Origin of the sequence: Weissella kandleri (assembly GCF_045504165.1) — a bacterium.
GTDB lineage: Bacteria > Bacillota > Bacilli > Lactobacillales > Lactobacillaceae > Weissella > Weissella kandleri_A.
In genome coordinates this window covers 1-51669 of record NZ_JBJJNY010000009.1, presented here as the reverse complement: position 1 = coordinate 51669, position 51669 = coordinate 1, and the positions used below count along the sequence as shown (strand labels likewise).

The window sequence follows — 51669 nt, the reverse complement described above, 5'->3', positions numbered from 1 at the left end:
ACTCTTTGAATCCGATATTGACTTACTATCTGAATCGGAAGTACTTGTACTCTTTGAATCTGATGTTGATTTACTGTCTGAATCAGAAGTACTTATACTGTTTGAATCAGATGTTGACTTACTATCTGAATTTGATGTACTTGTACTCTTAGATTCCGACATAGACTTACTTTCTGAATCGGAGGTACTTGTACTCTCTGAAATTGCTGGGTCATCAATAGTTAAATGAGCCTCTACATCGTGATCATATAGCTTACTATCAGTATATTTCAAAATAACAGTGTAGGTTCCGGCACTATCATAGTCTACATTACTATCATCAAGTTTAACCTTTGAAATATCCCCTTTCTTTCCATCAGGCTCCAGAAGCTCCTTAACATAGTCACTAGCTTTAGGTTTATTTGTATCCCCAACACTATACGTTAAATCATTAGTAGTAAACAAAAATTCACTTTTTAGATAAATATATTCAACTATTGGTGCTGAACCAATATCATCAGAAGAATGATAAGTAGATCGATCATTTAATGCGTAAGTAATATCACTCCAATTTGTTAAATCTACACCCAGCGCACCCAAAAGAAGCCCCATAGATAATCTACTACCATTTAACGTTAAATACGACGCATCAATATCTGGATAAAGTCCATCTATTTCAGGAGGCTTAATAAACTGCCAAGTTTCAGCCCCATCATGAATTTGAAAAGTAACTTTTGGCGCAACTTCATTGCCCGCTTCATCTTTAAATGTTTCGACTGCTGTATAAGGATAAGCAAATGTATTCTTTCCATTAGTAGTTTTACTATCTTCAATCGCAACTTGAGATGTCTCAGAAGATGAAGAATCTTCATTATCAGGTTTATCTGTCTTATGATTGACCAAAGATATAATACTACTATTCTGATTTGCTAGAGTTTTAGTGCTGCCATCAATTTCCCTAGAATGTCGACTATTAACTTGATCATCACTACCATTAATTTCATCAGCTAATACTACCCCAGATGGTAATCCTAACCCCAAAAGTGATGTTATAAAGACCTTTTTTGTCAAACCCTGATTTGTTATTCCGTCTATAGTTGATATCTTCGTAAATTGATTTTGTCCATTAACTAAAAATTTACCACTTTTAAAAAGACGATATTTGATAAATTTTTTTATCATTTTCTCCATACCACTTATTCCTCGCTCAATAATTCAAAATTAATATCATGCAAATTCAAATCCGAATTTTTTAAGAGTTCGTAATCTTTTTTATTTACACGGATTGTATTAATTGAAATATTTGAATTATTAATTACCAATTCTAAGTTTCCAAAAATATCTCCAGCACTATTTAATACACCATCGTACAGCGATAAAACTGTATTCTCAGTAGAGAAGTCAATTTCCCTGCCTAATTGTGAAATGTTGAATATAGCATTCGGGTGCTCTTTTAAAATTGCTTTTACATACTCATTACTATTTGGATATTTTTGGGAATTCGAATACACCAAATTCATTGCACCTTCAAAATGGAAATTTTGTGTGATCATTTGCTCATTGTTATCATAAAAATTTGCTTGAATTAACTCCCCTACATCATAGTACTCTCTAGAGAATAACGAACCATCTCGCCTGTATATATCAACATAATCAATTTTAGATTCCCTTGTTAGCCACTGAACCGACTTAACTATTCTATGTGAATCATTAAACCATTTCATCCGAGCAATTTGATGTCCCTGTTGCATAACTGCGATTTCCCAATTTTTTTTAATCGTGAATGTTGCATTATTAGGTACCCTTAAATCGCTCCACCAAATCCCCATTTCTTCATTAATTGGTTTCAGGTATTTTTGTGTATAAATATCAAATACTTTTAACTTACCCAAATCGTAGCCAAAAGTTGCCAAAATCCTTTCTGCATCTTCATGTGGTGTCGCTAACCATAATTCATCACTGACGCCTCGTTTAACATCTAGAATTTGTTTTTTGACACCTCCAAAATTTATAAAATCTAGTGAATTAATTACTTCAATTTTCTTCATTCTCCCATACCAACAGTCCTTTCCACTTTTGAGCAATTTTATTAGATGCATATATCTCTCCAATATGATGTGCACCCTCAGCTAACAGATCGTGATTCTCAATCACCTTTTTTATACCATTGGATAAGTTAATTATATTTTGCTCTCGTTTTGAATTTTCCACCTCAAAGGGAACCAAAATCCCATTAAAATTGTCTCTGATCAATTCTTGCGCACCATATAAATTATCATAACTAACTATTGGTATGGAATCTGAAATCGCCTCAATAAATGTCAACCCGAACCCTTCAGAATAGGAAGCACCAATAAATGCATCATAACCTTTAATATCATCTACTACATTTTGACTCAACCCTTTTAATTGAACATTTGATTCTAATTGCAAATCATCAATTAGTTGCTGCAATTTTTCTTTCTCGCCTCCAGCACCGAAAATATCAAGCTGGACTTCAATATCATTCTCATTTAATTTCTTAATCGCTTCAATAATTTGATCAATATGTTTTTCTTCATGTAATCTTGAAACTGTCACTAATTGTACCTTTTTAAGATTGATTCTCTTAACAGGTAGTAACCGATCGACCCCGCCAACTGGTATTGAAACAATCTTATTTTTTGCATCAACTCCAATTTGTGATAAATTTTTAATAACTGCATCTCGCTGTAATTTAGTTGCTACAATTACATGGTCAATTTCATCAAGATGACCAAACATGTATTCATAGTGATTATTCCAAAGCATATGCTTACCTTGCTGTTCAACTAGATGGGCAGCATGGACTATATTAATTATTTTAAAATTATTACGCTTCTGCTTTAAATTTGTTAAAACTTCTTCATTTTCAATTCCGCGATCTAAAATATATATATTTTCTGAAAATTCTTGATTTAACAATTCAAAGAAAACTTCTAATAATTTATGAAAATTTTCATAATAGTAATCCCGACCCATAAAATTAAAAAGACGGATGTCCACCATATTATTGTCTTCATCAACTAACCATGACATCTCACGTTGCTCATTTTTTAAAATAACACGACTATCCCCAACAATATAAATATCATCCTTTTTTGAAAATTTCTTATTTCTAAGTGCTGTTATCTTAAAATCACTACTTGTTTGTCTATTGATAATGCGTTGCGTATTACTTAAATCCCATAATATTTCAGTTGTGGTTTCTTGAGGCACATGAGTTATCCCCTTACGTAGGTAGCTCATAGGATCAGAGCTCATAAAAAAGTCAAAAATATTAATAACTTCATCTTCGGCTAAACCCCATTCCTTCATGTGTATATGTAGCTCTGGCAATAAACTAGTAAATATCAATTTAAATGGCAGTTTTATTTCCCTAAATATTTTTGCTCGATAAAATTGAGCATGCTCTACTCCGCTATTTCCATGACCCATTGCTTTATTTACAAAAAAATTCATGATAAACCCTCTTGGAAAGTATTCTCTTTATGTATCAAATTATACATTCTCACTGGGTAACATTTGTTCCATATTTTTCCATATTTCTTACAAAAATAGTTTTTTTGTGCTCTTATATTAATATTTATATATACCAATTAGTATATATAGATAGCTTTTGCTTATTTTAGTAGCAAATTATATATATACCAAAAGTAAGTAAAAATTTCAGATAAAACATTTATATTGTAAAGTAAATGAATCGTCTTTAAAATTTAAATATTTTCTAGAATAATAACGTTTACATTTAATGCTGTTTCGTTATACTTACGTTATACGGAGGGTAAATCTATGTTAAAAAAGATTTTAATATTAATTTTAGAAATATTGTTTATATATTGTGTTAGTAGTCTTATCTTTAACAATTGGTCACTCACTGAGTTTCTTCTTATAAGTATTTTTTGTATCTCATTTGATATTATTGATACATATTTAGGAAACCGTCATCGTAAAAGATCTTCACTACAACAAAAATAACTTATCAATGTTTATTTTGATCAACGAATCGCTATTATAAGTTATAGAATTAAAAAGGCCTAACATCACTTAAAGTGAACCCCCTAAGTTGGATAATAATGTTCAACTTAGGGGGTATTTTTTATGACAGGGCGTTAGTCAATGCTAATATCCTTATATTTCAATCTATTCAAGTTACTTTAAATACTAAAGTACTCTTATAAGTACCCAATAAAAAAGTCCCAGTTTAGATAAACACAATAAAAAACCACCAACTAGAAATCTAGTCAGTAAGCTTTTAATTTATATGCTCCTATACTGATAAATGGCACAAGAAAAGAGAAACGTCTTGCGCGATAATTTAATCAGAATAGAAGAAAAAAGCCTCTGTACTGTCGTCAGTACGGTCTACCGCAAGCTATATTTCTTTCTCTATTAAGCGCAATCAAGATAGGTGCTAATGTAGTGTTCACTTTTCATCTACTTCCATTAACAGTTTCACCGCTTCCTTTTTATGCTCCCACAGTGCTATGAGCAAGGTTATTCAAATTTCGTCCACTATCCCCACTTGTGGCATTTTTCGGAGTGCGCTTTAACTCAAATTCGCCGTAACGTGGCAGATTAACGGGCAGTTATCACTAATCATCTACCGGGTAGGACAGCTTCTTAAACGTTGTTTCCCTCTCTTTTCAAACGAATAAAATAATGTTATAATAATCTACATGTTTTATTAATTATCGAAAAATTGCATAATTAATAAACGCTTAGATTAATATTTTTTAAACGTAAAGTTGAGAAATATTCAATTTTTTTGGTTAAGACTTACGGGGTGTAAAGAGAGGCTCGCCAAAGTATCTCTCTTTACTAAACTAAAGTCTTTTTATTTTTCTCTGATGTTTTCATCATACTTTCTCATTTGAAAAACATCTTCTAAACTAACACCTAAAACTTTAACTAATTTTTCGACATTTCTTGGACTTGGAGATTTTTTGTTTTGTTCATATTCAAACAATGAAGTTTCAGAAATTCCAGATTTTACAGCTGCTGCACTAAAGCTCAACTGTTTGCTATTCCGCCAATTTTTAATCGCAATAGAAAGTGATTTTTTCCATTATTTTTACCCCCTTTCACTTAAAGTTGTTTGCAAAAGCGAACGATTTATTCAAAAAAATAGCGCTGTAACAAAGAGCATTTACCTCTCTTACAACACTTTATATGTTAACAGGTTTATAATAATTTACCGCTAAACTTATCGCATATGCAAAATATTACAGATTAGGAGTATCTCATGAACACTTTCCAAATAATTATTGATGTTTTCTTACATCTAGACAAACATCTCGCCTATTGGGTGAATATTTTGGGCCCTTGGTCGTACGCTTTACTATTTGCTGTCATCTTTATTGAAACCGGTGCCGTCATCTTACCTTTCCTACCTGGTGATTCATTATTGTTTGCCGCTGGAGCCATTTCAGCCATCCCCGGTAGTGACTTAAATCACTACGCTTTAATTCTGCTTTTTTGGTTAGCTGCCATCTTAGGTGATTCTTGTAATTTCTTCTTAGGACGAACTGTGGGTCTAAAATTAGTGCAGCATCCATTTTTAGGTCGTTTCATTAAGGCAAGTAATTTAGAGGAAGCCAACGACTTTTTTATTAAGCATGGACCTCTTGCGATTATTTTCTCTCGCTTTTTACCTATCATTCGTACTTTAACGCCCTTTGTCGCCTCCGTTTCCGGCTTTAGTTACAAACGTTTCGTGATTTTAGACATCATCGCGGCAACCCTGTGGACCTTTATTGCTGTAGAAGCAGGTTACTATTTCGGAAGTATTCCCTTTATTCGTGACCATTTCTCCTTAGTAATTATTGGTATTCTAGTTGTTACTGCTTTACCAGCCATCATTGCCGGATTACGATCACAGATGACCCGTCAAAAAGAAAAAAAGATGCAAAAATAAATCATAATAAAAGGGTATCGCTTCAATACGATACCCTTTTTTATTATTCATTAATTACTGCTTCCCCATCAATGGATTCATGCACTTCAACTTCTTCTTCAAATAATTCCGATGTGGTTCGCCACCATTGATAAAAGTTAATAACAATCACCTTCAGGGCTGCGTACCCTGGGATACCAAGCAATACACCCCAAAAGCCAAACATCGCTCCTGATGAAAGCAAAATTACCACGACTGTCACAGGATGGATTTTCAATGAATCCCCTAATAATTTAGGAGAGACAACTTTACCTTCTAGAATTTGTTCAACGGAAAAGACAATTAAAACCTTCAATAGCAGCATCGGCGAAACAAATACCGCTACAATCAGAGCTGGAATCATGGCCAAAAATGACCCCAAAAATGGAATTAAGTTTAGAAATCCCGCTAAAATAGCCAGTAACCAACCATAAGGTAATCCAACTGCCACAAAACCAATCGCAAACATAATCATAACCACCCCCGCAACTGATAACTGCCCGCGAATGTAGTTGGCCATTTGCGCATTAATTGCCGATTCAGTCTTTAAAAATGGTTGTCGCATTTTGTTTGGTAAAAATTTAGCCATATAGGGGGCGACACGATCACCATCTTTTAACAGGTAAAATAAAATCAATGGGAAGGTGATAACCGTGACCATCACCTTTGTCATTGAGCTAAAGAAACCGGAAAGATTTTGCGTGCCACCATGTAGAAATGATGACATAAATTTTTGTATAGCATCGTTATTGAGTTGCAGCCATTGGTTCACACTACTAAACTCATCTCTGGAAAAAGTTTGATTCATCCATTCAGTTAAACTTTTCCAGTAACTGGGCCAATGTTGTATCAAACTAATACTTTGATCACGTAACCAAGGGATAACCGAGACGATGCCAATAAAAATCAATGCGGCTAAAACAATAAATTGACCGACAATCACAGTCGTCCGTGTAATTTTAAAACGTCGCGTTAAATAATTAACCATTGGATTCATCAGATAATAAAAAATAAAAGCAACAATAATCGGAGTACCTACCGTCTGCAATAGAACCCGAACTGGATAAAAGATAAAATTAACTTTATTTAACATAAAGATAATTATTAAAATTAATAGCGTTATTACCAATGCCATCACACTTTTATTATTCAAAAAACGCTGCAAATTTGAAGCATTTGTTTGTTCCGAATGATTCATATATTATTCAACCTCTGCTTTTATTTATTTGATAAATTCAACGCGAACACCTTCTGGAATCAGGAAATCTTGTTGGACTAATTTTAACATACCTGTCTCAGGATTGCGCACATAAACGCTCACATTATCAGTGTTTTGGTTCGCCACGACCAAATATGTCTCATTTTGATTCAAAGCCATATCCCGTGGAAAGTCACCTTCCGTAGAAATCAATTGAATCAGCTTAACGCCATCATCTTGCACCGCAAAAACAGCTACCGTGTTATTGCCTCGATTAGAAGCATAAACAAACCTCCCATCTTGAGTGACTCGTAAAGCCGCCGCTCCGTTATGCTCGGTCCAATCAGCCGGAATGGTTGAAACGATTTGCCGTAATCGCATTTGACCATCCATATAGTCTAAGACCGCTAATTGTGAAGAAAGCTCACCTAGCACATAAGCCGTTTTCCCATCTGGGCTAAATCGAATATGCCGTGGCCCGAATCCAGCCTCAAACTTAAAGGTTGTTGGATGCGTTAGTTTACCATTGGCTTGCACATCAAAAAAGAATATTTCATCGGTTCCTAAATCAACCACAGCTAATTTTTGATCGGGAGTTAAATTAGTAAAATGAACGTGTGAACTTTCTTGCTCAGGTCGTGGACCTGAGCCATGATTAGTAAATGTATCCGCTAAAGTCAATTGACCATCCGCAGCAATTTGGTACACTTCGGCCGTTCCTTTATGATAATTTCCAACATATAGGAATTGACGCTTAGCATCATAACCTAAATAAGCAGGGGATGCTCCGGTACTCAAAACCTCTTGCTTAATCTCACCCGTCTTACGGTTAACAACGGCCACCCCGCCTTGATCTACTTGCTTATCTACCACATACAAAATTTGATTTGGCCCTTGCGTTGTATAAGTTGGTCCCCCAATCTGTGTAACAACTTTAGCATCTTCCAGCTGACCGTTTTCCCCATTTAACGTGGCTTGATACACTCCCTTTGAGCTGCGTTTAGTATAAGTTCCAAAAACAATTTCTTCATTTTGCATAATTTAATCCTCCCTAATTCTGAACAATTAAAGTATACCATGAGAACGGTTTCATTTATTGCCAATTCTACTTTTTAAATTTTAATAGAACCTAACCCGCGTACACACTCAATCTTAATCAGGTTATTTTCAAAAATGCTACACTAAAAGTAATATTTGATCAATTTATCACTTAAAAAAATCTATAAAAACAATTCGGTTGATTTTTATCATAAAAAAACTCGAAAAGACAACCATCGCCCTTTTCGAGTTTAAAAGACAAAGCTTACAAGAGCCGTTGCCGTTCTTCTTCAGTTAGATTCGTAACAAATTCAATATGTTGTTGAATATTGTGAAAGTGCATTGGCGCATCTCCACCATATTCACCATCTAAGTTCACCATGACCTGATCTTCAGTCTTTAATGGTTCAATCGTAACATCCTTAGACTTTAAATACAGCAAATTTGGATTATCAATATGTTGACCACCCTTTAAGACTTCCGTCATCAAAGTCATGATTTCAGGAATTTTCGTCGTTTTCACCACGAGAACGGTGAAAATACCATCATCCAATTTAGCATCTGGCACAATTGTTTCAAAACCACCGACTGAATTCGTTAAGGCTAAGAAAAACATTGAGGCAGCGCCTTCATAAATACCATGATCATGGGTAATCCGTAAATGCATAGGCTTCATGCGTGGAATTAGCTCGGCCCCCTTCACAACATATGCCAAATAACCATACATCGATTTCAACTTAGAAGGTACTTTATACGTTAATTCAGACAATGAACCACCGGCAGCAATATTAATAAAGTAATTGGCGCCCGCTTGGCCAACGTCTAGAAAGGCTGACTGACCATTTAAAATGACTTTCGCTGCTTCTAATGGCTCATTACGTGGAATGTGCAAAGCACGCGCAAAATCATTCGTAGTCCCACACGGAATAATGGCCAACTTAGGTCGTTTTTCCAATGGCGTAATTCCACTAACCACTTCATTAATAGTTCCGTCTCCACCAGCGGCAATTAACAATTCAAACCCATCTTCTGCCGCCCGGCGTGCTTCATTTTGTGCTGATAATGGCTCAGGAGTCGTTGCAAAAGCCGATGTTTCATAACCAGCTTGCTCATACACGGCTAAAATATCGACTAAATCACGTCGAACGGCTTCCCGACCAGATGTCGGATTATAAATTATGCGTGCCCGTTTCAAAGCCATTACCTCCGTGCTTCAAGTGCTTGATGTAGCAAATCATTCACCACATTCGGATTAGCATTTCCCTTAGTTGCTTTCATAATTGGGCCGATCAAAGCCTTGGTAGCACGTTCTTTTCCACCTAAGAAATCTTGAACTGACTGTTCATTGTTATCCAAGACTTCTTCAATCATTGGCAACAAAATCGCTGGATCAGACAATTGCTTCAAATTATGATCTTCAACATACTGAACTGGCTCTTGTCCGTCAGTAATCGCTTTAAAGACCTGCTTAGCCATCTTAGTAGAAATTACATCTTCATCAATGAGCTTGATCATATCTGCTAAATGCTCAGGGGTCAGCTTGGTATCTTCTAAATCTTGATGATTAGCGTTCAAAAAGGCATTCACATCCCCCATCAAGTAATTAGCCGTACGCTTGGCACTGGCACCTTGTTCCACGGTTGCATCAAAGAAATTAGCCATTGCTAACGTTTGCGTCAAAACCTCTGCATCATAGACATCTAGGCCTAATTCCTCGACATACCGTTGTCGACGGGTTTTTGCATCCTCAGGCAACTTTTGAGCGACCGTGTCAATCCAAGGTTGATCAATATGAATTGGTGCTAAATCAGGTTCAGGGAAATAACGATAATCATCGGCTGCTTCCTTCACCCGCATCAAGATGGTTTCACCAGTGGCTTCATCATAGCGTCGCGTTTGTTGCTTTAAAGTTTCACCCGCTAGATACGCTTTAGCTTGCCGTTGTTCTTCAAACAACAAACCTTTCCGCACATAGTTAAATGAATTCAAATTCTTCAACTCAACTTTTGTCCCGTATTGCTTAGAACCAATTGGTCGGATAGAAATATTAGCATCAACTCGCATGGAACCTTCCTCCATCTTCACATCAGAAATTCCAGTAAACTGGATGGTTTCTTTTAATGCTTCCAAATAAGCATATGCTTCATCCGGTGAAGTTAAATCAGGCTCTCCAACAATTTCAATCAAGGGCGTTCCTTGCCGATTTAAATCGACATATGAATAACCGTTAGTTCCGTGCGTATTTTTTCCAGCGTCTTCTTCGACGTGCATCTCGGTAATTCCGACCCGCTTCTTTTGACCATCAACCTCAATTTCAAGCCAACCATGTTTAGCAATTGGCTCAAATTGTTGTGTGATTTGGTATGCTTTTGGATTATCGGGATAGAAATAATTTTTCCGATCCCAATGCAAATCAGGGGTAATATCAGCATGCAAAGCTAAAGCCGCCATCATACCAGCTTCAATTGCACCACGATTAGCTTGTGGCAATACTCCCGGATAACCCCAATCAATTACATTAGTATTTTGGTTGGGGGCTGCCCCATACTCAACCGGCGAAGGCGACATTGCCTTTGAATTAGTTTTTAATTCAATGTGGACTTCAAGCCCGATGGTTGTTTCAAAATTAGAAATCGCCATTATTTGACACCTCCTGGGATTTTTTCAAAAAGTCGTGTTGCTTGCTCAAAGGCATCAGCGACCCGGTACAAAGTTGCTTCTTCAAAGCGATTACCAATAAGTTGCATCCCCACTGGTAATCCATCCACAAAACCAGCATTAATTGACAAGCCTGGTAAACCAGCTAAATTAACTGGAATCGTCAAAACGTCATTCATATATGCAACTTGCGGATCATCTTGATTTTCACCAAAATTATAAGCCACATTGGGCGTAGTAGGTGCCACAATCAAATCATATTGTGCAAACACCCGTTGGAATTCTTCATTAATCAACGTCCGTACTTGGGCAGCCTTTTTAAAGTAAGCATCATATGAACCGGCCGATAGTGAATAAGTTCCCAACATAATCCGCCGTTTTACTTCATCCCCGAAACCTTGCGTCCGAGTCTGTACATATAATTCTTCAAGGCTTTGTACATTATTAGCCCGAAAACCATACCGAATTCCATCAAAACGTTGTAAGTTGGATGACGCTTCGGATGATCCCAAGATGTAATAAGCCGCCACACCGTATTTCGTATGTGGCAATGAAACCTCCTCGACTTGTGCTCCGAGTGCCTCTAATTGCTTAATGCCTTCACGCACCGTATCCGCAACTCGTTCATCAACGCCAGCACCAAAATACTCGGTTGGAACGGCAATCTTCAAGCCCTTAATATCCCCAGTTAAACTAGCCGTAAAATCAGGGACTGCGAGCTTAGCTGACGTTTGATCGCGCTCATCATGTCCAGCAATTGCGTTTAAGACCAAAGCGTTATCCTTAACAGTCCGCGTCAAAGGTCCAATTTGATCAAGCGATGAGGCAAAAGCAATCAAGCCCCACCGTGAAACCCGACCATACGTTGGCTTCAAGCCGACAATTCCATTAAAAGCGGCTGGTTGACGAATTGATCCACCAGTATCAGAACCCAAAGCAAAAGGAACTTCCCCCGCAGCCACAGCTGCGGCCGAACCACCCGATGATCCACCCGGAATCTTAGTGTGATCCCAAGCGTTTTTAGTCGTCTTGTAATATGATGTTTCCGTAGTTGAACCCATTGCAAATTCATCAAGGTTTAATTTACCGACATTAACCGCTCCGGCAGTTTGTAACTTTTCAACTACCGCTGCATCATAAATGGGTTTGAAATCCTCTAGAATATGCGAAGCTGCTGTGGTTTCCAAGCCTTTAGTCATAAGGTTGTCTTTAGCTCCGTATGGAATCCCAGCCAACTTATGATCTCCAGCTACTCCCTTAGCATCGACTTGCTCGGCCTGGGCTAAAGCCTGATCCTTAGCAATCGTGATAAAAGCTTCTAGCTCCGGATCCATCACTGCGATATTATCTAATGTTGCTTGGGTCAATTCAGTTGCGGAAATTTCTCCGTTCACTAATTGCTCATGGAGCTCACTTAAATTCGTCTTTAAAAAATTCATTAGTTCTCTTCCTCCGCATTCAAAATCGCTGGTACCTTAATGAGGTTTTCTTGCGTTTCAGGAGCGTTTGCCAACAAGTCCGCGGTTTCATTTGCTGGAACCGCTACATCATCACGCAGCACCGTCGTCAAATCCGTTACGGTATATGTAGGTTTAACATTAGTTGTGTCCACTTCAGCCAATGTATCAACTAAGCCAAAAATCTTATCCAATTGGTGGGTAAAAGCCTCCTTATCAGCCTCAGTTAACGCTAATTTGGCTAAACCTGCAACGTGTTCAACTTCTTCGGGCGTAATCTTATCTGTTGCCATTTTAAATCCTTCCTTGTTCTCAGTTTTATATGCTTATTTTAGCATTATCAAGCCGTTATCGTCACTATTTCTCACCATTCTTATGGTTTTTGCTGAAATTCAGCAGATTCCAGAACTAGCTTCGTGGTTGAAAACGAAGTCCTTTTGGATAAAAGTTCTTCATTTGACCATTCACTAACTTACCATAACCCATCCCATTACCATTCATGACTAATAAATACCAACCATTTGGTAACTCTTCGGAAATAGCGAAAACATCCCCATGAACGTAAGCACGCCATTCTTCCAAATTTAAGCTGTAAACCTGCTTTTGTTGCGCAGGATTAATCGCCAAAGCTAAAGCAAAACTTGGTTCAAAGCGTTTCTTTTTAAACGTTCCTAAATGTAATCCGGCCCGTAAGACTTTCAAGTGACCCAAATCCGGGGTTCCAGCAGGCAAGGCATATAATTGATCTCCAAATGCTACTAAAACAGCGGGCTGATAATCTTGTAATTGAGCTTGTTGGAACATTTGCCAAAGCGCTTTGTGTTCAGCCGTCAAATTGGTACGTGCCAACTTAGGTGCTTTAGAGTTCTTTGCTTCCGCTGCGGATAGTCGACGGTGCAAACGAGCTACGAAATGACCTTCCCCTACTAAATGATGAGGAAATAAACGGGCCGTTCCCGCCAAGGCTGGATTACCATCGGCCCACGCCGGTTGACCGGCATCGACTCCCATTGGCCGCTGAATAGGCACAATTTCGAAATCAGCGTATTCATGCAACAACCAAGCAATCACTTGTTCATCTTCTTCAGGCGCAAAAGTACATGTCGAGTAAATTAATTCACCCCCGGGCTTTAACATCTTAACCGCTTCGGTCAAAATCTCTCGCTGCAAGCGTGCACATTCTGCTGGATAATCAGGATGCCAATATTGCATCGCGTCCGGATCTTTACGAAACATTCCTTCACCTGAACAAGGCGCATCCAAAACAATACGATCAAAATATTCTGGAAATTGAGGACTCAATTCTTCTGGGGCATGATTGGTGACCAGAGTATTAGTTAATCCAAACCGCTCCACATTCTCACTCAAAATTTGCGCCCGCTTATAGAAAATTTCATTACTAATTAGCAACCCGGCTTGATTCATAAACGAAGCAAGATGGGTCGTTTTACCACCTGGCGCAGCGGCCAAGTCTAACACTTTTTCACCCGGACGGGGATGGGCAACCTCACCTACCAATTGGGCACTGGGTTCTTGTGAATAGATTAGGCCTGAGGTATGGTCCACAGAATGACCATTAACCTCACCAAAATATCCCCATGCACCCCACGGTACCCGTCCTTGGGGTGCTGTATCAAATAACTGTGTTTGCGCCTTTAAGGGGTTGACGCGAAAGCCTTTTTGTCCGGGCTGCTCTAATGCGTGTAAGAAAGCGGGCGCTTCATCGCCCAATAATATTTGGTACTTTTCTGCAAAACCTGCCGGCCATTTCGTCATTTTTTATCCCCCCGAATCTCCAATTTTAAAACTTTTTGCAAATAACGGGCTAACCCATCTTCTTCATTGGTATAATCTGTCATTTCATTTGCCACCGTTTTTAAAGCCAGATTCCCATTGACCATTAAAACTCCATGCTTAGCATATGCTAACATTTCTAAATCATTCATTTCATCACCAAATGCATACACATCATCGGGTTCAATCGCAAAAGACCGTTGCAAAACTCGCAATCCGGTATCTTTAGCGACCCCAGCCGGCGCAACTTCGATGACCGGATCATCAGCTCCCCATGTTTTCACCGTGACCTGATCTTTCCCATAACGCGCCTTCAACCATTTTTGGGTTTGCGGAATGGAATTTTGCGTGACATGTAACAAAATAGCATTTACATCTCCCCGTACATTTTGAGGGGTCAAAGCAGCTCTTTGCCCTTGATCTTGAGGGAAAAATGTTAAATTAGTTGGCACTTGCTCACGCCCGGGAAAGCGTTGACCAAAAGCTTGCTGCGCTTGTTCAGCGACAATCGTATTCACGGATAAATTTGGTGCCTGTTCTACTAAATCAAAGACAATATCACGCTTGACTTGATATGAGTACGCATCCGCCCAGCGCTGGCGTGGATTATAACCCAAACCACCATTAAAATTGATCATCGGCGTTTTTAAACCAATTTGATCATAAATATCCTGCGCTAAACGAGGCGGACGACCAGTAATAATTGCCACAATATGTCCGGCCGCTTGGGCCGCTTGCAGAGTCTTTTTTGTGACCGGACTCACCTGCCCCGCCTCATTTAACGTTGTATGGTCTAAATCAATCCCAATTAACTTACGGCCCATTTCGCATACCTCCTAGAAATTCATTTCTTCATTATAGCAAGTTTTAGTGAATTTATATATTTAAACTAACTTACTATTGATTCATCATGAAAATAACCTAGAGAGTTTTTAACCTCCCTAGGCTATTTTTGGTTTAATAAGTGGCTGATAGCAGTTCTACACCAACCTACTTTAAAATTTGTTCGATTTTAGCTAATTCCTCATCTGATAAGGTCATATTATCAGTTACCTTAACGTTATCCAAGAGGTGTTTTAAGCTTGAAGCCCCAATCACGATTGAAGCTACTCGTGGATCTTTCAATAACCACGCCATCGCTAATTGCGCTAATGTTTGACCACGATCAGCTGCAATTGCATTCAAAGCGTTCAATTTCGCTACGGTAGCATTTGGATTTTGAGCCAAGGCGGCATTAGTCCGATGCAATGGGAAATCAGCTGGGAAGCCATTCAAGTACCGATCAGTTAACAATCCTTCAGCCAATGGTCCGTATGCGACAACTCCTGCATGGTTGTCATTTAACAAATCTAACATCCCATCAGTTTCAGCCTCTTCACGATGTAACATATTGTAAGAAACTTGGTTAACTACAAAGGGGGTACGCAAGTCTTTAAAGATTTCAATAATGGCTGCCGTTTGTTCAGCGGTGTAATTTGATACTCCAACATACAAAGCTTTTCCTTGACGCACCAAATCATCCAAAGCTACAGCCGTCTCTTCCAAGTTAGTATTTGGATCAAAACGATGAGCATAGAAAATATCAACATAATCTAAGTGCATCCGCTTTAATGACAAATCTAAGGCGGCATGTAAAGTCTTACGTCCTGAGAATTCACCCAAAGGCCCAGGCCACATATGATAACCCGCCTTAGTCGTAATAACTAATTCGTCACGGTAAGGCTTTAGATCAGATTGATATACAGCCCCAAAGGTTTCTTCCGCGCTTCCATTTGAAGGACCGTAGTTAGAAGCATTATCAAATGAATAAATTCCATTATCAAACGCCTTCAACATTACTTCACGAGAATTAGCTAAAGGCTTTTCATCACCTAAATTACGCCATAGCCCAAAAGAAAGGGCGGGTAAAATTAAGCCTGAATCAGAAACACGCCGCACAGGCATTTTTTCATAACGATTTTCATTAGCTGCATAAACCATTTTATTTCTCCTTAAATTTTAATATCAGGGTTATGGCGTGAACGCAACAAACCAGATAATTCACGGTCTTCATGGACCCGCTCAATTGCCGCCGCAATCAAAGGCGCCACCGTCACAACTTCTAACTTATTAAAGCGCTTCTCTGCTGGAATATCAACAGAATCCGTCACAATCACCCGTTCTACTTCCGGACAATCCGCCAAACGTTCAGTGGCCCCGTCTGAAAAGACACCATGCGTTGCCGCTACATAAACTTCCGTAGCTCCTGCATAACGCAAAGCTTGAGCTGAACGTGTCATTCGCTTTCCCGTATCAATGATATCATCAACCACCAAAACGCGTTTACCGGCGACTTCACCCACAATTCCATTGGGGCTCTTAATATTTTCTTCCACTGCACGATCATTAATCACACCCCAATTTGTCCCTAAAATTGAAGCAAATTGACGTGCACGGCCTGCACCATTATGATCAGGTGCAAAGACAACCAAATCTTCTAAATCAAATTTGCGTTCAAAAAAATACTCGGTGAGCAGCGGAGCAGCTAATAACTGATCAACTGGAATATCAAAGAAACCTTGAACTTGATCAGCGTGCAAATCAACCGCTAACACCCGGGCCACTCCATTCATTTCAATTAAAGAAGATACCATTTTTGCAGTAATTGGTTCGCGCGACTTGGTCTTGCGATCTTGGCGGACGTAACCGAAATATGGTAGGACTAAATTAATCTGATGTGCCGAAGCCCGGCGTAGCGCATCAACGACAATCATAATCTCCATAAAGCTATCATTTACTTCGCCTGCAATAGGGGCAATGACATAGACATCTGCGCCCCGCACGCTATCCATAATTCGTTCATAAATTTCACCATCTGCAAATTGGTTGATTGTCATAGGCATTAAGGGTTCACCTACTTCATCTGCAATTTTTTGGGCCAGTTGATGATTGGTACTTAACCCGATTAATTTTAATTCATGTTCCACGCTACCATCCTCCATCTCTGTTTAATATTTTACCAAAAAATGCGCTTTTTTGCATGCTATATCCTGGTTTTAGTCGCGTCCAACCAGTTTCAAATTTAACGCGAGACTGTTTAACGCGAGACTGCACCTTGTTTATTTTAAAAAAATATTCTACAATGAGAGGGAACATATTAAACAAGCTGGGGCGCTCTTAATTGGGCTGAGAAGGACCCATCGAACCTGATACGGTTAGCACCGACGAAGGGAGCTTGTGGTCCTTAACCATGAGAACATTGGAGAGCCACGCCTAAGTCCTGCTTACGCTGGCTTTTTTATTTGTTTAAAACATCATTTTTAAGGAGCTTCATCATGTCAAACACAAACAAAACCACCGGCTGGCAAGTTCGGGATGTCATTTATTTAGCTATTATTGCCATCTTCTTTGGGGTTATCTACCAACTCTGGAGTCTCCCTTATACGCTCATCGCTGCGACTCCCTTAAAACCTTTTGCCAATGATTTAACCATCGGCGTCTGGGTCATGGCCGGACCATTAGCAAGCTTAATTATTAAAAAGCCCGGAGCGGGACTTTTAGGTGAAGTTATCGCTGCGACCGTAGAAATGTTCTTATTCTCACAATGGGGTGTTTTGAATTTGATTTCCGGTTTCATTCAAGGTGCTCCCGCCGAATTAGGTTTTACCGTCACCGGCTATCACACTTGGAGCAAGCGTAATCTTTTCCTCAGTACCATTTTCATGACCATTATTACCTTCATTTGGGATCTTTTCCAAAATGGTTATCTGGCCTATCAATTATCTCTTCTCATCAGCCTTTTCATTATTCGCTTCCTTTCGATTGGCTTCTTTGCCGGTGTTTTAGTTTATCTAATTGCTAAGATGCTGCACCAAGCTGGTTTACGGTGATCCAAAATGACCAATTTAACCATTAACAATTTAAGTTATACGCATCCAGATGAAACGACCCCCCTCTTAGATAAAATCAATTATCAATTTCAGCCCGGGACGCTAACTTTAATCCAGGGCGCTAATGGGGCCGGTAAGTCGACGCTTTTACGAATATTGGCCGGTCTGTTGATGCCGTCAAGCGGCGATATTACTATCGATGGTCACCCTTTAGAACAATTTACCAATGCTCAGCGGGCTACTAAAATTGGCTTACTTTTTCAAGATGCCACCCAACAATTTACCATGGCCACGGCTTTAGAAGAATTGACCTTTACTTTGCAAAATTTGGAGGTACCTTGGGCAACAATTCCAACGCGTATTAGGGCGGCTTTTCCCGAACCTTTGGATTCTTGGTCGCAAAAAAAAATCAACCAACTATCAGGTGGTCAGCAGCAACAGCTAGCACTAGCCATCAGCTTGGCCACAGATGCGGATATTTTATTATTAGATGAACCTTTTGCTAATATCGACCTAGCGCAACGCCAAGCCTTATTAGCTCAACTCACGCGTCTCAAGCAACAAGAACATAAAACCTTAATTCTCATTGAGCATGACACCAGTGATCTCGCTGATTATGTTGATACAACTTTACAACTCACCGAAACAGGAAATTTAATCCCGGCTCCTGCGACCTTAACAAAGCAACCGACTTTAACTTTTCCACCTCGTTACCAAAAAGCAGCTGGTCCCTTGCGTTGGGACAACTTAACGGTGGAACCTTATGAACAAACGTTAATTAAGGACAGCACTTTTCAAATTCCTAAAGGAACCATTGGCCTACTTTCCGGTACCAATGGAAGCGGTAAGTCAACGCTCTTTCGTGTTTTAATTCAACAACTCAAGGCGACACAAGGCACCATTCTATGGCAAGGCCGTCGAATCCCTAAACACTTTGAGCACTACGTCGGGGCCGGCTTCCAACATGCAATTGACCAATTTGTCAGTCTCACCTTAAAAGATGAAATTAAAATTAGTCAAAAACAAAATCCACACCCCAGCTATTGGCAGGCGGAGCAATTACAGACCGCCCTAGATGATTTACAACTAACCCCGCTCCTCGATCAAAGCCTCTATCGCCTCTCGGGAGGCCAACAAAAAAAGGCCCAATTGATTAGTCTCTTAATCCTGGAGCTACCGGTATTACTCTTAGATGAACCTTTTGCTGGTTTAGATTTAGCTTCTAGTGCACAGTTTAGTCGCTACATGCAAGCCACAGTTCAAAAAACGAAAACTAGTATTTTATTAATTTCACATCAACGCCAAGGTCTGGCTGATAGCATCGATTATGAATTAGTCTTGCATAATCAACACCTTAATTTATGGCATCCGGAGGCTCAACATGACCCAACGCTCTCAATTTGAACCGGCCCTCTTTTTAGGGTTCATTGTAATTTTTTCATTAGAAATTGCCTTTACTTTAAAAATCAATCCAAACCTCTTTCTCATTGGAATCAGCCTAATTTATATGCTATGGCTAAGAGTCTCACCTCATAAAATTTTATGGGCATTAATCATTGTTACTCCCCTTGCTTTTGGAACTTGGTGTTCTTTTTGGTTCTTTAGTCAAGGCGATCGTTTATTCAACGCAACCCTGTATGTCGCCCGTCTGTTTGCCTACGTAAGCATGGGGTCGGCCTTAACCTTGACGACCACTCCCAAAGACTTGCTCCAAAATGTCCATCAACGGTTTCATTTATCAAATACATTTATATACGGCTTAATCGCAGCTTTAAATTTATTATCGCAAGTTCAAAATCAACTTAAAACAATTCAATATGCGGCGGCTTTGCGCGGGATTAAATACCACCTCTGGAGCCCTCAATTATATTTTAAAGTCTTAGTGAATGCTGGCCGCTGGTCAGAACATTTAGCTGATGCCATGCATGCTCATGGCTTTACCGAGGGCGCTCCACGAACGGAGGACCCAACCGGCGCTTGGTCCATGCTACAAATCATCTTGCTAAGCACAATTTTAATTTTATTAAATGTAATCATCTTTTGGCCATAATTTTGATCGATCATTAAGAGGCAATGCGGATCGTCGATCCGCATTGCCTTTTTATTAACATCAAAAGCATGCGTATTGCTTCCAACCGACAAAAAAGAACCGCTAATGCTAGCGGTTCTAGTATTCCATCATTCAAAATAAAATTACTTATTCAGCTTTGCCTTCACTTCGCGAATAATTCGCAATATCAGCGAACAATTTTTCCTTAAAGTCCTGATATGGTAGCGTTTCAGTAGCCCGTGAACCAAATTGACGAATCGTTACACTCTGATGCGCTTTTTCATCATCCCCGATTACCAAGGTATAAGGAATCTTCAATGATTGCGCATCGCGAATCAGATAACCCAACTTTTCGTTACGTTCATCATACTCGGCGCGAATACCTTCATGCTTTAGCTCATCAACGATGGTCTTAGCATACTCACTGTGAGCTTCCCGATTAACCGGAATCACCCGCACTTGATGAGGGGCCAACCAAGTTGGGAAGGCACCCTTATACATCTCAATCAAGTGTGCGGTGAAGCGCTCCATCGTTGAAATAACACCCCGGTGAATCATCACAGGCCGGTGCTTTTCACCATCAGCACCAATATAGTTCAAATCAAACTTTTCAGGCAATAAGAAGTCTAATTGAATTGTTGACAACGTCTCTTCACCACCCAAAGCCGTCTTGATTTGGACATCTAGCTTAGGCCCGTAAAAGGCTGCTTCCCCTTCGGCCTCAAAGTAATCCAACCCCATGTCATCCATCGCTGCTTTCAACATGGTTTGTGACTTAGCCCACATTTCATCATCATCAAAATACTTTTCCGTATTCTCAGGATCGCGATATGAAAGGCGGAAACGATATTCATTAATATCAAAATCATCATAAACATCAATCATCAAATTCAAAATATTTTTGAATTCATCCTCGATTTGATCTAAGGTAACAAACGTGTGCCCATCATTCAAAGTCATTTCACGAACACGTGATAAACCAGTCAAAGCCCCTGACTTCTCATAACGATGCATCATTCCCAGTTCCGCAATCCGCAATGGTAATTCCTTATATGAACGAGGGTGATGCTTATAAACTTGAATATGCGAAGGACAATTCATCGGCCGCAATTCCAAGAATTCACCATCACCCATATCCATTGGTGGGAACATGTCTTCATGGTAGTGATCCCAATGTCCTGAAGTCTTATATAATTCCAGGTTTGACAAAATTGGCGTATAAACGTGCTCGTAACCGGCCTCTAATTCGCGGTCAACGATATAACGCTCCAACGTACGACGAATGGCCGCCCCATTTGGCATCCAAACTGGCAATCCAGACCCTACTTCTTGAGAAGTAAAGAACAAATCTTGTTGTGCCCCAATCCGACGGTGGTCACGTTCTTTGGCTTCTTCACGCCGCTTCAATTCTGCTTCCAAATCTTCATCATTCCAAAAAGCCGTCCCATAAATTCGTTGCAACATTGGGTTAGAAGACTTTCCACGCCAATAAGCCCCAGCCACTGAAGTCAACTTAAAGTGCTTAATCCACCCCGTTGAAGGGACTAATCCGCCTTTATCTAGTTCCACGTGTTCACCTTGCACCGCGATTGAAATTTTTTCGTCAGCAGGCAAATCATTGATCAATTCCACCTTATATGGATCATCTTTAAACATTTCCAAGGCTTCAGTCCGTGAAATTTGATGTGAAACAATTGGGAGATTCTCTTTGACAATTTTATGCATGATTTTTTCAATCTCAGGGAATTCCTCAACTGAAACCTGACCATCTGCATTATCAGTGTCATAATAAAAACCATTATCAATGGCTGGTCCTACTCCAAAATGCATATCAGGATGCAAACGCTTGAGGGCTTGGGCCATCAAATGCGAAGCTGAATGCCGAAGCAAACGTAAAGCTTCATCCGAATCCTTAGTAATTAATTCAAAATCACCACCAACTTCCATTGCATCGTGCATTCCAACATATTCACCATTTAAGCGACCTGAAACCGCCTTCTTAGCGAGCGATTTTGAAATTCCATTTGCCACTTCTAGTGGTGTTATGCCGGTTGCAAATTCTTTTACCGCTCCATCTGGAAACTTAATCTCAATTTGTGCCATGATTTACTCCTTATATTATTGAATCTTACTCATTGTTAAATCTATTGAAAATAAAAAAGCGCCCCATTCTGACAAATATAGCCAGAACAGGACGTTTCCACGTGGTACCACCCGTTTTCTATTCCCGAAAAGGAATACTCAAACTCCCTTAACGCGGGAAACGCAATCTATTATTTCTAGACTGTCTTCAAAAGTAGTATCATCAATGCTCCGAGGACTGTCTCTCACCAATCACAATCTCGCTATTTCTCTTTTAGCATTCATAACGTGTCTTTATCAACGATTTATTAATTTCATTATAGGCATATCTTCTCATAATAACAAGGTTAGATTTTACTCTAAAATGTTTAAATGTGCAAACACAGCGCCTGCTAACGCTGTTGCGCGGTTTGAACAAGTTGCTGGGTAAACTTTTGTAAGGTCTCCACAGCCTGAGCGTCCGGGCGTAAATTAACTTTCACCCCTGAAGCACCTTTGATACCAGCCGTCTTTTCAAATTGATCTTCCAATAAATCTACAGCCGTCCCATAATCATCACCATAATAAACGTCACCTGATCCGGCGACACCATAAATCACTTGTTTTAAATTAGCATCCGGCAAATCTTCGTAAAAATCGAGGGCCTCATCCGCTAAAGTTCCTAAATCAAAGGTATAAACGACTGTCACTAAAATATCTTGTTCAGCTGGGTCAAGGTCCAAGGCATCAACATACGTGATATCTTCTTTGGTTGTTTCAACTTGAAGGCGTTGCAATTCGGCGATAATCACATCGGCGACTTCTTCATTATTTCCTGTCAAAGTTGCATATAGTACTCGTGCCCGCATGTTTAGTCCTCCTTTAATCGGCATGATTTTTAGTATGATATTCCATTCCCATCCCCTTTAATAAGTTTCGCAAATAACGGTCCCCAGCAGGTCGGTAATTTCGATGATCCGACCGCCGTAAAACTGCACTTAATTCGGCGTTTGAAACTTTGATACCTGCAGTCTTAAAGAAACTTTGATAATCTTCACTGGTATAGTGCATCGCAATTTTAAGTTTTTTCATCACCACATTGTTAATGTCGTCTTCTTTTTGCATATCAAACGTCAGAGGCTCTGGCTCTCCATTAGCCTTACGCTTAATCCCTCGTTGCGAAATAATTAACCCATTCATAAATCGTTCTAATTCTCGCATCGTTAAATTCTGATCGCGAGCTGTTTCTGGGGCTTGCTTTTGTAAAATTTTATGTAGGAGACTCGCGTCCACTTGTAATCCACCAAAATTAAAAATTTTCATCATATCTGGATCGCTAATTGATAACGCATATTTTAAGCGAATCACAATATCATTATTATTCATTTTTTTCTCCACTTTAAACTAGAAAGGATGTTGGTCATATTCTTGCCAGGGTTCATGACTATCTTGAATCCGTTTAAACATCTTTGCCAAATCCCGATCCGTTAAATGAACTACGACCGGCCGACCATGCGGACAATTATAAGGATTTTTAGTTTGCTGTAACTGATCGAGCAAGCCCTGAGCTTCGGTACCATTTAATTTCCAATTGGCCTTAATGGAACGTTTGCAAGCCATCATAATCGCCGTCCGCTCACGAAAATCAGCCAACGTTAACCGCCCATCGCGTAACACCCAGTCCAACATTTCACGTACAATGGCTTCTTCTTGTCCCGCAATCATCCAGCCGGGATGTTCACGCAACATCAAAGTATTCTTACCAAATTGCTCCAAGTGTAAGCCTAATTCTTCTAACTGCGTTTTTTCACCTTCCAATTGTAACATTTCGGCGGTTGAAAATTCAAAGACCAAAGGTACTAACAATTTTTGTTGCTCTAAACCAGTTTGCGCTAGCTGTTCATAAAAAGCTTCATATTTAATCCGCTCTTGCGCAGCATGCTGGTCAATTAGATACAAGCCATCCAACCCTTGTGCAAATAAAAAGGTTCCATGAAATTGTCCAATGTATTCCAAATTAGGAAAACTAGAATTAACTGTCGGTTGTTCACTAGCATCAACCGTCTCATTCAACGTCAAAGCAGTTTGCATTCCTGGCAAACGGGGTGAATTCTGCGGACCAAAAGGTGTTACTTCATTACCTTCATATTTATGCGCAAAATCTTGCACGGTGCCTCTTTTTAAATCTGCTTTAGTCGCGACCATAATAGGGACTACTACTTGCATATCTTCCACAGGCCGCTTGTTCTCTGGTACGGACTGCTCAATCGATTCATGCATCGTAAAATGAGCCATGGTTTGCTTTTGTGAGGTAGCATTTAATTGATTAATAAAATTTGTTGAGGCTAATGGATCCTCATCCTTCAATTCATCCTTAGAATTAGTGGCGTTCGCAGCTGTCTCATTTAAATTTTCATACCCATCTGGAATAAGATTTACTGCTTGAAAAGCCCCTTGTACCATCTGCTCCAACAAAGCTTCCAGTTGATTCTCTTTACTGATACGGACTTCAAACTTTTGGGGATGGACGTTCACATCTACTAACCGGGGATCCATTTCAATTTGTAAAACAGCAATGGGAAAACGCCCGACCATAAGCCGAGTGCCATACCCTTTCAACAGCGCATTCGTCAAAGCATAATTTTTAACATAACGTCCATTAATTAATAACGTCATATACGAACGATTTGAGCGCGTCACTTGGGGCTTAGCAATCCAACCTTGCACTTTAAAATCCGCATCATGCGCTTTTACAGCCAGCATTTCACGCGCATTATTGACCCCATACACTGAACTAATCACTTGTTGTAAATTATCATTGCCCGAGGTCGCTAATACTTTTTTACCATTATGTTGAAGCCGGAAGGCAATATGTGGATAACTAAACGCCAAGCGATTAATAATATCAACAATTTTGGCCATTTCCGTACTCTGTGACTTTAAATATTTTAAGCGTGCCGGTGTATTATAAAACAAATCACGAACGGTGATGTCCGTACCTTGCCGCGCACTTCCACTGCGTTCCGTTAACCATTCGTTCCCTTTAATTTGCACATACGCGCCTTGCTGAGCGCCCGGAATGGCTGTCTCTAGTACCACATCGGCAACAGACGCAATCGAAGGTAACGCCTCACCACGAAAACCCAAGGTCATAATTTTAAATAAATCACCTTTATCATAAATTTTTGACGTTGCATGCCGCAAGAAAGCCGCCTTTACCTGATTAGCTGGAATTCCTAAACCATCATCAATAACTTCAATCGATTGAACACCGGCCGCTTCAACTAACACGTCAATTGTATGTGCCTGAGCATCAATCGCATTTTCAACTAATTCTTTTACCACAGACGCGGGACGCTCAATGACTTCACCAGCCGCAATCTGATTGGCCAAAGTTTCTGAAAGCTCTAAAATATCTGCCATCGTTCCCCTTCACCTCTAATCTAAGCGTCTTTGCCCTGACGCAAATGATGTATTTTTTGATATAACCACAAACCACATGTTCCCATCGTTGCAATAACCACGAAGTTGCTAATTCCCGCATACCAACCTTGTTTGAAGACAATCGCTGAGGGTGATCCATAAATCAAAACATCGCCTAATGGTGCAATCACCATCCAGGCGATAACATTGGCCACTAATTGCCATAAATTAAATTGCCAAATTTTAGACCATGTCAACCGCCCTTGTCCTAATTTCAAACGTTGGGCCGCTAGACCAAGCAATAACCCAAATAAACCGTCCGCAATCACCCAAGACCACCAAGCGTTGCCAATAAACCAGAGATCATGAACGGCATGCCCAAACAGGGCCACTAACATCCCTAAAATCGGACCACCCGCGGCCGTCACCACCGCTAACCAACCCATTCCTAAGTTAATTTGCGTATGATCAATCCCCGTTGGAATTTTAAACCATAACATCAATCCTGTAAAAATCAGGCTACCAATAATTAAAGCTAAGATCCACTTCGTTTTTTTAAACCGCATCCCACTTAAACTCCTTTAGTCGTCTTTTTTACAGCGGATTTTTTTGTTAGTTCCTTTTTAGCTTTCGGCTTAGTAGCTTTTTTCACCGCTTTTGTTACTTTAGCAGTATCCGGTGCTAACTCAGACTCTGCTTTGGGCTCTTGATAATTATTAATGCTTTCAAGTTCTTGATCAAAAAATTGCGCAATTTTACCTTTAACTGAATCTGAATCATCCAGATAACTTTGCACTGAAGCGGCTAATTCAATCCGCAAACCAGACCGGGTCACATGGGGATGCTCAACAATCATATAAATGTTCACTTCTTTGGCTGGATCATCAATCACAATTTTACTGATTTGATTAACATACCGTAATGGTAAATTAATTAAATTACTTTCTAAAGTTAGATGAATCGGCTCCGTCCCACTAATCATAATTTCGCCACTGACCATTTGATTAGCCTGTAATTGCTGTTCAACATAATCAAACAGCGGATCTAATTGCACTGTACTCTGATCTGCCGCCGTCCATACCTTATGTTCAATCTCTTCGGCCTTGAGTAGCGCAATTAACTCATTTCCTGTCCGTTCCATACTTATACATCCTTTTTATAGAATTACCTTTATCCTAATAAACTTTTAACTTTCATTTTAACATACATTAACGGTGAACCGCTTAGTTTAAAACTATAAAAAAGAAGCTAAGCAACCAATCATTGCTTAACCTCTTATTTTAAATCAATTTCATTGATAAACTATCTAATAGTTTACATCATTCCACCCATTCCAGCTTGTGGGTTAGCAACTGGGGCGTCGTTATCAGCTGGTACGTCCGCTACAACTGCTTCAGTCGTCAACATCAAAGCTGAAACTGAGGCTGCATTTTGCAAAGCTGAACGCGTAACCTTGGTTGGATCAACGATTCCGGCTGAAATCATATCAACCCATGAATCATCGGCAGCATTGTACCCAGTTCCAACTTCTTGCATTTTCAACTTATTAACAATTACTGAGCCTTCTAATCCAGCATTTTCAGCAATTTGACGCACAGGAGCCTCCAAAGCCCGCTCAACAATGCTAATTCCAGTTTGAACATCTCCTTCGGCCTTCAAAGCTTGAACAGCTGGGATAGCATTAACCAAAGCGGTTCCACCACCAGCAACAAAGCCTTCTTCAACGGCGGCTCGAGTTGCGTTCAAAGCATCTTCAATCCGGTACTTGCGTTCCTTCAATTCAGTTTCAGTGGCGGCCCCAACGTTAATCACAGCAACACCACCAGCCAACTTAGCCAAACGCTCTTGCAATTTCTCACGATCAAAGTCAGAAGTTGTCTCAGCAACTTGCTTCTTGATTAGTCCAACACGCTCATCCAAAAGGGCTTTATCACCAGCTCCTTCAACGATAGTAGTTGAATCCTTTGTAATGGTAATCTTAGCAGCTTGTCCCAAATTATCAATTGTAACATCCTTCAAATTCAAGCCCAAGTCATCAGTAATAACAGTTCCACCCGTCAAGATGGCGATATCAGCTAACATTTCCTTACGCCGATCTCCAAAACCAGGAGCCTTAACCGCAACCACATTGAAGGTTCCACGCATCTTATTCAAGACCAATGTTGGCAAAGCTTCACCTGTCACATCATCAGCAATAATAATCAAAGACCGACCTTGTTCAACAACTTGTTGCAAAACAGGCAAGATATCTTGAATGTTTCCAATCTTTTTATCTGTAATCAAGATGTATGGATTATCCAAATTGGCTTCCATCTTTTCATTATCAGTAACCATGTATTGTGACATGTATCCACGATCGAATTGCATTCCTTCAACTACATCCAAAGTTGTGTCAATTCCTTTTGATTCTTCGATGGTAATGACACCATCATGACCAACTTTTTCCATAGCTTCTGCAATCAAAGCCCCAACTTCTTCATTAGCGGCTGAAATTGAAGCAATTTGCGCAATTTCTTCCTTTGTTGAGACAGTCTTTGACATATCATGCAACGCCTTAACTGCTGCATTTGTAGCCATCTCAATTCCATGCCGGACCCCCACTGGGTTAGCCCCAGCCGTAACATTCTTCAACCCTTCATTAATAATTGCTTGGGCCAAGACCGTAGCAGTTGTGGTTCCATCACCGGCAATATCATTTGTCTTTGAAGCAACTTCGGCTACTAACTTAGCCCCCATGTCTTCGAAATGATCTTCAAGGTCAATTGACTTGGCAATTGTAACTCCGTCATTAGTGATTGTTGGAGCTCCAAAGCTTTGTTCAATCACAACGTTTCGCCCCTTAGGACCAATTGTTGTTTTAACAGTATTAGCTAATTGATCAACCCCAGCTTGCATCTTTGCACGTGCATCTTCTGAAAACTTTAATTCTTTAGCCATTTTATTTTTCCTCGCTTCATTTAAAATATTTCTATAAAGATTGCAATTTTAAATTTTTTACATAACCGCCATTACATCTTTTTCATGTAAAACGATGTACTTTTGCCCGTCATTTTCAATTTCTTTACCGGCGTATTGATCATACATGACTTGATCACCAACTTTAACCGCTTGAGGAGCTTTCAAATCGCCCACAGTCACTTCAGAAACAGCGACAACTTCACCTGTTCCTGAGTTTTCTTGTGCATTCGAAGCAAGCACGATTCCACCTACCGTCTGTTCCTTTTCGCTAACAACTTGGACCAAAATACGATCTCCTAATGGCTTCAACATGATACGAATTCCTCCTTATTTTTTAGCACTCTCTTTTTATCAGTGCTAATCTACAACTAATATAATAACACACTGGGCTGATTTTTCAAATTTTTTTTAATATTTTCGCCATTTTTTATTTGCAACAGACTACAAAGTCTTATCACAGCAAGGTTTAGCGTTCACCTTGCACTTCAGCTTTAAATTCATCGAGGAAGAATTCCATGAAGGCCGTCCGCCGCTTAGCAATTTCCCGTGCGCTTTCCGTATTCATTAAATCAGCTAATTTCAACAATTTTTCATAAAAATGATTAATCACTGTACTGTTTTTCCGATATTCATCGTGCGTTAAATCCTTCCGGGCTGCTTCATTTGGATTATACATCAAATTACCTGCATATCCCCCATACATAAAAGTCCGTCCAATACCGAGAGCACCAAGTGCATCAAGACGATCAGCATCTTGAACAATTTGACCTTCCGTAGATAACGTATAGTGTTGCTCCAAATTTGCCGAGTAAGACATATGCGTCATAATCTCTAAGACCGCCGCCCGCTCGTCATCGCTAAGACCCCATTCACGCATCTGAACTCTTAAATCATCAATGGCTTGATTGACATCATCAATTAATTTTTCATCAATTAAATCATGCAATAACACTGTAGTCCGTACGACATCCGCATCAAAGGCTTGATCAGGCATTTTTTGCATGATTTGTTCGGCATTTTTTAAAACCCGTTCTAAATGTAGAAAATCATGTCCTGAAGAATCATTTCGCGTCATTGTTTGCACATAATCTTTTATTTCATCCAAATTCATTCTAATTCAACCCACTTTCGCTATCCTCATTTAAAGTTTTACAATGTACCATTCATTTAATCCAAGCCTGTAATCCGGCCATTTTCATCAATATCAATCCGATTCGCAGATGGTACTTTAGGCAACCCCGGCATGGTTAAAATATTACCGGTCAACGCCACAATGAAGCCCGCGCCTTTTTTAAGCTCCAACTCACGAATATGAATAATAAAGTCTTCAGGCGCCCCCAACTGTTTGGCATCATCAGAAAATGAATATTGTGTCTTGGCCATCACAATCGGCATTTTATCCCAACCATACGTTTTAAAGGTGGCTAATTGTTTTTGCGCCTTGGGAGCTAATTCATAACCGCGGCCACCATAAATTTCAGTCACAATCTTTTGCATCTTGGTCTCAAATTTATCGTCGGCCTGATACAATGGTTGGAAAGTTTGCTCATTATTAGCTACTTCTTGCACAGCTTGTGCTAAGTCAAGTGCCCCTTCTCCCCCATGAGCCCAAACATTGGTTTCATAAGCTTGACTACCATGTTGAGCGGTAAATTGTTGAATCAAGGCTACTTCTTCATCGGTATCCGTCACAAACCGATTAATTGCGACCAATACCGGTTTACCATAACGTTGCATTGCTTGCAAATGCCGTGCTAAATTCTTTAGTCCCACCTTCAGCGCCTTCAAGTCAGGTATCTGCAAGTCTTTTCGTGCTTGACCACCGTTATACTTTAAGGCCCGTACTGTCGCCACCACCACTACCACATCAGGTGCTTGGCCTAAAATCGGCACTTTAATATCCATAAATTTTTCGCCACCCAAATCAGCGCCAAAGCCAGCTTCGGTAATGGTAAAATCAGCCAATTGCAAAGCCGTATCCGTGGCCAAAACGGAATTAGTCCCCTGCGCAATATTAGCAAACGGTCCACCGTGAATCAAAGCAGGAGTATGTTCTAAGGTTTGAACTAAGTTAGGCTTAATAGCATCTTTTAACATCACCGTTAACGCTCCGGCTACGCCTAATTGTGCGACATTGACCGGTTCATTATCATAGGTATAACCAATCACAATCCGTTCAATCCGATTTTTCAAATCCATCAAATCCTGCGATAAGGTTAAAATTGCCATTAATTCGGAAGCAACGGTAATATCAAACCCACTTTCGCGGGGAACTCCTGAAGTTGTCCCCCCCAGGCCAATATTTACATGGCGGAGTGCGCGATCATTCACATCTAAGACCCGCTTCCAAACAATCCGCCGTGGATCTAATTGCAACGGATTTCCCTGCTGTAAACTATTATCAATCAGCGCAGCTAATGTATTATGTGCACTCGTTAAAGCATGAAAGTCACCGGTAAAATGTAAATTAATATCAGCCATTGGAATAACTTGTGCCATTCCACCACCAGTCGCACCACCTTTTAATCCCATCACAGGCCCCATTGACGGTTCACGCAACGCCACCATTGTTTTAACCCGGGTTTGATTCATTGCATCAGCTAAGCCAACCGTGACAGTCGATTTCCCTTCGCCGGCTGGGGTGGGACTAATTGCGGTCACCAAGACCAATTTCCCCCGAACCCGTTCTTTTTTAAGCGTAATTTTAGCTTTATCGTTTCCATAAGGCTCAAATTCGTCTGGCATTAACTCCACCCGTTCGGCTATTCGGTCAATCGGCCAAATTTCAGCGTTCTGTGCAATCTCAACATCACTTAACATCACAATCCCTCACTTACTTCCACTTAACAGCAAACTTTTATCCTTAAACTTAAATAATATAACTATGTTTCCATTATACTAAAAAAATGCTGATTCCTTGGCTTTTTCCACCTTAGCATCAACATTCTAGTAAATTTATAATTTATTAATCGCTTTTAAGACCGGACCACCTACTAATAGGCTTAACACCCCGTCTAAAAAGATTTCTAATACAGCATTCGCCCCAGCTAAAGAAGTAAACATCCAAATAATTCCAACATTATTAGGAAGCCCTGCTACCGTAGTATTAAAGATCCGAAAATGAATCCACGTTAACATAATTACCAACACCGTATTAATCAGAGCCGTTAACGCCCCCATCATAAACATGCTGACTAAATGCTTTGCTCCTTGTTGCTGGCGCACATACCGCCAGTAGAGCCACCCAATAATGATCCCCCCTAACATCCGAGGCACAAACGCCACTAATGGGTCACGAAACATTAAAGCACCGATACCCATCGGAATGGTCCACGCATGGTAAAAAGATAAAGCCCCCATTACCAAACCCAACAACATCCCCACTTTCGGTCCTAAGATCATGGCACCTAAAGCTACCGTAAAAGGAATAATAGTGACGCGCACCATCGGGTTAATTGGAATAAATCCTAGCCAAGGAATAATACTTTGTAACAAGACAATCGCAATAAACAACGCGGTTAAAACCAGGCGTTGGGTTGAATTTTTTTGCCGATTCATCATGCACTCCTTCAATCTTTGCGTAAGCGAATCCTTTAGGCCCGCTCAGCCCGTTTTTTTTCAATCCAAGCTGCCATTCGATCCATTGCAACCGCTAAGGCTTCATCATCTCCAGCGTAACAAATACGAATATATTCTGCTGTTGCATCCGAGAAGGCTATCCCAGGGGCAACACCTACGCCTCCTTCAACCGCCAAATCCCACGCAAATTGTAAACCGTCTGTACCAGCTGAAAAGTCTTCTGGAATTTTAGCAAAAATATAGAAAGCCCCCTGAGGATTACCAACATCAAAGCCCATGTCTGACATTCGCTGCATCGCATAATCACGGCGCCGTTGATAAATTGGGCGCATTTGATCTGGCGCGTCAGCCGCAATGGTTACTGCCGCTCGGGCTCCATCTTGCGTCACTTGTGGTAACGCGAAAGTCAAAGTGTCATGCACTTTCCCGACTTCGTTAATAATAGCTTCAGACCCCATGACAAAGCCAATCCGATAGCCCGTCATCGCGTGCGACTTAGATAATCCGGTAATTAATACCGTTTGATCTGGTAACAGGTTCATCATTGACATATGCTTAACATCATATGTTAACTCCGCATAAATTTCATCTGAAATAACCCAAATTTGATGCTTTTTGAAGACTTCCGCTAAAGCTTTAAGTTCATCTTCAGTATAAGTTACTCCCGTGGGATTACTTGGGTAGTTAAAGAGAACAACTTTAACTTTCAAATCGGTCTCAGCCAAGGCTTTTTCCACCGCTTCAGGCGTCAACTTAAAGTGATTTGAAGTCGTGTCTAACTTCAACATTTTACCCCCAATAATATTAATTGCCGCAAAATATGGAGGGTAAGATGGGGTTGGAATTAAGACCCCATCACCAGGTGTCAACAAAGTTTGGAACAACGCATAAATCGATTCAGTCACCCCAGAGGTAACGATGACATTTTCAGGACCATGAAAATGTAAATCAAACTTCCGATCATAATAATCGACTGCAGCTTGCCGTAATGCCAAATCACCTTCAGCTACGGCGTAGTGTGAATGATCATCTTCGATTGCTTGAATCATGGTTTGTTTAACCCGATCATCAACATTAAACCCGGGTTCTCCAAAAGTTAAGTATACTAAATCATCAAGCCCAGAAAGTTTCTTTTGAAAACCGGTTAGGCCATCAATCGTCATCGCTTTGACTGTTTGATTAATTGGTTGAATAAAATCTTTCGTCATCTAAAATATAGCCTCCATTTTTGCTAGATTTCAAAACCGCGGCAGGCTCATTGCTTATCCCCACGCGCTAAAAATTATTACTATGTGAAACTTATTCGTTATTTTAACACTATTTCTATCGCTTACGCTACCTCTTTACTAAAATCACCTACGTGACCACTACGAAATAATTACATTAAATTTGTATTTTTATTATCCATCAATCAAAGTAGCCGCAAACACCACACTAATTTCTGAAGATTATTGTTCCCCTTGATTCATTTTCGGTATAATAAAAGACAAGACTTATATCACAAGACAAACAGAAAGAGGTTTTCATGGACCAAGAATTATATCAACCCATTCCTAAAGATATTGCTACATGGGATTGGAGCGCTACTCTCACGCGTCCCATTACTGAAAATCACGAACCGCTAGTGCCCTTAGGACTCCTCCCTGAGCAAATCATTGTCCAACCGGCCTATTTTATCCAGGGCCTATCGGGAACTATGTCAGAACTTTACGCACGCCAGCAAGTGCAAAAACAACTTGCCTATGCCGCTAGCCTACTTCCTGCCAATTATCATCTAGTTATTTTTGACGCTTGGCGTTCAGTGACCACGCAAGCTGCCCTTTTCCATTCACTCAAGCGTAAAATTGCCAACAGCCATCCTGACTGGACCAAACAACAAGTTATTGATGCAACTTTAACGACGGTCGCTGCCCCTTCTCGGAACGAACATAAACCTTCTCCACATAATACCGGGGGGGCCATCGATTTAACTATCGCTGATGATCAAGGATTGCTACTTGACATGGACTCACCTTTTGACGATTTTCGGGAAAACGCACAAACTAATTATCTCGAATGCAAAGCACATCTAACGCCTGCTGAAGTTGCTGCCCGTGATAATCGCCGGTTACTATATAATATTATGCATAAAGCTGGGTTTACCAATTTGATTAATGAATGGTGGCACTTTGATTACGGTAATCAAAATTGGGCCCAATGCACGTCACACCCTGAGGCGCTGTATGGAGCAATCAAACCAACTTTCCCTTGGGTGACCATCCTTGATTAATGCCCACCAACAAATTTTTAAAACCATCAAAAAAAGGTTAGGTTACCCTAACCTTTTTTATTATATCTAACGATGACCGACACGGCTCTTAATTTCTTGGTAGCGCCGGAACCATAGATCCACATATGCTTTTGAAAACGGTCCTTTTTGTTGATTAATCCATTCAACTAAAATTTTAACGTGTTCACTTAAAATATAATCAATTTCGTCCGGATATTGCCATTTTTGCCGATGCTCTTGATACTCATCAGCGTCCAATAAACGTTTCTCGCCATCCGGATAAACCTTAATATCTAAATCATAATCAATATATTTTAAAGCTTCTTTATCTAAAACGAAGGGGGTCGCTAAATTACAATAATACGACACCCCATTGTCACGAATCATGGCCACAATGTTGAACCAATATTTTCGGTGAAAGTAAACAATCGCTGGCTCTCGCGTAACCCAGCGACGTCCATCATCTTCAATTACAACAGTATGGTCATTAATTCCGATAATTTCGTTTTCGCTCGTTTTCAAAATCATCGTTTCACGCCAAGTTCGGTGGAGGCTGCCGTCGTGTTTATAACTTTTTATTGTTACATAGTCACCTTCGCGGGGTAACCGATTGTCTTGCATCACATTCTCCTCAGCCGAAGCTACGAACTTTTTCTTAAAAAGTATAACATATTTTAGGAACGCTCGCGTAATTTCGGTCATGTTTACGAAGAATGTTCTTTTAGCCATCGGTCAACTTGCTTTAAATTAAAGCCTCGCCGATACATCCCCGCCTTCATTTTTTGCTGGTAATCCCAACCAGAATAATCAACATAACGCTCGGCCAATTTTTCAATTTCACGATTAAAGTTAGCCATTTCTTGCTCATCATCAGGCTCATGCTCATCTAAATATTCACTCAGTGCGCGCTTAATCAGATGCCCATTAAAACCAGATTGATATAACTTGTTACTAACTTTTTGTTGTGCGAGATATACCGATGACCGTTGATATTTATCAAATAACGGCTCGACTTGCTGCATCAGGTTTTCATATTCAGTCACTTCATCATAAGCCACCAACGTATCATCAATCGTAAACCTATCCACCCCATACTGCCGCAATTTAAAGCTAACCCCTTTTGGACCCAATTTTCCGCGCTGCATCTGAGTGGAAACATATTCTTCTGCAAATTTTTGATCTTTTAAAATATCAACTTGCACCAACCGCTCAATCGCTTGGTCAATGACATCGTCCGGAAAATCAGCTTCTTTTAATTTTTGCCGTACCTGTTGGACGGAACGCATTGTCCCTGTTGCATATACTAACGCTTTTTGATAGGCTTTTTGTGCATATTCAGCCGTTTCAATCGCAACTCGTTGCTCTGCATTCACCTCTGTGCCCTTAAATAAGTTAAAATCAAGCAGAATTTTTTCAGCAACCGCAAACGCAAATTCGTTATCAAGGTAAATATTATAACGTCCTGGGCGGCGCGTCTGCGTGACTCGCGTTACTATAGCCATCTACGCCTCCATTTCTTGTTGTGCAGCTTCTAGCTCCATTGAGGCATTCGTCCAAGCATCTTCCGCTTGGCTCAGTTCTGCCTGCCTGGCTTCCAGGGTTTCATTTAATGCGGTTAATTTATCCAAATCCGAACCATTTTCTGGAGCATTGAGGGCCTGATTTAAGTCATCAATCGCCTGCGTCAGTGTATCCATCTCCGCCTCAGCTTTTTCAACAGCCCGCTTTAACTTACGCAAGCTTTTTTGTTGCTCCCGATTAGCCTGATAACCATGCTGTTCTTGCTTTTTTGGTATTTCCGCCACTTCAACAGCATCGGCTGCTTCCATTTGTTGTGCTTTCTTTTCCAAATAATAATCATAATTGCCGTCAAAAAATTGAACACCAGTTGACGCTAATTCCAAAACTTCAGTGGCCACTTCATTAATAAAGTAACGATCATGGGAAACAAAGAAGATTGTACCATTATATTCATTCAAGGCTGTTTCTAAGACCTCACGTGAATCAATATCTAAATGATTCGTTGGTTCGTCTAAAATCAAAAAATTGTCTTCTTGCATTGATAATACCGTTAAGAGCAATCGTGCACGTTCACCACCAGATAATGCCAAAACTTTCTTATCAACATCCTCTCCTGTAAATAAGAAAGACCCTAAGATGGAACGGATATCTTTTTCCGGCCAAGTTGGATGCATATCCCAGACGGAATTTAAGACTGTTTTGTTTTCATCCAATGTTGCCTGCTCTTGATCATAGTAGCCGACCGAAACATTAGCACCAAGTTTAAACGTCCCTGCTAGCGGCGGAATAAAAGACAACAAAGTCTTAATCAAGGTTGATTTTCCCATTCCATTTGGACCCACCAATGCCACCGCATGCTGCTTTTTAACATCAAAATTAATATTGGTCGCTAAAGGCTGCTGATTTTGATAGCCCACACTCAAATCACGGACGGCTAGCACTTCATTTCCAGAACTTTCTTTAGCTTTAAACGTAATATGTGCTACTCCTGAATCATTTTTTGGCGGTGCTAACACTTCCATCTTTTCCAATTGCTTTCGCCGCGATTGCGCACGCTTAGTAGTTGACGCTCGCACAATATTGCGATTGACAAAATCTTCCAATTTCGCAATCGTCACTTGTTGTTTATCATATGCCCGTTGCTCAGCCATCACCCGCGCCGACTTTTGTTCTAGGTAGTTCGTATAATTTCCTGAATAATGCGCCAAAGCACCCTGCTGAATCTCATAAATTTCATTCACCACGCGATCCAAAAAATACCGATCGTGCGAGACAATCAACAAAGCCCCTTGATAATTTTGTAAATACTTTTCTAACCACGCGAGCGTTGTCATATCCAAATGATTCGTCGGCTCATCCAAAACTAATAAATCAGGCGTCTCTAACAATTGCTTGGCAATCGCCAAGCGTGTGCGCTGCCCTCCAGATAAATCCGAAATTAATTGGTCATAAAAGCTTTCATCAAAGCCAAACCCATGTAAAACGCTGCGAATAGTAGCATCATACCCATATCCATTTTGTTCCGTAAAATCATGTTGTACCTGATCATACTCAGTTAATAACTGTTGCGCAGCAGATGTACTATAATCACTAATCGTCGCCATCTGCGCTTCCAATTGATGCATTCTTTGCTCTAAAGCCATCACATCAGCAAAACTAGCCCGCATTTCTTCATACACACTTAATTGCGAATCCATTCCTGAATTTTGGGCTAGATAAGCTAATTTCAAACCTTTTTTAACAGAAACCACCCCTTCATCCGGAGCTTCTTCACCAATTAAAATTTTTAATAAGGTTGACTTACCAGCACCATTACGTCCCACTAAACCAATGCGTGAGCGTTCTTGAATTTGCATTGAAAAATGCTCAAAAAATGTAACTCCATTAAAACGGCGAGCTACATCACTTGCTTGTAAAATTATCATCTTGCCCTCTTTTTTCTGGGTAGCTCTCTAACAGCAACCGACTATTGAAAAAGACTTGGTTGCTATTTCAACGCCCAAGTCTTCTTTTTAATTACTAATATCGTTATCAATGAAATACAACAATGTTTGTAATTCATTGGTCAAATCAACATTTTGTACATGAATTTGTTTAGAAACATCCAACCGTAAAGGTGTAAAGTTCAAAATTCCTTTAATTCCGCTATCTTCCAAACGTGCGGCAATTGATTGAGCTGCATCTGCTGGGACGGTCAACATCGCCACATCAATCCGCTGTTCAGCAATTTGTTCTTCCAGTTCATCCATGGAAAAAACAGGAACGCCATTTTGAATCGTATTAATTAAATCAGGGTTAACTTCAAAAACTGCTGAAATTCGCACATTAGAAGTCTTTTGAAACTTAAAATTCAATAAAGCATGTCCCAAATTTCCTAACCCAATCAATGCGACCGAAGCCAAGGTATCTTGATTTAATTCGCCTGAGAAAAATTTAATCAACTCTGAAACTTCATAACCATAACCACGTTTTCCTAGTGCTCCAAAGCACGAAAAATCACGTCGGATTGTCGCTGCATCAATTTTAACAATTTCTGCTAAATCAACGGATGAAATTCGAGTGGTTCCTTCATCTAATAATAATTTTAAATATCGATAATAAATAGGGAGCCGGCGCGCCGTAGCCCTTGGAATTTTTTGATTTTTCATGGCATATCTCACTTTTTTTAATCTGACATCTAACTTATAGTCTTAGTGTAGCATAGATTGAGCAGATTGTGAAATCAAAAACTTTATTTCGGATTGATTTTTTGTAACTCTGCTAACAAAAGTAAGGCTTCCAGCGGAGTTGTTTGACTTAAGTCCACATTCTGCACGCGTTGCGCAATCATCTGTTCTTGTGAATTTGGCTCATCTGATGCAAACAAATCAAGTTGACTACTCTTTTCCTCAAGATGTTGTTCCTTCACAAAATTTGTCACCTCAGCCACATCTGAATCCGAGTTGTCTACACTAATCTCTTGGCCTGCGTCCACTTTTTGTTGCGATTCTTGTTCTAATTGCCTTAAAATCACACTAGCACGCGTCGTCAAACTGTCTGGCAGGCCCGCTAACTTAGCCACATTAATTCCATAGGACTGATCCGCCGCTCCGGGCAGTACCCGATGGGAGAAAATCAATTGACCATTCTCTTCATGTGCTCCAACGTGCATATTAAAGAGCTGTGGTAACTGTTCATCTAACCCCGTTAATTCATGATAATGGGTTGAAAATAAGGTTTTTGCGTGTACATTTTGATGCACATATTCAATAATTGCTTGTGCTAGTGCCATTCCATCAAAAGTAGCAGTTCCGCGCCCCAACTCATCAAATAAAATTAATGAATCTTCCGTCGCGGCTTGTAATGCGGTATTTGCTTCAGCCATTTCGACCATGAATGTCGAATTCCCAGAAATCAAATCATCAGCAGCCCCAATTCGAGTGAAAATTTGGTCAAAAATGGGCAGTTCCGCAGCTGCAGCTGGTACAAACGAACCAATTTGCGCCATGATAACCGTCAAAGCTAGTTGCCGCATGTAAGTTGATTTTCCAGACATATTCGGTCCCGTAATCAACATAATCATTTGTTTAGGATCCATCACAATATCATTTTCCACATAACTTTGATGACCTAAAACTTTTTCCACGACCGGATGTCGCCCTTGGCTAATTTTTAGTGTGTGGGTATGATTTAATTGTGGACGTACAAATTGATTTGCTTGCGCCACTTGCACCAAAGCACACAACACATCTAGCTCGGCCACCTTTTTAGCCAACCGCTGCAACCGCTCAATATTATTTTTAATCTCATCACGTAATTCAGCAAAAAGTGTGTATTCCAACTGACTTGAATGCTCCTCCGCATTCATAATTTCTTCTTCATGCGCTTTTAACTCAGGGGTCACAAAACGTTCCGCATTGGTTAAAGTTTGTTTACGTGTATAACGCTTAGAATCTAATTTAGCAATATTGGCTTTCGTAATTTCGATATAATAACCAAAGACTTTATTATAGCCAATTTTTAAACTATTAATACCAGTCGCATCACGTTCTGTCTGCTCTAATTCAACTAACCATTGCTTACCATCCCGTAATACATGCCGATATTGATCTAACGTTTCATTATAGCCATCGCGAATAATTCCACCATCCGTAACTGACAAAGGTGGCTCGTCAACAATCGCTTGACTAATCAATTGTTCCAAATCAGCGACGGGATCCAATTGCGTAATCAACTCACCAAAAATGGCCGGATCTAACTGTTTCAAACTTTGAATCAAAATTGGCACTTGCCGCAAAGAATTCCGAATTTGTAATAAATCACGTCCATTAGCCGTTCCATAAGCGACCCTTCCCACTAACCGCTCTAGGTCATAGACACTTTTTAAACCTTTTTGAAGATCACCGTGCACGATAAAATCGCTCATCAGTCCCGCAATTTTATCATATCGGGCTTCAATATTAGCTTGTTCAATGAGCGGTTGTTCCAGCCACTGCTTCAACAACCGTGCCCCCATGGCCGTTTGCGTTTCATCCAACAACCATAATAATGTCCCACTCCGCTGTTGAGTTCTTAAATTAGCCGTCAATTCAAGATTCGCCCGCGAATTTCGATCCATTTTCAAATATTGCGACACCGTGTATGACTGCACAGGCTGTAAATGATCTAAAGAACGTTTTTGCGTTGACAAAAGATAAGTAATTAATAACAAGGCCGCATGCTCTTCTAAAGCGCTCAAAGCTTGCATTAAATTTTTTTGTGCAGGCGGAAGTTCTTCACCCAAAATTTGCGTCGACATCATTATCCCGAGGTTCGTCAATGAAGCCGTCAAATCAGCCGGTAACAATTGTTCTGAAACCACCTCTTTGGCATCTAAACGCGCTAACTCATTTAAAACCGCCGTCGTCGAAGTTAATTCTGTTGCTCTTAACTCACCGGTTGACAAATCCGTATATGCGAGGCCATAATTGTGCGCATCTTCGGCTGCAATCGCGACCAAATAATTATTCTCTTTGGCTGCTTCACCCCCTTCATTCATCCGCGTTCCTGGGGTGACAAGCTGTACTACTTCCCGTTTAACCATCCCCTCCGCCTGGGCAGGGTCTTCCATCTGTTCAACCACGGCAACTTTATAACCTTTATCCACCAAAATATCAATATAACTTTGCGCCGCATGATGTGGCACACCCGCCATCGGTACCGGATGATCAGAATTTTTATTTCGTTTTGTCAGTGTTAATTCCAAAATTTGCGAACCTTGAATCGCATCATCATTGAACAATTCATAAAAATCACCCAATCGATAAAATAAAAACGCATCCGGATACTGCGCCTTAATTTCATTATACTGTTGCATCATTGGGGTTTCTTTGCTTTTACTCATTTTAATCCCCATTCTTTTTTAATGCCGTTCCTCTTGCTCATCATTTTCATGGTTTAACAAATCAGACAATCCAGCTAAGGGCGTATTATTTTCATCAGCTTGCTCATTGGTAGCTTCATGCTCAGCTAGATACTCATCTTCACTAATGACCGCCCAACCTTCGCCTTCTGGCATCGGTGCTTCTTCTTCACCTGCTGCCAAAACTTGGAGCGGAATTTGTAAGAAAATATAATCAACTAACACGTCGTCAAAATTCAAAACATCGTCTTCCAATAAAATAATTGACTCACTCATCTCATAACGTTCAGCATGTTTGGCATCTTGAATATAAATCTCGTCAATCATAAAATCCAAAGGTAGGTCGACTGGTTCAGCTGAACGAGTTGAAGGCGTGACAATTTTACCAACCACATGGGCATGCAAAACGAAATCATCTTGCTCGTTTTGAACCATCCCCTCGACTTGCATCGGTGTAGCATCAATAATAACATCACTAAATTTATCTTTTAACGCCATCTTTACATCCATCGTTTCACTAAAACGTAATGGCTCTTGTTTATATTTTACTAATTCATTTAAATTCCATTTCATGAGAAGCTCCTTTTAATATGAATGGATGTTGGTGAACATCTTTATTTATCACTTGGTGGTTCGGCTGGAAATATTCATATAATCGCCCAGCCCGCACATCAAGTTTTAAAATGGTTTTACTATTTTCTTGGTTGACCCGTCCAATCAAAGGTAAAGCGGCCTGTTTTCTTAAATTCTTTAACCAAGCCTGCCCCTGCGTGTTAAATGCTAATGGGCGGAAGTACAGATGTCGCATCGCAAATTCCATTTCACCTTGTGTAATATTGAGTAACACATACAAAATATTTCGCTGCAAACGACTATATGTATAGCGCTTACTCTTAAAACCTTGCATAAAATCATCCCAGTCCACAGCTTCGAATTGCCAATACGCTTGAACTGTTTGTTGTAACCGCTGAGCTAAACCATCATTTAATTGATAAATTTGTGCCAACTCAGTAATGTCACGAGTCATGACGATATACTTCAACAATGACCATTGCTGCACCGGATTCCAATCTAAGGGCGACTGCTCAAAGCAAAGACGTTGCGTACCTTTAGGGACATATAGCGCTAATTGCTCCGGATTCAGCTTATCACTTCGTAAAGCTTGCCGTAATGCTGTAGCGCTCGCAAATTGTTGTGGCTGGAGCTCTAATTCATGATATGCGGATCCTTGCCGTTGAATCGCATGGAGTTGTACCTGATCTGATTGCCCTAATGCTAAGAGTGCTAGGGCATAACTAAGACCTAGCCAATCATTAGGATCTGTAATCTCAATCTTAAAACGCTCTTTTAACATCTGATTATAACTCGATGCATAGGTCTGATTATACTGTTGAAAAATCTGCTGCTCATTTGGCGCTTGCTGGATAGCTTTTGCTAATGCCATGAAGTCCCAGTCAGCATGCTCCGCGCCAAAGACAATTTCACTCACCCCAGCAGCAACCAAGAGTTCAACGGCTCCTTGTGCAAAAAAAGGACCTGATTGAATCGCAAATGCCACTGGCAATTCAAGAACCAAGTCCACTCCATTTTCAACCGCAGCTGCAGCCCGCTGCCATTTATCATAAAGCGCTGGTTCACCTCTTTGCACAAAATTACCACTCATAACCGCAATGACGGTATCTGCTTGCGCAAGTTGTTTGGCTTGCTGCAAATGATACTGATGTCCGTTATGAAAAGGATTGTATTCAGTAATTAATCCAACTGCTTTTCCCATCACGTTACCCTTTTTGCGCGCTAAAGAACCAGCGATTCGTCTGACTATTAACTTGCTTTTGGCGCCCAAAGTCACCCGTTACTTCAATATTGACAAATCCCGCCTGAGCTAATAATCGCTGATAAGTGCCAAGATCATAAGTCCTTTCCGTATGAATCTCTGTTAATTGTCTATAACCATCGATGGCTTCATCATAGATAAAAAAGATCAATTCATGTTCAACTGTGTGAACTGCATCTTCAATCCCATATGAACTCCATAAAAAAGCCACCTCATCATCATGATAATTGTACATATATCCTGGATAGTATACATCCGTTTGGTAAGGGGTAATGACATCAAATAAAAATTGACCTCCCGTGGTCAAATGATCATATACTTGTTGAAATGCCATTAACGTTTCAGCTTCATTGGCTAAATAGTTAAATGAATCCGCAAAAGAAGTAATCGTCCCAAACTGCTTTGGATAATCAGACCATTCCCGCATATCACCTTGCACCAATGGCAAATCAACTTGAGCCTCAGCTGCATGTTCTTGTGCCAAGCTTAACATTTCTTCAGATAAATCGAACACGGTCACATCAAAACCTTTTTGCTTAAGCCTTAATGCTAACCGCCCCGCACCACCAGCTAATTCCAATAATGGAGCTTTAGGATTTTTAATTTGCTTTACCGCGTACTGTAACCAATCAGCGTATGCATCATCATCGAATAAGTCATCATATAATTTCGCAAACGTTTGATAATTTGTCATTACTTAATCCTCAATTAACCATTCTTGGATATTAATTGGTTGACTTTTGGCAGCCCATAGTTGCTCCAAACCATAAAAATTACGCATTTCTTCTTTAAACACGTGCACTGTTAAATCGCCAAAATCTAAGACCACCCATTCACCATTATCACGACCTTCATGTTGTCTTAGTGTAAAACCAGCTTCATGCATCTTATCAACGATTTCTTGAGTGATTGCTAAGACTTGTCGGTTGCTAGGAGCATCCATAATCAATAGAGCATCTGTAAACATTGAGACCCCTTGTACATCTAAGGCTACAATATCTTCTGCCCGTTTACTATCTGCAGCTTTAACTGCAATTTCTAACATTTTTGTTAAACTCATGTTATTCTCCATTTATTTTGTTGACCAAGCATTATAAGTTAAAAGCGACAACGGATAAATCCGTGCTTTTTGACCGATCAAATATGCTAATGTATGTTGGGCTTGCCACCCAACACTTGCCGCCAAATCAGTCTGCGCCAGATTGCGTACTTCATCCACCCCAGGAAAATCACGCTCCATTTCAACATAATCGGCCATATATAACACTTGACTTAATAACGTCATTTCTGGCGCACCCGTCGTGTGTTGTCGTACAGCAGTTAAAATTGTATCATCAGTAATATTTAATTCACGTGCAATAAATTCCGCACCAACGATACCATGCCAAATATTATTCCCCCAGTTTAACAAATCTACGTCTAAATGGGCTGTGGCAATCATCGCTTTAAAATCATCATCACTGCGCTCTTTCGTATAATCATGCACCAAAGCTACTACCGATGCCATTTCTAAATCAACATCCCAAATTTCGGCTAATTGTAGTGCCATTGTTTCAACTCTCAACACATGTTGATACCGATAATCAGACATAGCAGCTTGCACTTTTTGTACTAACTCTTGGCGTGTGCCTGGATAATAATGTTTTTGATATTCAATTTCTATCGTCATCTTGGTAAAGCCCCCGTTCGAAAATATATGCCGCTACTAAATCTGGGACCAAGTAGCGCACGCTTTCGTGGTGCGCAATTCTTTGTCGTAAATTCGTTGAACTGATGTCTAAATCTGGGACCGTCACAAACTGAATTGAAAATTCACTTTTAGGCGCTGGCACGCCGGGGCGATTGACTCCCACAAAATGGGTTAAGCGCATTAATTCGTCAACCCGATACCAGGTCGATAAATATGCCACTTCATCTGCACCAATAATGAAATAATATTCATAATCTGGGTGCTTTTGCAATAATGTTAATAAAGTATCATATGCATAACTAACACCGCCACGCTCTACCTCAGCTAATTCAAGCTCAAATAGGCTATTGCCTTGAATCGCAGCCTGCACCATTTTCACTCGATCGACTGTAGCAATCGCTTCTTTACGATCAACATGGGGTGGGATAGCATTGGGCATAAAATAAACTTTCTCCAATCCCAATTGTCTAGCTACCTGCTCGCCAATCACTAGATGTCCCAAATGAGGTGGATTAAAGGTCCCACCTAACAATCCAACCCGTACGCGTCGTGACTCGATCTCCATTTCCGGCTGGACTTGAGCTTCTACTTCTAAGGTCGTAACTGTCTGTTGCATTCCCATCTATCCTTTCTGCATAAAACTATAGCAATTAAATCTTTGCCACCGTTACAGAATAATCACGATACTTCGGATTTTGGGCCTGACCAAATAACAATAAAGTGTGACCGATCGTTTGGACTACTTGAATATTTGAATGGGCTTCAATATATGCTTTCACTTCTGAAACCGTGACATCTGAATTATTTAAAATATTAACTTTAAATAATTCACGTTTATCAATTGCTGAGCCTAATTGTTCTACCCAATTAGGCGTTAATCCTTGCTTCCCTACGCTAAAAAGCGGACGCATATCATGTGCCGCGGCGCGTAAATATCGTTTTTGTTTACCACGTAATTCCATTATTAAATCATTGCCTTTCTTGTCAAAACTGAAACACCTTCAGGAGCCCAAGCTGCTACTACTACATTAGCTGGTACTGTAACCCAACCTAAGCCGTCCACCACAATATCCGTTTTCATCGTTGTCTTAAATTCATGGCGACGCAATGGTGGCATCTGAGCCATATCATTGTCATTGGGTGGAGTTAGTAAAGTCCCTGCATGCTTTGCATAAAAAGCAGTGGCCTTTTCTAATTTCGTCCGGTGAATTTGCAAGTTATTCTCAAAATATGCCGTAATACCCGTCTTAGGCCCTTGCACGTAGTCAAACCGCGCCATTGCCCCAAAGAAGAGTGTCTGTTCTGCGTTCAGTTGATACGTACGAGGCTTTAATTCCTTTTGTGGTGAAACGTACTTCAAATCTTTAGCACTCAAAAAATGAGCCATTTGATCAGCGTGAATAATTCCTGGAGTATCAATAATATCACTATTGTCATCTAATGGAATCTCAATCCGATCAAGGGTGGTGCCAGGGAAACGTGACGTCGTAATCACTTCTTGCTGATCACCGGTCACGTCTTTAATAATCTGATTAATTAACGTTGATTTACCAACATTAGTGACCCCAACCACATAAACGGATTGACCATTCCGATACTGATCAATTTTATCCAACAATGTTGACACTTCATCCCCATTTTTACCAGAAGTTAACATGATATCGATTGGCCGTAGCCCAGCAATATTAGCTTGTTGACGCATCCAATCTTTAACTTTACTGCGTCGGATTGAATGTGGTAACACATCAACTTTATTTCCCACCAATAAAATAGGATTTGAACCAACAAAACGATGTAGTCCTGGAATCATTGATCCGCTGAAATCAAACACATCCATCACGTAGACCACCAAAGCCTTGGTTTCAGAAATTTGATTCAAAAGTCGGCGAAAATCATCGTCGGTTAAATTAACCGGTTGAATTTCATTATAATGCCGTAAACGAAAGCAACGCTGGCAAAGAACTTCTTCTTGGTCAAAGCCTTTAATTAAAGCTGACATCGGCGTATAACCGACCGCCTTTGGTTCAGTTGTTTGGATAGTTGCCCCACACCCAATACACTTAAGTCCGTCTATTAAGTATTCCTGAACTTCTTTTTCACTTATCAAGATTATTCCTCCATTGTAATTCCGGATATTGTCGTTTTAAATGTTTTTTAACCCCTTTTTCAAAAAAACGGTTAATTTTAGTGTTCCATTGATCAGTATCAATTAAGGGCTCAACTAAGACACTGCGCATTCCTATGGCGTTGGCTGCCATAACGTCAGTCAACAATTGATCACCAACCATCACTACATCTTTTGGGGCCAGTTGTAGCGCCGTCAGTGCTTCTTGCAAACCATGGGTGGTAGGCTTTAACGCACGGGCTACAAATTCCAAGTGTAACGGTTCAGCCACTCGCTCAATCCGTTCAGCCGAATTATTTGAAACAATCATGACTGGAATCTGAGCCTTTTCCAACCGCAACAACCATTCATGTAACTGTGTCGTTCCATCAGGATTATTCCAAGCAATTAAAGTATTATCTAAATCCGTTAACACTGCTTGGATTCCGTGTCGTTTTAAGTCAGCCGGGTCGAGCTGATAGATGGCATGCACTTGCCACGTTGGTTTAAAAAAATCCTTCATCGAATTCCCCTTTTTTCGTTGTCTATTAAGTGTAATTATACGCTAGATTAATAAGTGGATAAAGGTATATTTTTGAATTAAGATTTCTAGCATCAGGAATCTGTTTAAATTCACTTTAAGAGTCTTGACTTTACCTTGGCAGATTCAATAAACATCGCTACACTAAAAGTAATCTAACACTTTATTAAATTATAGGGGACCACTATGTCAAGTAAACTCGGTTTAACTTTTAAGCGTATTCTAATTGCACTGCTCGTTTTTTTTGTTACCTTTATCATCGCTTTTGGAATTACACGCGCATTTAATAGCATTTTCAATACCGCATCAAGCCAGTCGCCTGAGACCGCAAAGGCTAGTATGGACTCATCTTCAAATTCCAAAGAAAAAAAGAAATCCACTACGAATCAATTAAAAAATAAGCAAACTAATAAAACGACCCAAACAAAATCAGCTGCCACTGAGGATTTAAAAGCTGAAGAACCCACTGAAGAATTAAAAGCTGAGGAATCCTCTGACACCGCAACTGCGACCCACGTCGTCACAGCCGGGGAAACTTGGTATCGAATCGCCTATAATAACAATTTAACTACCGCTCAATTAAAAGCACTCAATCCGGGTATCGTTGATTTAAAGGCGGGGATGAGCATTAAAATACCGCAAACTGCTAACAACTAAAGTATTTACTTGATACGATAATAATTCAAATATGCTGGGTAAATATTTGTCAGTTTCATTTAATTTTCAATTCATTGTAATTAAAATCATTGTAAATAAAAAATCACGCCAATATATGGCGTGATTTTTTAATATTTTACTTTTCTGAAATAGCAGCGATTCCAGGCAAAGTCTTTCCTTCAAGGTACTCCAATGAAGCCCCACCACCAGTTGAAATGTGAGTCAACTGATCAGCAACACCTAATTGTTGAACCGCAGCAGTTGAATCCCCGCCACCAACAATTGTTGTAGCTCCATTTTCTTGTGTAACCTTAACTAATTCTTCACCAATGGCCAAAGTTCCCTTAGCGAAGTTAGGCATTTCAAAGACACCCATTGGACCATTCCAAACAACGGTCTTAGCATCGGCCAAAACTGACTTAAACAATTCAATTGACTTAGGGCCAATATCAAGACCCATGTAACCATCCTTAATACCTTCATCTCCGGCTACATAAGTGTCAGCATCATTGTTAAAGGCATCCGCAGCTACCGCATCAACTGGCAAAACTAGCTTATCGCCAGCTTCTTCAATTAATTGCTTAGCCAATTCAACCTTGTCTTCTTCAAACAATGAATTTCCAATAGCCTTACCATTGGCAGCGTCAAAGGTATAAGCCATTCCCCCACCAACGATAACCTTATCCGCCTTCTTCAAAAGGTTTTGAATAATGGTGATCTTATCAGAAACCTTAGCTCCACCAATGATGGCCACGAATGGACGCTCAGGCTTTTCAACTGCTCCACCAAGGAACTTAATCTCTTTTTCCATCAAGAATCCAGCAGCAGTTTGTTCAATGTTAGCGGCAATTCCTGCATTCGATGCGTGTGAACGGTGTGCCGTTCCAAAAGCATCGTTGATAAAGACGTCACCCAATGAGGCCCAATACTTCCCCAATTCTGGATCGTTCTTTGATTCGCGCTTAACTTCTACGCCATCAACAACATCTTCGAAACGCGTATTTTCAAAGACCAAAACTTGTCCGTCTTCTAATCCATCAATGGCAGCTTCCAATTCCGGACCTTCAGTAGCTGGTACAAATGTAACAGGTTGTCCTAATAAGTCAGCCAATTTTTGTGCAACTGGCTTCATTGACAATCCCTTCTTATCATCTTCACTCTTAATCCGAGCCAAGTGTGAGAACAAAACTGCACGACCACCTTGTTCCAAAACATATTTGATAGTAGGCAAAGCGGCCACAATCCGGTTGTCGTTAGAAACTACAACTTCACCATTTTCTTCCTTCAAAGGTACATTAAAGTCAACACGCATCAAGACCTTCTTGCCCTTAAGCTCTAAATCTTCTACTGTTAATTTTGCCATTAAAACTTTCCTCGTTTTCTTAAAAATCAGTATATAGATATTATACCCTAAATTAACATATTATTTCACTAATTTTCAATGATTATCAGAACCAACCGTTTTTACTTTCAGTCAATCCCAATACCATCTCAACAGATTACGGACTGATGTTAGCCTACGCATCACATTAAATAAAAAAGGCAATTGAGTTCCCCCAACTGCCTTAAATATTAAATCAAACTAATCTTACAAAGTTGCCAAGTGCAACAAAGTACGAACCATGTTTGAAGTAAATCCGTATTCGTTATCGTACCAAGCAGCAGTTTGAACCAATTGCTTGTCACCAACAGTGATAACCTTAGTCAAAGTTGGGTCATAAACGGCACCGTGGGTATCTCCAATAATATCTGATGAAACAATTTCGTCAGCATTGTAACCGAATGAGTCGTTTTGGTACTTCTTAACAGCAGCGTTAACTTCTTCTTCAGTAACCTTCTTTGACAAAACAGTTGTCAATTCAGTAATTGAACCGTCAACAACACCAACACGTTGTGCGTGACCATCCAACTTACCCTTCAATTCAGGAACAACAAGTCCGATTGCCTTAGCAGCCCCAGTTGAGTGAGGAATTGTGTTAACTGAAGCCGTACGGTTTGAGCGAGCCTTCTTACCCTTAGGTCCGTCCAAAATCATTTGAGTTGAAGTAAAGGCGTGAACAGTAGTCATCAAACCAATTTCAATTCCAAATTCCTTGTTCAATGCATTTGACAAAGGAGCCAATGATTGAGTCGTGCATGATCCAGCAGAAACAATCTTATCATCTGCAGTCAATACATCTTGGTTAACTCCATAAACAACAGTAGGAACATCACCAGCTGGTGCTGAAACAAGAACCTTCTTTGCCCCAGCATCCAAGTGAGCTTGTGACTTTTCAGCTGAAGTGTAGAATCCAGTTGATTCCAAAACAATCTCAACACCGTCGTTAGCAACCCACTTCAAGTCAGCAGCGTTACGCTCTGCATAAACATTGTAGTGATGTCCATCAACGATAATCCCAGTTTCATCAGAAGAAACTTCAGCATTCAAAGTTCCGTGAGTTGAATCATACTTCAACAAGTATGCTAACATCGCAGGGTTAGTCAAGTCGTTAATTGCCACAACTTCGATGTCATCTGCAGTATCCTTCAATTCCAAAATACGGCGGAATGCCAAACGCCCGATACGGCCGAAACCGTTGATACCAATCTTAACTGTCATGTGTAAGATGCCTCCAAGTATTTTTTGTGTAAACGTTTATTACGCTTACTATTTTACGACACTTTTTTCATTTGCGCAAATTATTTAGCTAAAATTTGCGGATGATTGTGAATGATTTATAGAGTTACTAAATGTAAGCGCTTTATTTAGCTCTATAGCCAGATTGTCTTTTGGTTAAAGGTTTGCAAGCTACTTAGTTTCACTTTTCATATTGTAAAATTTTATAATAAACCAAAATGATTAATCAACTATGGTTTTTTCATAAATATTGTGAACGTTTTCTTAAATGTTCTACGCCCTCTCGATTACCTAACGCCCACTCTTCAGCATCCATATCTAACGCCTATGGTATACTTAAAATTACCAAACGACTTTGCTTAATCAAGGGAGATTTATGCTTTCTAATTTTGAAAAAAATTTATTGAATCAAGTTAACATACACAAAAAAATGTTTTTATTTATCATCATTACACTTTTAAGCCTCTGGATTAGAATTACCGGTTTGAAATTTCACAGTATTGATATGGCTGATTTCCTTTTACCTTGGTACCATCAAATCAAAATTTTAGGTTTTAGCGGTGCTTTACGCACACAAGTCGGTGATTACAATTTTCTTTATCAACTATATATCATCTTATTAACTCAGCTTAAATTTTATTAGTTTTTCGATCCTTATAAACATGGTATTCAATTTTTAATTTCATTTTACCGCCGTTAAACGGGTGTACCAAGTTAGCATTAACTGTCTTTTCGACAATATTTTGTAATTCTTTTAATTGCATCTTTAATCCTCTCGATCTTAAATTAAACCTGATGGAAGGTACCTACTTTTTTAATCAATAATGCTAAATCTAAGCACTGTAATTATGTAACCACTAGACTTAACTTGGTTAACTTCTAAAACTATTCAAAAATACACAGTTGATGTGTATTGGGTTCGATTCAGTTAGATTCAGTTATTATGTATAAATAGAAGAAACCCCGTTATATCAACAATTATGCTGATATAACGGGGTTTCTAAATGTTAATGATGCGCACCGGGGGAATCGAACCAAT

General features: G+C 40.0%; 49 protein-coding genes and 1 riboswitch. Of the genes, 6 read left to right on the top strand and 43 right to left on the bottom strand.

All coding sequences use genetic code 11. The features are described 5' to 3' along the window. From ACJQWY_RS05435 to ACJQWY_RS05420, 4 genes are all read right to left on the bottom strand, one after another. On the bottom strand, positions 1–1170 hold a 1170-nt coding region (locus ACJQWY_RS05435), incomplete at its 3' end, for a hypothetical protein (protein WP_407076719.1). A 5-nt stretch (positions 1171–1175) separates the two neighbouring features. Further along, entirely contained in the window at positions 1176–2027 is an 852-nt protein-coding gene (locus ACJQWY_RS05430) for a hypothetical protein (RefSeq protein WP_407076718.1), read from the bottom strand. After that, a complete protein-coding gene (locus ACJQWY_RS05425; RefSeq protein ID WP_407076717.1) occupies positions 2014–3459 on the bottom strand; it encodes a glycosyltransferase in 1446 nt (481 codons plus the stop codon). Before ACJQWY_RS05425 ends, ACJQWY_RS05430 begins: the two co-directional genes overlap by 14 nt. 1375 nt (positions 3460–4834) lie before the next feature. After that, positions 4835–5041, bottom strand: a complete 207-nt coding sequence (locus ACJQWY_RS05420) for a helix-turn-helix domain-containing protein (protein ID WP_407076720.1) — start codon at positions 5039–5041, stop codon at positions 4835–4837. Between the two features lie 201 nt (positions 5042–5242). Here ACJQWY_RS05420 and ACJQWY_RS05415 point away from each other — a divergent pair, with 201 nt between their 5' ends. Further along, positions 5243–5914, top strand: a complete 672-nt coding sequence (locus ACJQWY_RS05415) for a VTT domain-containing protein (RefSeq protein ID WP_407076716.1) — start codon at positions 5243–5245, stop codon at positions 5912–5914. A 43-nt stretch (positions 5915–5957) separates the two neighbouring features. Here the strand turns inward: ACJQWY_RS05415 and ACJQWY_RS05410 are convergent, their stop codons facing one another. The 10 genes from ACJQWY_RS05410 to ACJQWY_RS05365 form a co-directional block, all read right to left on the bottom strand. Then, positions 5958–7130, bottom strand: a complete 1173-nt coding sequence (locus ACJQWY_RS05410) for an AI-2E family transporter (protein ID WP_407076715.1) — start codon at positions 7128–7130, stop codon at positions 5958–5960. 24 nt (positions 7131–7154) lie between these two features. Continuing rightward, positions 7155–8168, bottom strand: a complete 1014-nt coding sequence (locus tag ACJQWY_RS05405) for a lactonase family protein (RefSeq protein WP_407076714.1) — start codon at positions 8166–8168, stop codon at positions 7155–7157. Between the two features lie 265 nt (positions 8169–8433). After that, positions 8434–9369 (bottom strand): diacylglycerol kinase, encoded by a 936-nt coding sequence (locus ACJQWY_RS05400; RefSeq protein WP_407076713.1) that lies wholly within the window; start codon positions 9367–9369, stop codon positions 8434–8436. Further along, on the bottom strand, positions 9369–10808 hold the full coding sequence (gene gatB / locus ACJQWY_RS05395) for an Asp-tRNA(Asn)/Glu-tRNA(Gln) amidotransferase subunit GatB (protein ID WP_407076712.1): 1440 nt from the start codon (positions 10806–10808) through the stop codon (positions 9369–9371). Before gatB ends, ACJQWY_RS05400 begins: the two co-directional genes overlap by 1 nt. After that, positions 10808–12265, bottom strand: coding sequence for an Asp-tRNA(Asn)/Glu-tRNA(Gln) amidotransferase subunit GatA (gene gatA / locus ACJQWY_RS05390; protein WP_407076711.1), 1458 nt, complete (start codon positions 12263–12265; stop codon positions 10808–10810). The genes gatB and gatA overlap by 1 nt, the downstream gene beginning before the upstream one ends. Then, positions 12265–12576, bottom strand: coding sequence for an Asp-tRNA(Asn)/Glu-tRNA(Gln) amidotransferase subunit GatC (gene gatC / locus ACJQWY_RS05385; RefSeq protein WP_407076710.1), 312 nt, complete (start codon positions 12574–12576; stop codon positions 12265–12267). The genes gatA and gatC overlap by 1 nt, the downstream gene beginning before the upstream one ends. 115 nt (positions 12577–12691) lie before the next feature. Continuing rightward, entirely contained in the window at positions 12692–14059 is a 1368-nt protein-coding gene (locus tag ACJQWY_RS05380) for an RsmF rRNA methyltransferase first C-terminal domain-containing protein (protein ID WP_407076709.1), read from the bottom strand. Further along, positions 14056–14901, bottom strand: coding sequence for a Cof-type HAD-IIB family hydrolase (locus tag ACJQWY_RS05375; protein WP_407076708.1), 846 nt, complete (start codon positions 14899–14901; stop codon positions 14056–14058). The genes ACJQWY_RS05380 and ACJQWY_RS05375 overlap by 4 nt, the downstream gene beginning before the upstream one ends. 166 nt (positions 14902–15067) lie before the next feature. Next, positions 15068–16057, bottom strand: a complete 990-nt coding sequence (locus tag ACJQWY_RS05370; protein WP_407076707.1) for an aldo/keto reductase — start codon at positions 16055–16057, stop codon at positions 15068–15070. An 11-nt stretch (positions 16058–16068) separates the two neighbouring features. Beyond that, positions 16069–17058 carry a ribose-phosphate diphosphokinase gene (locus ACJQWY_RS05365; protein ID WP_407076706.1) on the bottom strand — a complete coding sequence of 330 codons (990 nt, stop codon included), beginning with the start codon at positions 17056–17058 and terminating at the stop codon, positions 16069–16071. 155 nt (positions 17059–17213) lie between these two features. Next, positions 17214–17306: riboswitch (TPP riboswitch) on the top strand. Between the two features lie 85 nt (positions 17307–17391). On the opposite strand from ACJQWY_RS05365, the gene ACJQWY_RS05360 reads away from it, so the two are divergent. From ACJQWY_RS05360 to ACJQWY_RS05350, 3 genes are read left to right on the top strand one after another with little or no spacing between them, the layout of a single operon-like run. Continuing rightward, positions 17392–17946 (top strand): ECF transporter S component, encoded by a 555-nt coding sequence (locus ACJQWY_RS05360; RefSeq protein ID WP_407076705.1) that lies wholly within the window; start codon positions 17392–17394, stop codon positions 17944–17946. A gap of 6 nt (positions 17947–17952) precedes the next feature. Beyond that, positions 17953–19350 (top strand): ATP-binding cassette domain-containing protein, encoded by a 1398-nt coding sequence (locus tag ACJQWY_RS05355; RefSeq protein WP_407076704.1) that lies wholly within the window; start codon positions 17953–17955, stop codon positions 19348–19350. After that, positions 19328–19996 carry an energy-coupling factor transporter transmembrane component T family protein gene (locus ACJQWY_RS05350; RefSeq protein ID WP_407076703.1) on the top strand — a complete coding sequence of 223 codons (669 nt, stop codon included), beginning with the start codon at positions 19328–19330 and terminating at the stop codon, positions 19994–19996. The genes ACJQWY_RS05355 and ACJQWY_RS05350 overlap by 23 nt, the downstream gene beginning before the upstream one ends. A gap of 147 nt (positions 19997–20143) precedes the next feature. On the opposite strand, the gene thrS is transcribed toward ACJQWY_RS05350, so the two are convergent. From thrS to ACJQWY_RS05290, 12 genes are all read right to left on the bottom strand, one after another. Beyond that, a complete protein-coding gene (gene thrS, locus ACJQWY_RS05345; protein ID WP_407076702.1) occupies positions 20144–22099 on the bottom strand; it encodes a threonine--tRNA ligase in 1956 nt (651 codons plus the stop codon). A gap of 371 nt (positions 22100–22470) precedes the next feature. Next, positions 22471–22926 carry a flavodoxin domain-containing protein gene (locus tag ACJQWY_RS05340; protein WP_407076701.1) on the bottom strand — a complete coding sequence of 152 codons (456 nt, stop codon included), beginning with the start codon at positions 22924–22926 and terminating at the stop codon, positions 22471–22473. A gap of 13 nt (positions 22927–22939) precedes the next feature. Next, entirely contained in the window at positions 22940–23443 is a 504-nt protein-coding gene (locus ACJQWY_RS05335; protein WP_407076700.1) for a YehS family protein, read from the bottom strand. Positions 23444–23461: 18 nt separating this feature from the next. Further along, complete coding sequence (gene mutL, locus ACJQWY_RS05330) at positions 23462–25480, bottom strand: DNA mismatch repair endonuclease MutL (RefSeq protein WP_407076699.1); 2019 nt, start codon at positions 25478–25480, stop codon at positions 23462–23464. 20 nt (positions 25481–25500) lie between these two features. Beyond that, entirely contained in the window at positions 25501–26046 is a 546-nt protein-coding gene (locus ACJQWY_RS05325; protein WP_407076698.1) for an ECF-type riboflavin transporter substrate-binding protein, read from the bottom strand. A 5-nt stretch (positions 26047–26051) separates the two neighbouring features. Continuing rightward, complete coding sequence (locus ACJQWY_RS05320; RefSeq protein WP_407076697.1) at positions 26052–26621, bottom strand: hypothetical protein; 570 nt, start codon at positions 26619–26621, stop codon at positions 26052–26054. Positions 26622–26794: 173 nt separating this feature from the next. Next, positions 26795–28417, bottom strand: a complete 1623-nt coding sequence (gene groL / locus ACJQWY_RS05315; RefSeq protein WP_407076696.1) for a chaperonin GroEL — start codon at positions 28415–28417, stop codon at positions 26795–26797. Positions 28418–28474: 57 nt separating this feature from the next. Continuing rightward, on the bottom strand, positions 28475–28750 hold the full coding sequence (locus ACJQWY_RS05310; RefSeq protein WP_407076695.1) for a co-chaperone GroES: 276 nt from the start codon (positions 28748–28750) through the stop codon (positions 28475–28477). A 154-nt stretch (positions 28751–28904) separates the two neighbouring features. After that, on the bottom strand, positions 28905–29549 hold the full coding sequence (locus ACJQWY_RS05305) for an HD domain-containing protein (protein ID WP_407076694.1): 645 nt from the start codon (positions 29547–29549) through the stop codon (positions 28905–28907). A gap of 56 nt (positions 29550–29605) precedes the next feature. Beyond that, positions 29606–31258, bottom strand: coding sequence for a formate--tetrahydrofolate ligase (locus ACJQWY_RS05300; RefSeq protein WP_407076693.1), 1653 nt, complete (start codon positions 31256–31258; stop codon positions 29606–29608). Between the two features lie 135 nt (positions 31259–31393). After that, the gene (locus tag ACJQWY_RS05295) at positions 31394–31996 is read right to left on the bottom strand and encodes an ECF transporter S component (protein WP_407076692.1); all 603 of its coding nucleotides are present in this window, start codon (positions 31994–31996) and stop codon (positions 31394–31396) included. 35 nt (positions 31997–32031) lie between these two features. After that, entirely contained in the window at positions 32032–33225 is a 1194-nt protein-coding gene (locus ACJQWY_RS05290; RefSeq protein WP_407076691.1) for an aminotransferase class I/II-fold pyridoxal phosphate-dependent enzyme, read from the bottom strand. A gap of 317 nt (positions 33226–33542) precedes the next feature. On the opposite strand from ACJQWY_RS05290, the gene ACJQWY_RS05285 reads away from it, so the two are divergent. Then, on the top strand, positions 33543–34286 hold the full coding sequence (locus ACJQWY_RS05285) for a M15 family metallopeptidase (RefSeq protein WP_407076690.1): 744 nt from the start codon (positions 33543–33545) through the stop codon (positions 34284–34286). 66 nt (positions 34287–34352) lie between these two features. Here the strand turns inward: ACJQWY_RS05285 and ntdP are convergent, their stop codons facing one another. The 14 genes from ntdP to ACJQWY_RS05215 form a co-directional block, all read right to left on the bottom strand. Further along, positions 34353–34907 (bottom strand): nucleoside tri-diphosphate phosphatase, encoded by a 555-nt coding sequence (gene ntdP, locus ACJQWY_RS05280; RefSeq protein WP_407076689.1) that lies wholly within the window; start codon positions 34905–34907, stop codon positions 34353–34355. Positions 34908–34990: 83 nt separating this feature from the next. Next, complete coding sequence (locus ACJQWY_RS05275; RefSeq protein ID WP_407076688.1) at positions 34991–35788, bottom strand: RecX family transcriptional regulator; 798 nt, start codon at positions 35786–35788, stop codon at positions 34991–34993. Continuing rightward, entirely contained in the window at positions 35789–37732 is a 1944-nt protein-coding gene (locus tag ACJQWY_RS05270; RefSeq protein ID WP_407076687.1) for an ABC-F family ATP-binding cassette domain-containing protein, read from the bottom strand. A gap of 87 nt (positions 37733–37819) precedes the next feature. Continuing rightward, entirely contained in the window at positions 37820–38455 is a 636-nt protein-coding gene (locus ACJQWY_RS05265; RefSeq protein ID WP_407076686.1) for a redox-sensing transcriptional repressor Rex, read from the bottom strand. Positions 38456–38538: 83 nt separating this feature from the next. Next, a complete protein-coding gene (gene mutS / locus ACJQWY_RS05260) occupies positions 38539–41169 on the bottom strand; it encodes a DNA mismatch repair protein MutS (RefSeq protein ID WP_407076685.1) in 2631 nt (876 codons plus the stop codon). A gap of 18 nt (positions 41170–41187) precedes the next feature. Further along, positions 41188–41760 carry a DUF177 domain-containing protein gene (locus ACJQWY_RS05255; RefSeq protein WP_407076684.1) on the bottom strand — a complete coding sequence of 191 codons (573 nt, stop codon included), beginning with the start codon at positions 41758–41760 and terminating at the stop codon, positions 41188–41190. Further along, entirely contained in the window at positions 41741–42961 is a 1221-nt protein-coding gene (locus tag ACJQWY_RS05250; protein ID WP_407076683.1) for a nucleotidyltransferase, read from the bottom strand. The genes ACJQWY_RS05255 and ACJQWY_RS05250 overlap by 20 nt, the downstream gene beginning before the upstream one ends. Positions 42962–42965: 4 nt before the next feature. Next, the gene (locus tag ACJQWY_RS05245; protein ID WP_407076682.1) at positions 42966–43715 is read right to left on the bottom strand and encodes a class I SAM-dependent DNA methyltransferase; all 750 of its coding nucleotides are present in this window, start codon (positions 43713–43715) and stop codon (positions 42966–42968) included. A 3-nt stretch (positions 43716–43718) separates the two neighbouring features. Then, positions 43719–44081 carry a ribosome silencing factor gene (gene rsfS / locus ACJQWY_RS05240; RefSeq protein WP_407076681.1) on the bottom strand — a complete coding sequence of 121 codons (363 nt, stop codon included), beginning with the start codon at positions 44079–44081 and terminating at the stop codon, positions 43719–43721. Positions 44082–44093: 12 nt separating this feature from the next. After that, positions 44094–44690: a bis(5'-nucleosyl)-tetraphosphatase (symmetrical) YqeK gene (gene yqeK, locus ACJQWY_RS05235; protein WP_407076680.1), complete on the bottom strand. Its 597-nt coding sequence runs from the start codon at positions 44688–44690 to the stop codon at positions 44094–44096. Next, a complete protein-coding gene (locus ACJQWY_RS05230; RefSeq protein ID WP_407076679.1) occupies positions 44674–45327 on the bottom strand; it encodes a nicotinate-nucleotide adenylyltransferase in 654 nt (217 codons plus the stop codon). The genes yqeK and ACJQWY_RS05230 overlap by 17 nt, the downstream gene beginning before the upstream one ends. 34 nt (positions 45328–45361) lie before the next feature. Beyond that, on the bottom strand, positions 45362–45673 hold the full coding sequence (locus ACJQWY_RS05225) for a YhbY family RNA-binding protein (protein WP_407076678.1): 312 nt from the start codon (positions 45671–45673) through the stop codon (positions 45362–45364). Positions 45674–45675: 2 nt separating this feature from the next. After that, positions 45676–46818, bottom strand: a complete 1143-nt coding sequence (gene yqeH / locus ACJQWY_RS05220) for a ribosome biogenesis GTPase YqeH (RefSeq protein WP_407076677.1) — start codon at positions 46816–46818, stop codon at positions 45676–45678. Next, positions 46808–47338 (bottom strand): YqeG family HAD IIIA-type phosphatase, encoded by a 531-nt coding sequence (locus ACJQWY_RS05215; protein ID WP_407076676.1) that lies wholly within the window; start codon positions 47336–47338, stop codon positions 46808–46810. Before ACJQWY_RS05215 ends, yqeH begins: the two co-directional genes overlap by 11 nt. A gap of 204 nt (positions 47339–47542) precedes the next feature. Here ACJQWY_RS05215 and ACJQWY_RS05210 point away from each other — a divergent pair, with 204 nt between their 5' ends. Further along, the gene (locus ACJQWY_RS05210) at positions 47543–48013 is read left to right on the top strand and encodes a LysM peptidoglycan-binding domain-containing protein (RefSeq protein WP_407076675.1); all 471 of its coding nucleotides are present in this window, start codon (positions 47543–47545) and stop codon (positions 48011–48013) included. Between the two features lie 136 nt (positions 48014–48149). Here ACJQWY_RS05210 and ACJQWY_RS05205 read toward each other — a convergent pair whose 3' ends face one another. The 3 genes from ACJQWY_RS05205 to ACJQWY_RS05195 form a co-directional block, all read right to left on the bottom strand. Beyond that, positions 48150–49376 carry a phosphoglycerate kinase gene (locus ACJQWY_RS05205; RefSeq protein WP_407076674.1) on the bottom strand — a complete coding sequence of 409 codons (1227 nt, stop codon included), beginning with the start codon at positions 49374–49376 and terminating at the stop codon, positions 48150–48152. A gap of 225 nt (positions 49377–49601) precedes the next feature. Next, positions 49602–50612: a type I glyceraldehyde-3-phosphate dehydrogenase gene (gene gap / locus ACJQWY_RS05200; RefSeq protein WP_407076673.1), complete on the bottom strand. Its 1011-nt coding sequence runs from the start codon at positions 50610–50612 to the stop codon at positions 49602–49604. Between the two features lie 647 nt (positions 50613–51259). Next, positions 51260–51394 carry a hypothetical protein gene (locus tag ACJQWY_RS05195; protein WP_407076672.1) on the bottom strand — a complete coding sequence of 45 codons (135 nt, stop codon included), beginning with the start codon at positions 51392–51394 and terminating at the stop codon, positions 51260–51262. Positions 51395–51669: the final 275 nt, after the last annotated feature.

What these genes read in the sequence shown, in the direction of transcription:
- ACJQWY_RS05230 (WP_407076679.1), bottom strand. Translation starts at nt 45,327, where the DNA reads ATGCAACAGACAGTTACGACCTTAGAAGTAGAAGCTCAAGTCCAGCCG.
- ACJQWY_RS05245 (WP_407076682.1), bottom strand. Translation starts at nt 43,715, where the DNA reads ATGACAAATTATCAAACGTTTGCGAAATTATATGATGACTTATTCGAT.
- ACJQWY_RS05425 (WP_407076717.1), bottom strand. Translation starts at nt 3,459, where the DNA reads ATGAATTTTTTTGTAAATAAAGCAATGGGTCATGGAAATAGCGGAGTA.
- ACJQWY_RS05285 (WP_407076690.1), top strand. Translation starts at nt 33,543, where the DNA reads ATGGACCAAGAATTATATCAACCCATTCCTAAAGATATTGCTACATGG.
- gatA (WP_407076711.1), bottom strand. Translation starts at nt 12,265, where the DNA reads ATGAATTTTTTAAAGACGAATTTAAGTGAGCTCCATGAGCAATTAGTG.
- ACJQWY_RS05375 (WP_407076708.1), bottom strand. Translation starts at nt 14,901, where the DNA reads ATGGGCCGTAAGTTAATTGGGATTGATTTAGACCATACAACGTTAAAT.
- ACJQWY_RS05360 (WP_407076705.1), top strand. Translation starts at nt 17,392, where the DNA reads ATGTCAAACACAAACAAAACCACCGGCTGGCAAGTTCGGGATGTCATT.
- gatC (WP_407076710.1), bottom strand. Translation starts at nt 12,576, where the DNA reads ATGGCAACAGATAAGATTACGCCCGAAGAAGTTGAACACGTTGCAGGT.
- ACJQWY_RS05210 (WP_407076675.1), top strand. Translation starts at nt 47,543, where the DNA reads ATGTCAAGTAAACTCGGTTTAACTTTTAAGCGTATTCTAATTGCACTG.
- ACJQWY_RS05320 (WP_407076697.1), bottom strand. Translation starts at nt 26,621, where the DNA reads ATGGAACGGACAGGAAATGAGTTAATTGCGCTACTCAAGGCCGAAGAG.
- ntdP (WP_407076689.1), bottom strand. Translation starts at nt 34,907, where the DNA reads ATGCAAGACAATCGGTTACCCCGCGAAGGTGACTATGTAACAATAAAA.
- thrS (WP_407076702.1), bottom strand. Translation starts at nt 22,099, where the DNA reads ATGGCACAAATTGAGATTAAGTTTCCAGATGGAGCGGTAAAAGAATTT.
- ACJQWY_RS05405 (WP_407076714.1), bottom strand. Translation starts at nt 8,168, where the DNA reads ATGCAAAATGAAGAAATTGTTTTTGGAACTTATACTAAACGCAGCTCA.
- ACJQWY_RS05225 (WP_407076678.1), bottom strand. Translation starts at nt 45,673, where the DNA reads ATGGAATTACGTGGTAAACAAAAACGATATTTACGCGCCGCGGCACAT.
- ACJQWY_RS05255 (WP_407076684.1), bottom strand. Translation starts at nt 41,760, where the DNA reads ATGAAATGGAATTTAAATGAATTAGTAAAATATAAACAAGAGCCATTA.
- ACJQWY_RS05415 (WP_407076716.1), top strand. Translation starts at nt 5,243, where the DNA reads ATGAACACTTTCCAAATAATTATTGATGTTTTCTTACATCTAGACAAA.
- ACJQWY_RS05325 (WP_407076698.1), bottom strand. Translation starts at nt 26,046, where the DNA reads ATGCGGTTTAAAAAAACGAAGTGGATCTTAGCTTTAATTATTGGTAGC.
- gap (WP_407076673.1), bottom strand. Translation starts at nt 50,612, where the DNA reads ATGACAGTTAAGATTGGTATCAACGGTTTCGGCCGTATCGGGCGTTTG.
- mutL (WP_407076699.1), bottom strand. Translation starts at nt 25,480, where the DNA reads ATGGCAGATATTTTAGAGCTTTCAGAAACTTTGGCCAATCAGATTGCG.
- ACJQWY_RS05290 (WP_407076691.1), bottom strand. Translation starts at nt 33,225, where the DNA reads ATGACGAAAGATTTTATTCAACCAATTAATCAAACAGTCAAAGCGATG.
- ACJQWY_RS05350 (WP_407076703.1), top strand. Translation starts at nt 19,328, where the DNA reads ATGACCCAACGCTCTCAATTTGAACCGGCCCTCTTTTTAGGGTTCATT.
- yqeK (WP_407076680.1), bottom strand. Translation starts at nt 44,690, where the DNA reads ATGACGATAGAAATTGAATATCAAAAACATTATTATCCAGGCACACGC.
- ACJQWY_RS05370 (WP_407076707.1), bottom strand. Translation starts at nt 16,057, where the DNA reads ATGGTTTATGCAGCTAATGAAAATCGTTATGAAAAAATGCCTGTGCGG.
- ACJQWY_RS05400 (WP_407076713.1), bottom strand. Translation starts at nt 9,369, where the DNA reads ATGGCTTTGAAACGGGCACGCATAATTTATAATCCGACATCTGGTCGG.
- ACJQWY_RS05275 (WP_407076688.1), bottom strand. Translation starts at nt 35,788, where the DNA reads ATGGCTATAGTAACGCGAGTCACGCAGACGCGCCGCCCAGGACGTTAT.
- gatB (WP_407076712.1), bottom strand. Translation starts at nt 10,808, where the DNA reads ATGGCGATTTCTAATTTTGAAACAACCATCGGGCTTGAAGTCCACATT.
- ACJQWY_RS05365 (WP_407076706.1), bottom strand. Translation starts at nt 17,058, where the DNA reads ATGGAGGATGGTAGCGTGGAACATGAATTAAAATTAATCGGGTTAAGT.
- ACJQWY_RS05205 (WP_407076674.1), bottom strand. Translation starts at nt 49,376, where the DNA reads ATGGCAAAATTAACAGTAGAAGATTTAGAGCTTAAGGGCAAGAAGGTC.
- ACJQWY_RS05305 (WP_407076694.1), bottom strand. Translation starts at nt 29,549, where the DNA reads ATGAATTTGGATGAAATAAAAGATTATGTGCAAACAATGACGCGAAAT.
- ACJQWY_RS05250 (WP_407076683.1), bottom strand. Translation starts at nt 42,961, where the DNA reads ATGGGAAAAGCAGTTGGATTAATTACTGAATACAATCCTTTTCATAAC.
- ACJQWY_RS05410 (WP_407076715.1), bottom strand. Translation starts at nt 7,130, where the DNA reads ATGAATCATTCGGAACAAACAAATGCTTCAAATTTGCAGCGTTTTTTG.
- ACJQWY_RS05355 (WP_407076704.1), top strand. Translation starts at nt 17,953, where the DNA reads ATGACCAATTTAACCATTAACAATTTAAGTTATACGCATCCAGATGAA.
- ACJQWY_RS05310 (WP_407076695.1), bottom strand. Translation starts at nt 28,750, where the DNA reads ATGTTGAAGCCATTAGGAGATCGTATTTTGGTCCAAGTTGTTAGCGAA.
- mutS (WP_407076685.1), bottom strand. Translation starts at nt 41,169, where the DNA reads ATGAGTAAAAGCAAAGAAACCCCAATGATGCAACAGTATAATGAAATT.
- ACJQWY_RS05380 (WP_407076709.1), bottom strand. Translation starts at nt 14,059, where the DNA reads ATGACGAAATGGCCGGCAGGTTTTGCAGAAAAGTACCAAATATTATTG.
- groL (WP_407076696.1), bottom strand. Translation starts at nt 28,417, where the DNA reads ATGGCTAAAGAATTAAAGTTTTCAGAAGATGCACGTGCAAAGATGCAA.
- ACJQWY_RS05195 (WP_407076672.1), bottom strand. Translation starts at nt 51,394, where the DNA reads ATGCAATTAAAAGAATTACAAAATATTGTCGAAAAGACAGTTAATGCT.
- ACJQWY_RS05270 (WP_407076687.1), bottom strand. Translation starts at nt 37,732, where the DNA reads ATGATAATTTTACAAGCAAGTGATGTAGCTCGCCGTTTTAATGGAGTT.
- ACJQWY_RS05340 (WP_407076701.1), bottom strand. Translation starts at nt 22,926, where the DNA reads ATGCGGGCACGAGTACTATATGCAACTTTGACAGGAAATAATGAAGAA.
- rsfS (WP_407076681.1), bottom strand. Translation starts at nt 44,081, where the DNA reads ATGAGTTTAACAAAAATGTTAGAAATTGCAGTTAAAGCTGCAGATAGT.
- ACJQWY_RS05295 (WP_407076692.1), bottom strand. Translation starts at nt 31,996, where the DNA reads ATGAATCGGCAAAAAAATTCAACCCAACGCCTGGTTTTAACCGCGTTG.
- ACJQWY_RS05265 (WP_407076686.1), bottom strand. Translation starts at nt 38,455, where the DNA reads ATGAAAAATCAAAAAATTCCAAGGGCTACGGCGCGCCGGCTCCCTATT.
- ACJQWY_RS05215 (WP_407076676.1), bottom strand. Translation starts at nt 47,338, where the DNA reads ATGAAGGATTTTTTTAAACCAACGTGGCAAGTGCATGCCATCTATCAG.
- ACJQWY_RS05430 (WP_407076718.1), bottom strand. Translation starts at nt 2,027, where the DNA reads ATGAAGAAAATTGAAGTAATTAATTCACTAGATTTTATAAATTTTGGA.
- ACJQWY_RS05335 (WP_407076700.1), bottom strand. Translation starts at nt 23,443, where the DNA reads ATGAATAATAATGATATTGTGATTCGCTTAAAATATGCGTTATCAATT.
- ACJQWY_RS05300 (WP_407076693.1), bottom strand. Translation starts at nt 31,258, where the DNA reads ATGTTAAGTGATGTTGAGATTGCACAGAACGCTGAAATTTGGCCGATT.